Source organism: Arthrobacter sp. B055-34 (genome assembly GCF_059090425.1).
Genome location: NZ_JBNHFQ010000011.1, coordinates 56,063 through 112,687, shown reverse-complemented (window position 1 = coordinate 112,687; position 56,625 = coordinate 56,063). Strand labels below are relative to the sequence as shown.

At 64.9% G+C, this 56,625-nt stretch carries 52 protein-coding genes and 1 pseudogene (2 of these 53 only partly in view); 20 read left to right on the top strand and 33 right to left on the bottom strand.

Translation table 11 applies throughout. From position 1 onward, the window contains the following. Both AC5RWO_RS18850 and AC5RWO_RS18845 read right to left on the bottom strand, forming a co-directional pair. Positions 1-1,259: the 5' end (the start) of an FAD-binding and (Fe-S)-binding domain-containing protein gene (locus AC5RWO_RS18850; RefSeq protein WP_498733073.1), read on the bottom strand. It extends 1,891 nt beyond the left edge of the window; 1,259 of the gene's 3,150 nt are visible here — the first part of the coding sequence; it begins with the start codon at positions 1,257-1,259; the stop codon falls past the left edge of the window. A gap of 7 nt (positions 1,260-1,266) precedes the next feature. Then, positions 1,267-2,550 (bottom strand): aspartate aminotransferase family protein, encoded by a 1,284-nt coding sequence (locus AC5RWO_RS18845; protein ID WP_498733071.1) that lies wholly within the window; start codon positions 2,548-2,550, stop codon positions 1,267-1,269. A gap of 65 nt (positions 2,551-2,615) precedes the next feature. Here AC5RWO_RS18845 and AC5RWO_RS18840 point away from each other — a divergent pair, with 65 nt between their 5' ends. Next, positions 2,616-3,608, top strand: a complete 993-nt coding sequence (locus AC5RWO_RS18840; protein ID WP_498733069.1) for a D-2-hydroxyacid dehydrogenase — start codon at positions 2,616-2,618, stop codon at positions 3,606-3,608. Between the two features lie 130 nt (positions 3,609-3,738). Here AC5RWO_RS18840 and AC5RWO_RS18835 read toward each other — a convergent pair whose 3' ends face one another. From AC5RWO_RS18835 to AC5RWO_RS18760, 16 genes are all read right to left on the bottom strand, one after another. Then, the gene (locus AC5RWO_RS18835; protein ID WP_498733067.1) at positions 3,739-4,611 is read right to left on the bottom strand and encodes a DUF2382 domain-containing protein; all 873 of its coding nucleotides are present in this window, start codon (positions 4,609-4,611) and stop codon (positions 3,739-3,741) included. Between the two features lie 75 nt (positions 4,612-4,686). Further along, positions 4,687-5,343, bottom strand: coding sequence for a DUF3618 domain-containing protein (locus tag AC5RWO_RS18830; RefSeq protein WP_498733065.1), 657 nt, complete (start codon positions 5,341-5,343; stop codon positions 4,687-4,689). Beyond that, on the bottom strand, positions 5,340-5,789 hold the full coding sequence (locus AC5RWO_RS18825; protein ID WP_498733063.1) for a phage holin family protein: 450 nt from the start codon (positions 5,787-5,789) through the stop codon (positions 5,340-5,342). The genes AC5RWO_RS18830 and AC5RWO_RS18825 overlap by 4 nt, the downstream gene beginning before the upstream one ends. After that, positions 5,789-6,559 carry a hypothetical protein gene (locus tag AC5RWO_RS18820; RefSeq protein ID WP_498733061.1) on the bottom strand — a complete coding sequence of 257 codons (771 nt, stop codon included), beginning with the start codon at positions 6,557-6,559 and terminating at the stop codon, positions 5,789-5,791. Before AC5RWO_RS18820 ends, AC5RWO_RS18825 begins: the two co-directional genes overlap by 1 nt. A 35-nt stretch (positions 6,560-6,594) precedes the next feature. Beyond that, positions 6,595-7,698 carry a YihY/virulence factor BrkB family protein gene (locus AC5RWO_RS18815; RefSeq protein ID WP_498733060.1) on the bottom strand — a complete coding sequence of 368 codons (1,104 nt, stop codon included), beginning with the start codon at positions 7,696-7,698 and terminating at the stop codon, positions 6,595-6,597. Positions 7,699-8,008: 310 nt separating this feature from the next. Continuing rightward, positions 8,009-9,283: an acyl-CoA dehydrogenase family protein gene (locus AC5RWO_RS18810; protein ID WP_498733058.1), complete on the bottom strand. Its 1,275-nt coding sequence runs from the start codon at positions 9,281-9,283 to the stop codon at positions 8,009-8,011. After that, complete coding sequence (locus AC5RWO_RS18805; RefSeq protein ID WP_498733057.1) at positions 9,280-10,674, bottom strand: LLM class flavin-dependent oxidoreductase; 1,395 nt, start codon at positions 10,672-10,674, stop codon at positions 9,280-9,282. The genes AC5RWO_RS18810 and AC5RWO_RS18805 overlap by 4 nt, the downstream gene beginning before the upstream one ends. After that, entirely contained in the window at positions 10,671-12,428 is a 1,758-nt protein-coding gene (locus AC5RWO_RS18800; protein WP_498733055.1) for a dipeptide ABC transporter ATP-binding protein, read from the bottom strand. Before AC5RWO_RS18800 ends, AC5RWO_RS18805 begins: the two co-directional genes overlap by 4 nt. Before the next feature lie 4 nt (positions 12,429-12,432). After that, positions 12,433-13,353, bottom strand: coding sequence for an ABC transporter permease (locus AC5RWO_RS18795; protein WP_498733053.1), 921 nt, complete (start codon positions 13,351-13,353; stop codon positions 12,433-12,435). Then, positions 13,350-14,357, bottom strand: coding sequence for an ABC transporter permease (locus AC5RWO_RS18790; protein ID WP_498733051.1), 1,008 nt, complete (start codon positions 14,355-14,357; stop codon positions 13,350-13,352). Before AC5RWO_RS18790 ends, AC5RWO_RS18795 begins: the two co-directional genes overlap by 4 nt. After that, entirely contained in the window at positions 14,354-15,988 is a 1,635-nt protein-coding gene (locus AC5RWO_RS18785; RefSeq protein WP_498733049.1) for an ABC transporter substrate-binding protein, read from the bottom strand. Before AC5RWO_RS18785 ends, AC5RWO_RS18790 begins: the two co-directional genes overlap by 4 nt. A 275-nt stretch (positions 15,989-16,263) precedes the next feature. Then, positions 16,264-16,944 (bottom strand): nucleoside/nucleotide kinase family protein, encoded by a 681-nt coding sequence (locus AC5RWO_RS18780; RefSeq protein WP_498733047.1) that lies wholly within the window; start codon positions 16,942-16,944, stop codon positions 16,264-16,266. Beyond that, a complete protein-coding gene (gene ubiG, locus AC5RWO_RS18775; protein ID WP_498733045.1) occupies positions 16,941-17,831 on the bottom strand; it encodes a bifunctional 2-polyprenyl-6-hydroxyphenol methylase/3-demethylubiquinol 3-O-methyltransferase UbiG in 891 nt (296 codons plus the stop codon). The genes AC5RWO_RS18780 and ubiG overlap by 4 nt, the downstream gene beginning before the upstream one ends. A 199-nt stretch (positions 17,832-18,030) precedes the next feature. Next, a complete protein-coding gene (locus AC5RWO_RS18770) occupies positions 18,031-18,192 on the bottom strand; it encodes a hypothetical protein (protein ID WP_498733043.1) in 162 nt (53 codons plus the stop codon). A gap of 455 nt (positions 18,193-18,647) precedes the next feature. Next, a complete protein-coding gene (locus AC5RWO_RS18765) occupies positions 18,648-20,255 on the bottom strand; it encodes a flavin-containing monooxygenase (RefSeq protein ID WP_498733041.1) in 1,608 nt (535 codons plus the stop codon). Continuing rightward, positions 20,255-21,226 (bottom strand): alpha/beta hydrolase, encoded by a 972-nt coding sequence (locus tag AC5RWO_RS18760; protein ID WP_139004289.1) that lies wholly within the window; start codon positions 21,224-21,226, stop codon positions 20,255-20,257. Before AC5RWO_RS18760 ends, AC5RWO_RS18765 begins: the two co-directional genes overlap by 1 nt. 202 nt (positions 21,227-21,428) lie before the next feature. Here AC5RWO_RS18760 and AC5RWO_RS18755 point away from each other — a divergent pair, with 202 nt between their 5' ends. After that, positions 21,429-22,094 carry a GntR family transcriptional regulator gene (locus AC5RWO_RS18755; protein WP_498733039.1) on the top strand — a complete coding sequence of 222 codons (666 nt, stop codon included), beginning with the start codon at positions 21,429-21,431 and terminating at the stop codon, positions 22,092-22,094. 150 nt (positions 22,095-22,244) lie between these two features. On the opposite strand, the gene AC5RWO_RS18750 is transcribed toward AC5RWO_RS18755, so the two are convergent. After that, the gene (locus tag AC5RWO_RS18750; protein WP_498733037.1) at positions 22,245-22,694 is read right to left on the bottom strand and encodes an SRPBCC family protein; all 450 of its coding nucleotides are present in this window, start codon (positions 22,692-22,694) and stop codon (positions 22,245-22,247) included. Between the two features lie 139 nt (positions 22,695-22,833). On the opposite strand from AC5RWO_RS18750, the gene AC5RWO_RS18745 reads away from it, so the two are divergent. Next, a complete protein-coding gene (locus AC5RWO_RS18745; protein ID WP_498733035.1) occupies positions 22,834-23,547 on the top strand; it encodes a uracil-DNA glycosylase in 714 nt (237 codons plus the stop codon). On the opposite strand, the gene AC5RWO_RS18740 is transcribed toward AC5RWO_RS18745, so the two are convergent. Beyond that, complete coding sequence (locus AC5RWO_RS18740) at positions 23,534-24,286, bottom strand: ArsR/SmtB family transcription factor (RefSeq protein WP_498733034.1); 753 nt, start codon at positions 24,284-24,286, stop codon at positions 23,534-23,536. The two genes, AC5RWO_RS18745 and AC5RWO_RS18740, sit on opposite strands and share 14 nt — an antisense overlap. Positions 24,287-24,339: 53 nt before the next feature. After that, positions 24,340-25,164, bottom strand: a complete 825-nt coding sequence (locus AC5RWO_RS18735) for an ankyrin repeat domain-containing protein (protein WP_498733032.1) — start codon at positions 25,162-25,164, stop codon at positions 24,340-24,342. 102 nt (positions 25,165-25,266) lie between these two features. Between AC5RWO_RS18735 and AC5RWO_RS18730 the strand changes: the two genes are divergently transcribed. Further along, positions 25,267-26,214 carry a D-2-hydroxyacid dehydrogenase family protein gene (locus AC5RWO_RS18730; protein WP_498733030.1) on the top strand — a complete coding sequence of 316 codons (948 nt, stop codon included), beginning with the start codon at positions 25,267-25,269 and terminating at the stop codon, positions 26,212-26,214. Between the two features lie 19 nt (positions 26,215-26,233). Here the strand turns inward: AC5RWO_RS18730 and AC5RWO_RS18725 are convergent, their stop codons facing one another. From AC5RWO_RS18725 to AC5RWO_RS18705, 5 genes are all read right to left on the bottom strand, one after another. Next, positions 26,234-26,689: an SRPBCC family protein gene (locus AC5RWO_RS18725; RefSeq protein ID WP_498733028.1), complete on the bottom strand. Its 456-nt coding sequence runs from the start codon at positions 26,687-26,689 to the stop codon at positions 26,234-26,236. Next, positions 26,682-27,023: an ArsR/SmtB family transcription factor gene (locus AC5RWO_RS18720; RefSeq protein ID WP_498733026.1), complete on the bottom strand. Its 342-nt coding sequence runs from the start codon at positions 27,021-27,023 to the stop codon at positions 26,682-26,684. The genes AC5RWO_RS18725 and AC5RWO_RS18720 overlap by 8 nt, the downstream gene beginning before the upstream one ends. A gap of 56 nt (positions 27,024-27,079) precedes the next feature. Then, positions 27,080-28,660 (bottom strand): serine hydrolase domain-containing protein, encoded by a 1,581-nt coding sequence (locus AC5RWO_RS18715; RefSeq protein ID WP_498733084.1) that lies wholly within the window; start codon positions 28,658-28,660, stop codon positions 27,080-27,082. Positions 28,661-28,883: 223 nt separating this feature from the next. Continuing rightward, positions 28,884-30,071, bottom strand: a complete 1,188-nt coding sequence (locus AC5RWO_RS18710) for a M14 family zinc carboxypeptidase (protein WP_498733024.1) — start codon at positions 30,069-30,071, stop codon at positions 28,884-28,886. 184 nt (positions 30,072-30,255) lie between these two features. Next, positions 30,256-31,473: an ROK family transcriptional regulator gene (locus AC5RWO_RS18705; RefSeq protein ID WP_498733022.1), complete on the bottom strand. Its 1,218-nt coding sequence runs from the start codon at positions 31,471-31,473 to the stop codon at positions 30,256-30,258. A gap of 102 nt (positions 31,474-31,575) precedes the next feature. Between AC5RWO_RS18705 and gap the strand changes: the two genes are divergently transcribed. The 7 genes from gap to AC5RWO_RS18670 all read left to right on the top strand — a co-directional run bounded on the left by gap (position 31,576) and on the right by AC5RWO_RS18670 (position 39,515). Then, positions 31,576-32,595 carry a type I glyceraldehyde-3-phosphate dehydrogenase gene (gene gap, locus AC5RWO_RS18700; RefSeq protein WP_498733020.1) on the top strand — a complete coding sequence of 340 codons (1,020 nt, stop codon included), beginning with the start codon at positions 31,576-31,578 and terminating at the stop codon, positions 32,593-32,595. A gap of 168 nt (positions 32,596-32,763) precedes the next feature. Further along, positions 32,764-33,480 carry a DUF2637 domain-containing protein gene (locus tag AC5RWO_RS18695; RefSeq protein ID WP_498733018.1) on the top strand — a complete coding sequence of 239 codons (717 nt, stop codon included), beginning with the start codon at positions 32,764-32,766 and terminating at the stop codon, positions 33,478-33,480. A 270-nt stretch (positions 33,481-33,750) separates the two neighbouring features. Continuing rightward, positions 33,751-35,247 (top strand): GntP family permease, encoded by a 1,497-nt coding sequence (locus AC5RWO_RS18690; protein WP_498733016.1) that lies wholly within the window; start codon positions 33,751-33,753, stop codon positions 35,245-35,247. 44 nt (positions 35,248-35,291) lie between these two features. Continuing rightward, entirely contained in the window at positions 35,292-36,542 is a 1,251-nt protein-coding gene (locus AC5RWO_RS18685; RefSeq protein WP_498733014.1) for a CaiB/BaiF CoA transferase family protein, read from the top strand. Continuing rightward, entirely contained in the window at positions 36,539-37,501 is a 963-nt protein-coding gene (locus AC5RWO_RS18680; RefSeq protein WP_498733012.1) for a hydroxymethylglutaryl-CoA lyase-like TIM-barrel protein, read from the top strand. The genes AC5RWO_RS18685 and AC5RWO_RS18680 overlap by 4 nt, the downstream gene beginning before the upstream one ends. Further along, positions 37,502-38,491: a 2-hydroxyacid dehydrogenase gene (locus AC5RWO_RS18675; protein ID WP_498733010.1), complete on the top strand. Its 990-nt coding sequence runs from the start codon at positions 37,502-37,504 to the stop codon at positions 38,489-38,491. Positions 38,492-38,600: 109 nt separating this feature from the next. Then, positions 38,601-39,515, top strand: a complete 915-nt coding sequence (locus tag AC5RWO_RS18670) for a glycerate kinase family protein (RefSeq protein ID WP_498733008.1) — start codon at positions 38,601-38,603, stop codon at positions 39,513-39,515. Here AC5RWO_RS18670 and AC5RWO_RS18665 read toward each other — a convergent pair. Genes AC5RWO_RS18665 through AC5RWO_RS18655 form a run of 3 tightly spaced genes read right to left on the bottom strand, consistent with a single transcriptional unit; the run spans position 39,512 to position 41,438 of the window. Next, complete coding sequence (locus AC5RWO_RS18665) at positions 39,512-40,318, bottom strand: IclR family transcriptional regulator (protein ID WP_498733006.1); 807 nt, start codon at positions 40,316-40,318, stop codon at positions 39,512-39,514. The two genes, AC5RWO_RS18670 and AC5RWO_RS18665, sit on opposite strands and share 4 nt — an antisense overlap. 43 nt (positions 40,319-40,361) lie before the next feature. Further along, positions 40,362-41,159 carry an alpha/beta fold hydrolase gene (locus AC5RWO_RS18660; protein WP_498733082.1) on the bottom strand — a complete coding sequence of 266 codons (798 nt, stop codon included), beginning with the start codon at positions 41,157-41,159 and terminating at the stop codon, positions 40,362-40,364. Between the two features lie 27 nt (positions 41,160-41,186). Beyond that, positions 41,187-41,438, bottom strand: a complete 252-nt coding sequence (locus AC5RWO_RS18655; protein WP_498733004.1) for a DUF8832 domain-containing protein — start codon at positions 41,436-41,438, stop codon at positions 41,187-41,189. A gap of 64 nt (positions 41,439-41,502) precedes the next feature. Here AC5RWO_RS18655 and AC5RWO_RS18650 point away from each other — a divergent pair, with 64 nt between their 5' ends. The 3 genes and pseudogenes from AC5RWO_RS18650 to AC5RWO_RS18640 all read left to right on the top strand — a co-directional run bounded on the left by AC5RWO_RS18650 (position 41,503) and on the right by AC5RWO_RS18640 (position 44,436). Further along, positions 41,503-42,846, top strand: a complete 1,344-nt coding sequence (locus AC5RWO_RS18650; protein WP_498733002.1) for an MFS transporter — start codon at positions 41,503-41,505, stop codon at positions 42,844-42,846. Positions 42,847-42,900: 54 nt separating this feature from the next. After that, positions 42,901-43,859 (top strand): annotated as a pseudogene (locus tag AC5RWO_RS18645) (formylglycine-generating enzyme family protein). Positions 43,860-44,118: 259 nt separating this feature from the next. Next, positions 44,119-44,436, top strand: coding sequence for a DUF3040 domain-containing protein (locus AC5RWO_RS18640; RefSeq protein ID WP_498732999.1), 318 nt, complete (start codon positions 44,119-44,121; stop codon positions 44,434-44,436). Between the two features lie 17 nt (positions 44,437-44,453). Here AC5RWO_RS18640 and AC5RWO_RS18635 read toward each other — a convergent pair whose 3' ends face one another. Continuing rightward, positions 44,454-44,870: a ChaB family protein gene (locus tag AC5RWO_RS18635; protein WP_498732998.1), complete on the bottom strand. Its 417-nt coding sequence runs from the start codon at positions 44,868-44,870 to the stop codon at positions 44,454-44,456. Positions 44,871-45,158: 288 nt separating this feature from the next. Here AC5RWO_RS18635 and AC5RWO_RS18630 point away from each other — a divergent pair, with 288 nt between their 5' ends. From AC5RWO_RS18630 to AC5RWO_RS18605, 6 genes are all read left to right on the top strand, one after another. Beyond that, positions 45,159-45,431, top strand: a complete 273-nt coding sequence (locus AC5RWO_RS18630; protein WP_498732996.1) for a hypothetical protein — start codon at positions 45,159-45,161, stop codon at positions 45,429-45,431. A gap of 83 nt (positions 45,432-45,514) precedes the next feature. Further along, positions 45,515-46,624 carry a LolA family protein gene (locus tag AC5RWO_RS18625; protein WP_498732994.1) on the top strand — a complete coding sequence of 370 codons (1,110 nt, stop codon included), beginning with the start codon at positions 45,515-45,517 and terminating at the stop codon, positions 46,622-46,624. Continuing rightward, on the top strand, positions 46,621-47,592 hold the full coding sequence (locus tag AC5RWO_RS18620) for an ABC transporter ATP-binding protein (RefSeq protein WP_498732992.1): 972 nt from the start codon (positions 46,621-46,623) through the stop codon (positions 47,590-47,592). Before AC5RWO_RS18625 ends, AC5RWO_RS18620 begins: the two co-directional genes overlap by 4 nt. Before the next feature lie 88 nt (positions 47,593-47,680). Next, a complete protein-coding gene (locus AC5RWO_RS18615; protein ID WP_498732990.1) occupies positions 47,681-48,481 on the top strand; it encodes an ABC transporter permease in 801 nt (266 codons plus the stop codon). 523 nt (positions 48,482-49,004) lie between these two features. Continuing rightward, a complete protein-coding gene (locus AC5RWO_RS18610; RefSeq protein ID WP_498732988.1) occupies positions 49,005-49,214 on the top strand; it encodes a hypothetical protein in 210 nt (69 codons plus the stop codon). Between the two features lie 454 nt (positions 49,215-49,668). Then, positions 49,669-50,667: a Fic family protein gene (locus AC5RWO_RS18605; RefSeq protein WP_498732987.1), complete on the top strand. Its 999-nt coding sequence runs from the start codon at positions 49,669-49,671 to the stop codon at positions 50,665-50,667. A gap of 105 nt (positions 50,668-50,772) precedes the next feature. Here AC5RWO_RS18605 and AC5RWO_RS18600 read toward each other — a convergent pair whose 3' ends face one another. The 3 genes in view from AC5RWO_RS18600 to AC5RWO_RS18590 are tightly spaced (each overlapping or abutting the next) and all read right to left on the bottom strand, a layout consistent with a single transcriptional unit that may run on beyond the window. Further along, the gene (locus AC5RWO_RS18600; protein WP_498732986.1) at positions 50,773-53,940 is read right to left on the bottom strand and encodes a helicase C-terminal domain-containing protein; all 3,168 of its coding nucleotides are present in this window, start codon (positions 53,938-53,940) and stop codon (positions 50,773-50,775) included. After that, on the bottom strand, positions 53,930-55,840 hold the full coding sequence (locus AC5RWO_RS18595) for a phospholipase D family protein (protein ID WP_498732985.1): 1,911 nt from the start codon (positions 55,838-55,840) through the stop codon (positions 53,930-53,932). Before AC5RWO_RS18595 ends, AC5RWO_RS18600 begins: the two co-directional genes overlap by 11 nt. After that, a protein-coding gene (locus AC5RWO_RS18590) for a DUF6361 family protein (RefSeq protein WP_498732984.1) crosses the window boundary here: on the bottom strand, positions 55,833-56,625 show its 3' portion. The gene runs 419 nt beyond the window's last position; the window shows 793 of its 1,212 coding nt (coding positions 420-1,212); its start codon lies beyond the right edge, outside the window; it ends in the stop codon at positions 55,833-55,835. Before AC5RWO_RS18590 ends, AC5RWO_RS18595 begins: the two co-directional genes overlap by 8 nt.

The window sequence follows — 56,625 nt, the reverse complement described above, 5'->3', positions numbered from 1 at the left end:
TCTTCCCAGCCGGGCCAGGATTCGCCGCCGGTGGAGAGCCGGGAGGAGAGACCGGCGCCGTCCTCGCGGACACGCCAGAGCGAAGCGCGTGCCGTGGTGTCGGGGACCGCGCGGCCGTCAACCAGGCGGCCGTTCTCCTTGAGCCGGGCCAGCAGCCGGTCCGCTTCCGCGACGACCTCGTCCGGATCTTCGCCGTCCAGGTCCACGTACAGCCAGGCCTTGCCGTCGGGCAGCCCGAGGACGGCGTCTTCGCCGCGGCGGAATCGCATAGTGTCGACGATGGCCTCGTCAATACCCTCCACCGCCGCGGGGGAAAACTCAAGAATCGTTTCCAGATCACGGGCTGCCTCGACCACGTCGGCATACCCGAGGCAGACCAGCAGTGCGCTCGCCGGCTTGGGCACCAGCTTCATCCGCGCCCGGGTCACGATGGCGCAGGTGCCCTCGGAACCGACCAGCGCGCGGGCGACGCTGAAGCCGTTTTCGGGCAGCAGGTTGGCCAGGTGGTAGCCGGAGACCTGGCGCTGGATCCGGCCGAGCTCCATGCGGAAGTCGGCCAGATGGCTGTGCGCGAGCTCCTGCAGTGAACTGGTGAGTGCGGCGGCTCGGGCCGCCGAGGCCTTGTCCGAGGGATCTGTGGCGCGCAGCCCGGTGGCAGTGGCGGTGAGCCGAGCGCCGTCGGAAGTAACGACGTCGAGCTCCACCACGTGGTCAGAGGTCCGCCCGTAGCGTACGGAGTGGTTTCCGCAGGCATCGTTGCCCAGCGCCCCGCCCACGGTGGCGCGGGTTTTCGACGACGGGTCCGGGGCAAACGTGAATTTGCCGCCCGTGGCCTTCTCCACTTCGCGGGAGAGGACGGCGAGCACCACGCCGGGATCGACGTCGACGGTGCCCGCGGCCTCGTCAATGGTGTGGATCCGGTTCATGTGGCGGGAGAAGTCCAGCACCACGCCGGGGCCGATGGCGTTGCCTGCCATCGAGGTTCCCCCGCCGCGCCCGATCAGCGGCGTGCCGGTTTCCCGGCACGCGGCCACCACGGCGGCGACGTCGTCCGCACTGTGCGGGAACACCACGGCCAGCGGAGGTACGCGGTAGTTGGACGCGTCATAGGAGTACTCGGCGAGCCGGCGCGGCGAACTGTCCGCGGCCACGCCGGCCGCGGCGAGGCGCGCCAGCACCGCCGGCTGCCGGTCCGGCGCCGGAATGCCGGGCAGGCGGGCGCCCGCCTGCCCGGTTGCGGGAAGAACTGCTTCGGTCATCGGGGGATCAGGCTCCGGTTCCTGCTCCGGCGGGAACGGCACCGACGACGGCGCCCACGGCGGCCTCGAAGCGCTCCAGGCCGGTGCTGATTTCGTCGGCGGTGACTACGAGGGCGGGGATCAGCCGGACCACGTTGCCGGCCGGGCCGCAGGTCAGGGACAGCAGGCCCTGGGCGGTGGTGGCTTGCTGGACCGCGGCGGCGGTCTTGGCGTCCGGGGTGCCGTCTTCGGCGGTGAACTCGATGCCCTGCATCAGTCCCAGGCCGCGGACATTGCCGATCACCGGGAAGCGGTTCTGGATCTCCTTCAGGCCGGCCTGCAGTTGCTCGCCGCGGATGCGGGAGTTCTCCACCAGGCCTTCCTCTTCGACCACCTCAAGGGTGGCGACACCGGCCGCGGCGGAAACGGCGTTACCGCCGTAGGTGCCGCCCTGCGAGCCCGGCCAGGCCTTGGACATGGTCTCGGTGGACGCCGCGATGGCGGAGATCGGGAAGCCCGAGGCGATGCCCTTGGCTGTGATGAGGATGTCCGGGGTTGCGGTGGAGTACTGGTGGCCCCAGAACTTGCCCATCCGGCCCACGCCCGCCTGCACCTCGTCGAAGATCAGCTGGATGCCGTGCCGGTCGGCGCGCTCGCGCAGGCCCTCCATGAAGGCAGGGGGAGTGGGCAGGTAGCCGCCGTCGCCGAGTGCCGGTTCGATCAGGAACGCGGCGGTGTCATTGGGGGCGGTGCGGGTCTGCAGCAGGTAGTCGAGTTCCTGCAGCGCGAAGGCGACGGCGGTGGCTTCGTCCCAGCCGTAGCGGTAGGCGTAGGGGAAGGCTGACATATGGACGCCGGCCATCAGCGGCGCGAAGCCGGCGGAGAACTTGGTGCCGGCCGTGGTCAGCGAGGCGGCGGCGACGGTGCGGCCGTGGAAGCCGCCTTGGAAGACCACGATGTTGGGCCGGCCGGTGGCCATGCGGGCCAGCCGGATGGCGGCCTCGACGGCTTCGGAACCGGAGTTTGCATAGAACACCGAGTCCAGCCCCGCGGGGAGGACTTCGCCGAGCTTTTCGGTCAGCGCCAGCAGCGGCTTGTGCATCACGGTGGTGTACTGGGCGTGGATGATCTTGCCGACCTGTTCGCGCGCGGCTGCCACTACCTTCGGGTGGCAGTGGCCGGTGCTGGTCACGCCGATGCCGGTGGTGAAGTCCAGGTAGTCCTTGCCGTCGGTGGCATGGATCCACGAGCCGAGGGCGTGGTCGACGACGATGGGCGTTGCTTGCTTGAGCGCGGGGCTAAGTGAGGTCATGCCACCTATGTTGCAGGTCACACCTGTTTATTGTCAACAATCCTCTAATCGCGTAGCGTGGAGGCGTGACTTACCGTGATTCCAGCTCCCGCCCCCGCGTTGTCATTCTGACTGCGGAGGGCCAGCCCCGCCCCTACAATCTTGACGAGATCAAGGCGCGTGCCGACGTCGTCATTACCGACGCGGCCGGTCTGCCGGAAGCCGCCCGCGGCGCCGACGTATTGTTCCTCTGGGACTTCTTCTCCGCGGCGCTGGGCGAGGCCTGGCCGAATGCGGACGCGCTGAAGTGGGTGCACGTGGCGGCGGCCGGAGTGGACGCCATGATGTTCGACGAACTGCGGGCCTCCGAGGTGCTGGTCACCAACGCCCACGGCACGTTCGACCGGCCCATTGCCGAGTTCGCGCTGGCCTCCATCCTCGCCCACGACAAGCAGCTGCACCTGAGCAAGCGCTTGCAGCAGGAATCCGTCTGGCAGCACCGCGAGCTCACCCCGACCGGCGGTTCGCGCGCGCTGGTAGTGGGCACCGGCGGGATCGGCCGTGCCACCGCCCGGTTGCTGCGCGCCGTCGGCCTTGAGGTCCGCGGCGTGGGCAGGACCGCAAGGGATAACGACGGCGACTTCGGCACCGTAGTGCCGAGCGCGGACCTGGCCGAACATGCCAGCTGGGCGGATCATGTGGTGCTGATCGCGCCGCTGACCGAACAGACCCGCCACATGATGAACGCCAAAGTCCTCGCGGCGATGAAGCCCAGCGCGCATCTGGTCAACGTCGGGCGCGGTGCGCTGGTGGATGAGGCGGCACTGGTCGAGGCGTTGCGCGAGGGGAAGATTGCTGCCGCTTCGCTGGACGTGTTCGAGGAAGAGCCGCTGCCGGCCGAGCACCCGTTCTGGCAGATGGAGAATGTCCACATTTCGGCGCACATGTGCGGGGATGTGATCGGCTGGCGCGAGGCACTGGCCGACCAGTTCCTGCAGAACCTGACCCGTTGGACCACCGGGGAACCGCTGGCCAACCTGGTGGATAAGGATCGCGGCTACGTCAGCTCGAGCAGCTGACGCCGGAACTGGGCGGAGCAGACGTCGCAGGCCGACAACGTCGGTACGTTGCACACACGCCGGTACGGACGGCCGGGTATGTCCCTGCCGTCCGCACCGGTTACCGCGTTGAACTACTGGTCAGCCGCCCTCAGCGGAGCCGGTCGTCATCACCGTCGGTCTCGATCTGTTCCTTGCGGACTTCCTCGCTGACCGTTTCGTGATCCGTGACCGTCTCCTTGTCGAGGCGGACCCGCTCAACGGGCACCGTTTCCTTCTCGACAACGGGACGTTCCTCGCGCAGGACTACCTCGTGCTCTTCCTCGCTGAGGTCCGGCCCGGCCAGGGCGTCGCCGGCGTTCGCGTCCGTGATGGGCTCGCGCTCCACGCGGACTTCTTCCCGGCTGACCGGCACCGTGTGCGTCACGTTCTCGGTGACGATGTACTTGCGCAGCCGGGCACGGCCGGTCTCACGGCTTTCGGTGCCGACTCGGAGCTGCTCCTCGGAGCGAGTCATGGCGTCGTCGGTAGTCGGACCCGACGTGTCATGCCCGACCGCGCCGCGCGAGCCCGCTGCGTCGTCGTAATCTCCTGTTCCAGCAGGCCGCGTGCCGGCATCGGTTCCGGTGGTGCCGGTGTAGCTGTCGGCGCCCACGCCCGTGCCAACGCCCGTGCCAACGCCTGCGGGTCCGGTGTAGGCACCGTTTGCCCCGAGGCCGTAGTGCTCGAAGAGGCGGTCCTCTTCGGTCTCACTGAGGTGCCCGTCCGGATCCACGCGCGGGGCGTCCTTGACCTGGTCCTTCGTGTAGGGGACACGGATGTCGTCGCCGTCTACCGTCGCCTCGGCCAGGGGGACGAAGGACTCCGACGTGCCGAACAGGCCCGTTTTGACGGTCGCCCAGCTCGGATCTTCGGTCCTGTCATCCAGGTATAGCTGCCCGATGGAACCGATCTTGTTCCCCGCGGAATCAAGCACGTTGGATCCGTTGCCGGCCAGTCGGTCAATGTTTTCTTTGGTGATCATGTCATTTCCTTTGTTTCCGCCGGGCACAGTTGTCCTGTGCCCGGATCTATGGGCGGTTTGTTGGGAGATGCCTGCTTAGAATCCCGTTGGACGGCTGGCATCCGCGGTGGTCGCGGAGCCCGAATGGGTGTCCTGGACGTTGGACTTGGCATCCTGGGCGCGCTCCTTGACATCCGTTGCAGCGCTCGCGCCCTCTTCCTTCACCCTGCCGGCAGCATCCTGCGCCGAGCTTTTGACCGACTCCATGGCTTCCTGGGCCGGGCCTTTCATATCCTGCGCTACCTGCTTGGCAACGTCGGTGAGCTCGGTTTTCAACGGTTCTGCCTTTTCCTTCATGGCAGTTGCTGCTTGCTGCTCCTTCTGGCTGGCGGGTATCAGGGAGGAGACCAGCATGCCGGCACCGAAGGCGATGAGGCCTGCAGCCATCGGGTTGCCACGTGTCTTTTCGGCGAGCTGATGCGGAGCGTTCTGGACCGTTTCGCCGGCATGCTGGGCAGTATGGGAAACAGATTCTCCGGCCTGGTGCATTCCGGATTTTGCCGAACCGGTGGTGTTGTCGGCCGCGCCCATGACGCTGGTTTTGACCTGGCTCAACTTGTCCCGGACTTTCTGGCCTTGCCGGTGCGCGATGCTGGAAGGGGTGACCTTCTCCGCCAGCGCATCGACGTCGGAGCTAAGTTCTGCACGGGTCCGTTCAATATCTTCGCGGATTTCTTCCGGTGACTGGCTCATGGGGTCTCCTCACCTGGTTTCAACGTCGGGGGAATTTCCTTGATGGTTTCAGCGGTCTGCGGCATGCCGCGGACGGTCTTCATTTCCTTCTTGCCCTTGGCGGCAAGAACGGCCGCAATAATCGCCCAGATCACCGCGACGATCACGGCCGACCAGGCCAGGCCGATCCAGGTGCTAAGGGCAAACATCAGAGCGAGGGAGAGGAAGACCAGGACAAAGTGCCCGGCCACGCCTGCGCCGGCGAACATGCCTGCGCCCTTTCCCGCCTTGGTTCCTGATTCCTTGAGTTCGGCTTTGGCCAGCTCGACTTCCTGGCGCATGAGTGTCGAAACGTCGCGGCTGACTTCGCTCAGGATGTCGCCCAGGGACGAGTTCTGAGCCCTCATCTCCGCTTCGCTGGGCGGAATCTCGTAGGCGTGGGAGCCGGTGGAGTTCGGCTGTGTCATTAGAGCGCGTACCTCCGTTCAGGATCGGTAGATACCGGCGGGGTCCCGGGAGGAAGAGTGGGCTCCGACTCCCAAGGATCGCTGAAGGGATCTCCCGTAACTGTTGCCGGAGTGCCGGTGGTGCCGACTGTGGGCTCGGCTGCCGGCGGGGCGGGCGTGGTCCTCGGGCTCGAGGCGGCAGTCCCTGCTCGCGGGCTGGACTGCGAGTTCGAATGTGCCCCGGTGATGCCACGGGTCAGCCGGCCTGCCAGCAGGCCTGCCCCAGCGGCGATCGCCAGAAATGCGCCGGGACGCTTGCGGGCAAAACCCGTGACTTCCTGAAGCAGCGACCCCGGGTCGCGCGCTTCGAACCAGCCCGCCACATCGCCTGTCCTCCGGGCTGCCTGGTCAACCAGGTTGGCCGCCGCGCCTGAATTCTCCGATGCCTGCGACATGGAGCGCAGTTCTTCGCTCAGGGACCGTAGTCCGTCGGCAACCCTCTGCTGCTGGGTTCCGGCCTGGTCCTTCAGGTTCGAGCCCAGTTCGCTCACCAGGTTCTTGGCATGGGTGCCGGCCTCCTGGGCCACGGCTTTGGTTTCTTCAACCGCGGTGCCTGCAACCTGCTTACCGGCGCTGGCCCCCTCTTTGGTGACGTTCTTCGCTTCGTCTTTGGCCGCCGTCGTTGTGGATGAACTGCCGGTTGATGTGTGGCCGGTGGCCGTTTGGCTGTTCTGAATCGCGAGATTCTCTGTGCCGGGCGCCGCCGGTTCCTGCCAGTTCTGCGTTGTCATAGTTGTTACTCCAATGCTTGATGAACTAGTTGCCGTCAGTCCCGATCAGGACTCTTGCCGTGCCGTTCTCGGAGTTCACGTCCGTCGTTGATGTCCTCCTTTTCCTTTTCGAGTTTCTTATCACTCGCCTTGGTATCCCGAGGCGGCAGCTTGATGGTGTCCTCGGCCTCGATGCCACCCTGGAGTTGTCGTCCGCGCTCCATCTCGGCGTCGAACTCGGCTCCGAAGAGCAGGGAAATGTTGGCAATCCAGATCCAGAGCAGCAGCACGATCATGCCGCCGATGGCACCGTAGGTCTTGTTGTAGTTGCCGAAGTTGGACACGTAGAAGAAGAAGCCAAGGGAGGCGAGCGCCAGGACGAGCAGGGCGATGAAGGCACCCACGCTCATCCAGCGGAACTTGGGCTGCTTCACGTTCGGCGTCGCGTAATACAGGACGGCGATGATAAGGATCGCGAAGATCACCAGGACGGGCCACTTGGCAATGTTCCACACCGTTACGGCTGTCTCTCCCAGCCCGACGGCGTCGCCGATGGCCTGGGCCACGGGGCCGGAGACGACCAGCAGCACTGCCATCACAACGGCCAGGAGCAGCATGACGAGAGTGATGACAAGCATGACCGGGCGGAGCTTGTAGAAAGGCCGGCCCTCTTCGACTTCATAGATCCGGTTCATGGCTCGGCTGAAAGCGCCCACGTAGCCGGAGGCGGACCAGAGCGCACCGGCAAGACCGGCGATCAGGGCTAAGCCTGCAGCCGGCGCGCTGGCCAGTTGCTGGATTGGCTGCCGCAGCGTCTGAACGACTTCCGGGCTCGCGACGCCTTCCACGATTTGCAGCAGGGTCTGCGTGGTCTGCTCGGCCTGTCCAATCACGCCCAGCAGGGACACCATGGCCAGCAGGGCGGGGAACAGCGAAAGCACACCGAAGTAAGTCAGGGCCGCTGCGAGGTCGGTGCACTTGTCCTTGGAAAACTCGCGGACGGTCCGCTTGAGAATGTATTTCCAGTTCGGTTTCCGCACGTCGGTGGGACTATCCGGCTTACGGGAATGGTCAGGAGCAGGGGCATTGCGGCTTTTGCCCGCGCTGTTTGCGCGCTCCGTTGTGGTCGCGCCGCTTGAAGGCACATCGTTCTTGGACATTGGTACCTCCAGTCGTGTGCACCGACATAGGAACGGCGATGTGGGAACGTCCTTGTCGAGACGCTTCGGAGCTTCGTCCGTCCACATGCCTTACGGTGTAAACTCATGCTAAGCATGCTTACTAAGCGCCCGCAATGACGATCCCCAAATTGGTTCGCAAGTTTTTAGCGAAGTAGCCGCGCAGGATCAGCCCGAATAGTGCTTGCCCGGCTAATCCGGGAACCACTGGGAAACGACGACGGCGGGGGTGCCGGCCGGGTTCTTTAGCTCGGCGAACACCCCCGCCACGTTGTTGTGACTCTCGTACCCGTCAGGCGGTTCCGGAACGCCAGACGAACTCGGGGACGGAGCCGTTGATCTTCCAGTCGCCCACCACGCGGGACTTGTAGACCACGGGGTTGTGCGAGGAAATGACCCGGGCGTTGCGCCAGTGGCGGTCCAGCTGCAGGTCTGACTTTGTGGCGGACGCACCCAAGGCATCAAACAACGACGACGACGCGCGCTGGGCAAGGTCGGTCACCACGATCTGGGCCTGGGAGGAGCCGAACTCCACTTGGAGGACGGCTTCCTCGAACGAAGGACTCTTTGCGCCCTGGGCAGCGGGGCGGAGGTCGAAGGCCTCCTGCAGCAGTTCGGCGACCCGCAGTGTGGCTGCCTCTGCCGCGAACGCCTGGGCGGAGATCTCACCCACAATCTGCTGGATCTGGATGTCCTCGCTGGGCCGGACGCCGTTGCCGTGGCTGAACACGCGCGTGCGCTCGCGAACCGCCTCGGAAACGTCGCGGACCACGCGTTGGGTGATGCCGGCCAGGGTGGCGACGTGGATGAGCTGGTAGACGCCGGTGGCGTACGGCGCCTGCTCGGTTTCCACCAGGATGTCGGAGGCGGGGACATCCACATCGTCGAAAACCGTTGTTCCGGAGGCGGTCAGGCGCTGCCCGAAGCCGTCCCAATCGTCGTGGATGGTGACGCCCGGCGCATCCGCTCGGACCAAGGCGATGACGTCCCTGCCGTCCGCGGTCCGGGCGCCGGTCTGGATCCAGTCCGCATAGAGGCTGCCGGTGGTGTAGTACTTGGTGCCGTTGACGCGGAAGTTTTCGCCGTCCGGCTCGATGGTGGTGCCCACACCGCCCACAGCCACGGGGCCGGTTTCGGTCCAGGCGTTGCCCAGAATCTGGCCTTCGCCCACCCGACGCAACCACTCGGCGTCGTTAGTGTAGAGCCGCCCCTCCACAAAGGCGATGTGCGAGCGCAAGGCCTGGGCGAGGTTGGACTCCGCGGCGGCCAGCTCGATCAGCAGCCGGAAGAACTGCACCGCGGTGGCCCCGTCGCCGCCAAATTCCCGCGGCACCCGGACCGCGCCGAAGCCGGCCGCCGCCAGATCGTCGATCTGCCGGTGCAGCAGCACCCGGTTCGTCTCCCGTCCAGCGGCCCCGGCCGCGATGGACTCGAAGACCGGCCGGTACTTGGCCGCCAGCTCGGCGTAGGTCGGGGCAGCATCGGCCGGCACAGAGCCGGCGAGAGCGGGGGAAAACGGCGCGGTTGCCGAGGCGCGGAGCGGCGCGGTCGTCTGGGTGGCACTCATACGGTGATCTCCTCACGGCGGAACGCGCCGCGGTAGGCGGCGCCGGGATGGGTGGCGGGCAGCCGCGGGCCGTTGCCCGGGAAGAGGCGTTCGCGCAGCGTGCGCTCGGACTCCGAGTACGCCGTGCGGTAGCGGCCGCGCTTCTGCAACTCGGGGACCAGGAGTTCGACGACGTCGGTGAAAGTTCCAGGGGAGAGGAACTGGACAATGTTGAACCCGTCCACATCCGTGGCGTCCACTATCTCCTCGATCCGGTCCGCTACCTGCTCCGGGGTGCCGGCAATGAAGAATTCGTCATTGCGCGGGTCGGAGAGCGTGTCGATCAGTTCGTGCGCCCGCTTGCGGCCCGCTCCGGTGGCGAACTCGGCCTCCATGGACTGGGCATGGTCGCGGCCCACGTACTGCAGGTACTCGTCCGTCTCCAGTGAGGCAACGTCGATCCCGGAGGAGCCGCCGAAGTGCACCAAGTGGCCTTCGACATCGCGCAGCCGCACCACCTCTTCGACCTTGCGCGCTACCTCGGCTTCGGTCTCGCCGAGCACGATGTTCAGCGAGGCCAGCGCCTTGACCGCGTTGCGTCCGCGGCCGGCGGCCTCGGCCCGCTCGCGCAGGTCCCGCACGTCCGCGGCCACGCGCTGGACGGTCCGCGAGCTGACGAAGACGGCTTCGGCGTGCCGGGCGGCGAAGTCCTTGCCGCGCTCGGAGGATCCCGCCTGGTAGATCACCGGCGTGCGCTGCAGCGAGGGTTCGGACAAGTGCGGCCCGTCCACCGTGAAGAACCGGCCGGCATGGCCGATCTCGTGCACGCCGTCGGTCTCGGTGTAGACCCGCCGCTCCCGGTCGCGCACCACGGCGCCGTCGTCCCAGGAACCCTCCCACAGCTTGTAGGAGACGTCGAGGTATTCCTCCGCGATGTCGTAGCGGTCATCGTGCTTGATGTGCGCGGGCAGACCGAAGTTGCGCGCGGCATCCGGCAGGTACCCGGTGACCACGTTCCACGCCACCCGGCCCTTGGTCAGGTGGTCCAGCGTGCTCAGCCGCCGGGCGTTGCCGAACGGCGGTTCGTAGGTGGTGGAGAACGTGACCGCGAAACCGAGGTTCCGGGTCACGGCCGCCATCGCTGGGACCAGCAGGTACGGATCATTGTTGGGCACCTGCAAACCACGTTCGACGGCCGGGCCCCGGCTGCGGCGGTACACGTCATAGGTGCCGACCACGTCGGCCAGGAAGATCGCGTCGAACAGGCCGCGTTCCAGTAGCTGCGCGGTTTCGGTCCAGTACTCGATGTCCGTGTACTCGTGCCGGCGGTTGTCCGGATGCACCCACAGCCCGTGGTTGATATGGCTGACGGTGTTCATCTCGAACCCGTTGAAATGAATCTCTTTGCTCATGATGCCTCCTTGGCGGCGAGTCCGCGGGCGGGCAGGTCCGGCACGGCGGCCAGCAGCTGCCGGGTGTAGTCGATCTGCGGGTTGGTGAAAATGTCCGCGGCGGTGCCGGATTCGACCACCTTGCCGTCCTTCATGACCAGGACATCGTCGCTGACATGGTGGATCACGCCGAGGTCATGGCTGATGAACAGGTAGCTCAGCCCGAGCTGTGACTGCAGGTCCGCCAGGAGGTCCAACACCTGCGCCTGGATGGAAACGTCCAGGGCGGAGACCGGCTCGTCCAGCAGCAGCACGCGCGGCTGGAGCGCGAGCGCCCGGGCGATGGCCACGCGCTGGCGCTGCCCGCCGGACAGGGTGAGCGGGCGCCGGTTGAATAACGACGGCGGCAGCCCCACCTGGTCGAGCAGCGTCACCGCCCGCTCGGTGCGGTCGCCGGACGTGCCGATGGAGCCGGCCTCCAGGGCATCGGTGATGACCCGGCCGACGCTGAAACGCGGGTCGAAGGAGCTCAGCGGATCTTGGTTGACCAGCTGGATGTCCGGGCGGTGCCGGCGTCGTTGTTCCTCGGAGACCTGGTCTGCGCCGGTGCCGGACCAGGCGAACCCGCCGAGGATCACGCTGCCCGCGTCCGGCTGGGTCAGCCCCAGGGCAATGCGCGCGGTGGTGGACTTGCCGGAGCCGGATTCGCCCACGATGCCCAGGGTTTTGCCGCGCTCCAGCGTGAAGGACACCCCATCGACGGCAGTACGGCGGGTTCCGCCGGGGCCGGGGTAGGACTTGACGAGGTCGCGGGCCACGATGGCCGGCGCCGTTTCGGAGAACTCCGTGGTCCTGCCCGGACTTCCGGAAAGGGAGGCAACGGCGACGGGAGCGCCGGCGGAGAGCCGGCGGCCCTTGGCCGCGCCGGAGGGGATGGCATCGATCAGTGCCCGGGTGTATTCGTGCCGCGGATTGGACAGCACTTCGGCGGCGCGGCCGGATTCGACGATCCGCCCGCCCTGCATCACGGCGATCTCGTCCGCCAGATGGGAGACCACGGCCAGGTCATGCGAGATGAAAACCAGCCCGCGGCCCTGTTCCTTCAGCCCCGCCAGCAGCTCCAGGATCTGCGCCTGGACCGTGGCATCCAGCGCCGTGGTCGGCTCGTCGGCGATCACCAGCTGCGGATTGAGCACGGTGGCCTGAGCGATCAGCGCGCGCTGGCGCAGGCCGCCGGAGAGCTCGCCGGAACGCTGCTTGGCGCGTATTTCCGGATCAGGGATGCCTGCATCTCGCAGTGCCTGGTGCACCCGCTCCAGCCGTGCGGCCTTGCCCCGGACACCGTGGGCACGCAGCGCCTCGTCGATCTCCTGGCCTACAGTACGCAGCGGATCCAGCGAGACCAGTGCGTCCTGCAGCACGTAGCCGATGTCCTTGCCGCGCAGCCCGCGCCACTGCCGCTCGGACAATTTCAAGGCGTTCCTGCCCGGCACGTCCAGCCGTCCGGCGGTGACCTTGGCGTTCGCAGCGTTCAGGCCCACCAACGTGCGGGCGGTGACCGTCTTGCCGGAGCCGGATTCGCCCACCAACGCCAGCGCTTTGCCCGGCGCCAGCGCCAGCGAGACGTCCTTGACCACGTCCACCATGCCTCGCGGCGTGGCGAAGGAGACGTTCAGGCCTTCGATGTTGAGCAGCGAGTTGGCTTCGCCTGCGGAACCGGCGGGTACTGCGGAAGCTGAGCCCCCGCCGTCGTTGTTTGTGCGGTAATCAGTCATGATCCTAAACCTCTGCTTCGAGCCGCTGCTGCAGGTGACGCCCCACCACGGTGGTGGTCAGCGCGGCGAGGGTGATGAAGATGCCGGGGAAGGCGGCGATCCACCAGGCGATCTGGATGTAGTTGCGCCCGTCCGCCAGCATCGCGCCCCACTCGGCCGCCGGCGGCTGCGCGCCCAGGCCGAGGAAGCTCAGCGAGGACGCCCAGACGATCGCCTGGCCCACGCCCAGGGTAGCCAGCACAAACAGCGGCCGGATGACGTTGGGAACGATGGTGTGCCACAGGATGTGCCGGCGGGAGCGGCCGAGCGAGCGCGCGGTCTCCACGTAGGGCGCGGCGATGACCTGCAGCGTCTGCGTGCGGAGCATGCGGGCGTAGCCCGGGGCCGTGCCTACGCCGACGGCGATCGCCGCGGTGACCACGCCGGTGCCCGAAACGGCGATGACAATCAGCGCCAGCAGCAGGCCGGGGAAGGCGAAGAGGATCTCGACGAAGCGGCAGATCGCCGAGTCCAGCCACTTGCCGGAGACCCCGGCGGTGATGCCGAGCAGCCCGCCGAGCACCAGCCCGATGGCGGTGGCGGCCAGTCCCAGCAGCAGCGACTGTCCGGTGCCGGCGATGACCCGGGAGAAGACGTCGCGCCCGTTCTGGTCGGTGCCGAAGAGATGCTCCGCGTTCGGCGCGGTGAAGGCGCCGGCCGGGTCGATGATGTAGGGATCCTTGACCGTCAACAGCGAAGGAACGACGGCGGCCAGCACCAGGAAGGCCAAGACCGCCGCGGCAATCCACACGCCGATCGGGGTGCCGCGGAGGCCGCGCAGCACCGCGGTGGTGCGGGTCCGGCCGCGTCCGTTGTCAGGCTTGCCGGGCTGGTCGCCGCCGGGCAGCGGCGTCCGGGTGGTAGTGGGTTCAAGTGCCACGCTCATGCGCCGGCCCCCTTGTCATTGGTGCGGGGATCGATCACGCGGTACAGCACGTCGACCACCAGGTTCACGAGGATGTAGACCGTGGCGATGATGAACACCACGGCCAGAGTGATGGGCAGGTCCCGGTTGATGATGGCGTCCACCAGGGAGCGGCCCAGGCCGGGGCGGGCGAAGATGATCTCCGCGACCACGGCCGAGCTGACCAGCGAGCCGACCGCCCAGGCGGAGAGCGTCAGCCCCGGCAGGATGGCGTGCCGCAGGGCATGGCCCACGCGGACGGCCAGATCGGACAGGCCGCGGGCCCGTGCGGAGAGCACAAACGGCTGCGCCAGCGCGTCCTCGAAGGAGGAGCGGGTGACCTGGGCGATGAAGCCGGCCAGCGGAATGCCCAGCGCCAGGGCCGGGAGCACCAGGGACTTGAAGCCGTCGTCGCCGGCCACCGGGAACCAGCCCAGGATGACGGCGAAGACCACGGCCAGCATGATGCCCACCCAGAACGGCGGCAGCGCGGCGAAGAAGACCTCGGTGCCGCGGCCGACGCCGTCCAGCACCCGGCCGCGTCCCACGGTCAGCAGGGTGAACGCCAGCGCGATGGCCCAGGCGAAGACCAGTGCCAGGCCAGCCAGCTGGAAGGTGGGCAGGATCTGCGGGCCGAGGATGTCCAGCACCGGAACCTTGAACACGTACGAGGTGCCGAAGTTGCCGGTGGCCAGCCCTGCCAGGTAGTTGACGTACTGGATGAGGACCGGCTGGTCCAGCCCGTACTGGGCCTCGACCGCGGCCACGGTTGCGGCGGACGGGGCGGCGCTGTGTCCGCCCAGGATGGTGGTGACGGGATCGCCGGGCACCAGCCGCAGGACAAAGAACGTCAGCGTTACCGCGGCCCAGAGGACAAACAGGCTGCCCGCTGCGCGCCTGAGGATCACCTGCCCGGTGGAGCCGGCGGTCGCCGTCGTTCGTGGAATTTCGGTATGCGAAGTGCGGGCTTGCGTTGCCGTGCTCATGATGCGTTCACCGCCGTGACGTCGTAGATATAGGGGAGGGACAGGCTCGGTTCCAGCGTCAGGTTGGCGAACCGGTCCTGGCGCAAGGCCAGCTGGCTGGTCTGGTTGTAGAGCGGAAGCTGGAGGGCGTTCTCGCTGACAATCTGCTGGGCCCGGTAGTACAGGTCGGCGCGGATGTCCGGATCATCGGTGGCCAGGGCCTCGTTGACGATCCGGTCGAACTCCTTATTGCTGAAGCCGGAGCCGTTGGGGACGAAGCCCGCGGACTTCATGTACTCAGTGGAGAAAACGATCCGCAGCACGTCCGCCGTGTTGGTGTTCCAGTAGCCGGCGCGCAGGTCGTATTCGAAGTTGTTGTACTTCTCCGACGACGACGCGAAGTCCTGGTTCTCAATCCGCACGTCGAAGCCGCGCTGCTTGGCGCTGGCCTGGATCTGCGTGACCAGGGCCGCGTGCGCTGTGGGCCACGCTGCCGGGGTGTAGGGCAGGACCACGGTCAGCCGTTTGCCGTCCTTGATCCGGTAGCCCTGCTCGTCCCGCCCGGTCCAGCCGGCCTCGTCCAGTAGCCGGTCCGCTTCTGCGGGGTCCGGGAGGTATGCGTCCTCGAAGTCGGGCGAGTAGAAACCGGTGGTGCTGGCCAGCGGTCCGCCCGCCTTGGTCACCGTTCCGAAGTAGACACTGTTGATGCCGGCTTCCACGTACACGCTGTGCAGGAAGGCCTTGCGCACCTTGATGTCGTCGAACGGGGCACGCGTGGTGTTGAGCATCAGGTTGGTCGGGTTGCCCGGCCGGTCCTGCAGCACCAGCTGCACCTTCTTGTCCGCCTCCGCCTCGGCGAAGTGCACCGATGGCATCAGATCCAGCGCGTCCACCTGCCCTGCGCGCAGCAGTCCGTACCGGGTGGAATCTTCCGGCACGATCAGCCATTCCAGGTTTTTGATGTGCGCCGGGCCCTCATGCTGGGCGAACGGCGGGGCCGAGTTGTAGTCCTCGTTGCGCACCAGGGAGACCTTGGACTGCGGAATGTAGTCCACAATCTTGTACGGGCCGGTGCCCACCGGCGAGATGCAGTTCTCCGCCTGCGGCCGCTTGAGCGCAGTGGGGGACTCGATACCGAGGAACGGCTGGGCCAGCACTTCCAGGAAGGCCGCGTACGGCCGGTTCAGGGTGACCTGCGCCGTGGTCTCGTTGATGACCTCGGTGCTTTCATACGGCTTGAGGTAGCCGCCTGCGGTGCCGGACTGCGTGTCCGGATCCACCATGTGGTCCAGGTTCGCCTTGACCGCCTCGGCCGTGAATTTGGTGCCGTCGGTGAAGTAGACGTCGTCGCGGACCGTGAACGTGTACGTCAGCCCGTCCTCGGAGACCTCCCAGGACTCGGCGAGCCACGGTTGGATCTTGCCGTCCTTGTCCTGCGACACCAGCGAATCAAGGTAGTTGGCGGCGAGCGACGCCTGCGGCATGTCTCCGTTGACGTGGGGATCCAGGCAGGAGATGTCCTTGCCGGTGGCGAAAACAAAGGTGTCGGTTTCATCGGGCTGGGCGCTCGCGGCGCCGCCGCAACCGGTAAGGGCCAGGACAACGACGGCGGCAAGGGCCGTGGGTGCCCAGGGGGCTTTGCGTAATGTCATGTTCTCGGGTTCTTCCGTCCGGCCCGTTAAACGGCTCGCCGGAGGCACCCGAACATTCGGGGACTGCACTCACCGGCTAGTGTTCAACGAAGCTTGCGTCGCCTCGTGGCAGTTACCGTCCTTTGGGGACGTACCGAGGAATCTACCGGCGCTTGCGAGGGCAGGAAATATTTCTGAAGCGCAGTGACTTTGCGCGTCAGCAGCATGACGTCACATGACTTCGCATGACGGGGCTGGCGAAAAATGCCGCAGAAAGAGGCCGTGGGGACAGGGGATCAGGCCAGGATGATGAGGAGGTCTGCTTGGTCCTGAGTGGCACGAACCAACTCGGCATTCGGCTCGTCCACGTCGCGTACCCAGGCTTCGGCGGTTTCCGGCGATTTACCAAAAGCGATGTGCCGTTCAACCAGTTGCCGGATACGGACTTGGTCTTCCTGCTCGACGTACCAGACCTCTGTGCACTGCTCGCGGACTTGCCGCCAGCCGGGCTCCTCCAGCAGAAGGTAGTTGCCCTCGGTGAGTACTGTGTGTGCCGAGGGAAAGACGGGAACGCGGCCTGCCAAGGGTTGCTCGAGAGTCCGCTCGAAACCAGGAGCGTAAACGGTGTTGCACCGATCACGCCGAAGCCGCCGGAGCAGTTCGGCATAGCCGTACACGTCAAAGGTCTCCGGCGCGCCCTTACGAGCTAACAACCCCAGCCGTTGCAGCTCGGCGTCGGCGAGGTGGAAGCCATCCATCGGGACGTGCGCGAACCGCTGCTGTTCGGGATCGGGAGCCCCCGCGTTCAGCAGGGCCAGCAGGTTTTCCGTGAGGGTGCTCTTGCCCGCGCCCGGCTCACCGACGATGCCAATAATGGTCCGCCCGCGAGGGGGTGGCCGGTCCTCGGCCGCGGCTCGTTCCTCGCTTGCCGCGGCTACAAGCCGCTCGATCCGGTCGGCCAGTTCCTGCAGCCTCATTCGCCAGCCTCGGACGCCCCGTTGGGTTCCCGGTTCCGGCGCTTCACCGCATACCCCATATAAGAGAGGGCTGTGCTCCTGACCGGTCCGAAGTCCAGCCTGCGGCTGAGCTCGCCGTACGTGATGCGGCCGAGCCGGGCCTGGACTAGGCCGCGCAGCATGACCAGCGGGTTCGCGCGCGGCGCCAGACCGGACAGACAGGCAGGTTCCAATCCGGTACCTATTAATAGGGAAGCCAGTTCGTTTGGTTTGACGAACTTGTCCCAAACGTGGAGCTCCGTGTCGATTATACGGGTGAACTGCCACTCCTGCATGAGCTTGATGGCCAGGATGCGGCTCGTTGCGGTCCGGTTGATCGTGTCGAACAAGTACACGCCTCCCGGTTTCATCACCCGAGCGGTCTCCGCCAGCACCTGCGGCAGATCGGCAACATGCTCGAGCACATCGCAACAGTAAACGACATCGAAGGCCCTGTCCTCCAGCGGCAGCTGTTCGCCGGCGCCAAGCTGGTATCGGATCCGAAGCCCGCTGGTTTCCGCATGCGCCCTGGCCGCTTCAATCGCGACGGCGGACGGGTCCACACCGACGACGTCGAACCCCAAGCGGGCAAATTCCTCGGCCAGCAGACCGGCGCCGCAGCCCACGTCGAGCGCCTTCACGCCTGCGCCGATGGGTTGGGCAACGGCAGACTCGTCGGGCGGGAAAGTGGCTTTGGCCAACCTGCCGCCCTCATGGCCTAGCTCGCGCTGCAGGACTTCACGGAAGTAGGCCATCCGTGCGGGAGTAAGACTGCCGTGCAGCAGGTTGAGCGGGTTCTCTTCATCCCACCAGGAAGAACCCAGCCTGTTGTAAACGTCGTTGTCGATCGGCCCGCTGCTCCCCGCCATAGCAGGAGCATAGCGGCCTCTGTCCGTTGTCAGGCTGGATCTACGGGATCGACGGGCCTTTTCCTGAGCCACGGCTCGGTGGCCAACCGGCATGCCGCTTCCATAGAAGCCGTCCTGATGCTGGCCAAGGATGGGCAGAGCCCGGGCGATCCAAGGCCCGGGCTCCCACCCGGTCTCCGGTTGAGGAACCGGTCCCCAATTAGTGCTTTTTGGGCACCTTGATGAACGGCGAGATCACCACGCCGAGGGTGGCCAGGATTGCACCAATGATGAACGAGGTGTGGGCGCCCGAGAACAGTGCGTGAGCCAGGTCCGAGCCTGCCTCCAGTTTGGATGCCGAGAGCAGGGACATGACGGTCACGAGGATGGTGGTGCCGATGGCGCCCCCCCCCCGAGCTGCTGGCTGGTCAGATGCGTGCACTGTTGGTAGCAGAAATGATGACCTGCACCTGGCGTGTGGCATGGCAGTGCTTTGCCCAGGAAGAGCGTGCCGGCAATGGATCGAACCCGGCTGGATTGTTCGACAAGGCCGTTGCCTATCTGACTGAGATCACCTCAGCCAGTGCGGCAGGGGGCTCGCAGCAGGCTGACGGGCCGCTCGCCCCAGCGTGATGGTCACGTCGCTGCCGGGCACGGTTCCGAGGTGGGCGTCCACCCAGGCGGCGTCGTGTTGGACGTTCGCAATGATGGTGATTGCGTACCTGCCTCCTGGATGCCCGTCGGGGTCTCACGTTTTAGTGGCAGGAAAAGAAGGGAAAACGACGGCGGCAGGTGGGCTGCCGCCGTCGTCCTCCCATTAACAGGGTGATTAGTAGATCAGGCGAGAACGAAACCTTCGTAGGCCCTTGCGGCTACCTCATCGCATTTAGCGCGGTAGGCGCCCACGCCGCCGACATAGGGCATAAAAACGCGGGGTTTGCCCGGGACATTGGCACCCAGGTACCAAGAGTTCGCCTGTAGAAAGAGCGTCATCTCCGCCACCGCATTCACGTGCTCCACCCACTCGTCCTCTGCCTCGGGAACCGGTTCTGAGGAGGTCAGTCCATTGCTGTCCAAGTAGGCTATGTGGTCTGAAATCCAGTCCACATGCTGCTCGATGGATGTGATCATATTGCTCAGGACCGACGGGCTGCCCGGACCGGTCACCGTGAACAGATTCGGGAACCCGGCGACGGACAGGCCGAGGTAGGCTCGAGGTCCGGCCTCCCACTTTTCCCGCAGCGAGACACCGTCACGGCCCCGGATGTCGATGCCGAGCAGGGCGCCCGTCATGGCGTCGAAACCGGTGGCAAAGACGATGGCATCCAACTTGTACTCCTTGTCAGCCGTACGCAGCCCGTCCGGGGTCAAATCCTGGATGGGGGACTTGCGCACATCGATCAAGGAGACGTTGTCCCGGTTATAGGTGTCGTAGTAATCCGTGTCGACGCAGATGCGCTTGGTGCCCACCGGATGGTCATACGGCTTGAGGATGCGCGCGGTTTCGGGATCTTGAACGATCTCATCGATTTTGATACGGATGTACTCGGCCACCGTGTCGTTGGCTTCCTTGCTGATCGCTAGATCGGAGAAACACTGTCCTAACCGGAAACCGCCGAGCGTCCAATGCTCGTCGAACACCCGCTGACGGTCCTCCGGGGGAGCTTCCAAAGCGGAGTCAGGCCCGGGAGGGAAGGGCAGACCAGTGGGAGTGTGCTTGGCGTCCTCGCGGATCTTGCGGTAGTTCGCCTTGACATCCTGCCAGAGCTTCTGGTCCAGCGGTCCGTTGTTGGCAGGCACGCTGAAGTTCGGGGTGCGCTGGAAGACGTTCAGGTGCTCAGCCTGCCGCGCAATTTCTGGAATGGACTGGATCCCCGAAGATCCCGTACCAATCACACCAACACGTTTGCCTGTGAAATCGACACCTTCGTGCGGCCAGTCACCGGTGTGGTAGACCTTCCCGGTGTAGGTGTCCAGCCCGGCGAAGTCCGGAATTCGGCTGGTCGATAGGCAGCCGGTGGCCATAATGCAGAATCGCGCCGTCGTCTCTTCCGCGCCACGCGGCCCGGCGGACGATACGCGCCAGAGCCCGGCACCGTCGTCATAATTTGCTGATGTGACGGTGGTGTCCAGCTCAATGTCACGGCGCAGATCGTAGCGGTCTGCCACGTGGTTGAGGTAACGGAGCAATTCCGGCTGGGCCGGATAACGCTCCGTCCACTCCCAATCCTGTTCCAGCTCCGGGTCAAAGGAAAAGGAATAGTAGGGGCTTTCCACATCGCAGCGGGCGCCCGGGTAACGGTTCCAATACCAGGTTCCGCCTACACCGTCCCCTTTTTCGAAGACGACGGCGGAAAGGCCTTGTCCGCGCAGCTTGTGCAGCATGTACAGGCCGGCGAATCCTGCTCCAACAATGACGGCGTCTACTCCGCGTGGGGTGTTCATCAGGCCTCCACCGACGCAGTTGTTTCCGCGGCGCTGACGGAGATATCCTTCACGCGGTCTGCCACCAAATCCATGACGGCAGCGCTGGCCGGCAGCACATTGACCATGGAGAAGAAACCGTGCATTTGGCCTGGCCACCGGTGGAACTGGACGTCGACGCCGGCTTCCTGAAGACGCTGGGAGTAGGCCTCGCCCTCGTCGCGCAGGACATCGTGGGCGGCCGTGACCACCAGTGCCGGGGGCAGGCCCTGCAGGCTTTCGGCCCGCAAGGGGGAGGCGTGGGGATGGGCACGATCCTCCGGAGTGGGGGCGTAGTGGTCCCAGAACCAGACCATGAATTCCTTGGTCAGCAGGGTCTGGTTTTCCGGCTCGTCGTAGGAGAGGCGGGTGAAGTCTGCGTCAGTGACTGGATAAATGAGCATCTGGCCAGCGATTCTGGGGCCGTTTTCGTCCCGCGCACGCAGCGCCATCACGGCAGAAAGGTTGCCGCCGGCACTGTCGCCGCCGACAAACAGCGGCGCGCCGGCGTTGGCTAGCTCTTCACGATGCTCATCGGCCCACTTCAAGGCAATCCAAGAATCTTCGACGGCGGCAGGGAACCGCTTTTCGGGAGCCTTGCGGTAATTCACCAGGACGACCGTGTTTCGGGTTTTCTCTGCCAGCTGGCGACCCAACGTGTCATAGCCGTCGATGTCGCCGACCACCCAGCCGCCACCATGTAGATAGACGAATACTCCAGTCGGGGCGGAATTGGGGACATGGACTCGGATGGCGAATTCTTCGCCGTCGTAGCTGACCAACTGATGGTCCTCGGTCCGGTGCATTTCCGGACCTTCCCCGAACATCGCATTCATGGCCGCGGACGTGGCACGGGCTTCAGCCGGTTCCATTTCCCACATGGGTTTGGCTTCCGGTCCAGCAGCTTCTGCTGCTGCGGCCAGGAACTTTACGGTTGCTTCATCAAGCGCCATTTTCAATCTCTCTTCGTTGAGTGGATTGCTGGTCCTGCATTTTTAGTGGTGCAGGTCACAACACTATAGAATGCATTGTTCTTGAATGTGAAGAGGTTCCATGCGGATATTTCCTGAAAGACCGCACGCGGTACAGTGAATGCGCGCCGTGCTTCTGCTCTGGCGTCAGGTAGCGGACAGGAGACCGGACGGAGGCAGGCAGGTGGACTTTGAATTGCCGCTCTCGCGGAAGGATGCCGTGGTTCAGCAGCTCCGCGACGAGATACTCTTTGGTGCTTTGGCCCCGCGGGCTGCGATCAAGGACGCAGAGCTGGCGGCCCGGTTGGGGGTCAGCGTCACGCCCGTGAGGGAAGCCATCACACAGCTAATCAGCGAGGGCTTCATTGAGGCTTTGCCGAACAAACGGCGTCGCGTTGCCGCATTGACGCAGAAGCAGGCAATTGACCTGATGGATGTCTTGGGAGCCGTGTTTGTTGCAGGTCTCGAGCGTGCCGATGGCAAGGTCTCCGACGAGTGGCTCGAGGACTTCAAGCGTTCGGTGGCCGACTTCGGCGCAGCTCTGGGCTCGGGCGACATGCAAACTTCGGGACCAGCCTTCGGGCGGATTGTGAAGTTGGTTTTTGATGCTGCCGGTAACGACGAACTGCATGCCGTTATGGATCAGGTCATGCTGCGCTCCCTGCGGCGGATCCAGCTTTACCCCTCCCAACATTTGTTGCCGCTGTGGAGCGAGGCATTTTCCGATGTGGCCGATCTCTTGACGATCGGAAAGCATGCTGCGGCCGTCGACCGAATGCGCCGCTTCTTTGCAGAGCTTGTGGCTGCAATGCATCGCGACCGCAACGATGAGGAACTGGTCGGCCCGTAGCTGGGCACGCCTGGGAATGCCACGTCTCTGCGTCGGGATCGCAGCTCGCGAGATGGCTCGTCGCAGCTTTTGAAGGCATCCGTCCGAGATGGTGGTGTGCCTTTGCCGTTTCAAGCGGTCACCTGGACGTGGTGCTGGTGCCGCTTACGCTCAGCCTGTGGCGGGACGCGCTTCGAGAATCGACTTGATCCGGGCCAGATCCTTCCCGTTGGCCTTTCTCATCATCATCCCCATGAAGGGTGCGGCCAGCCGGGAGAAGGCTGTCGGTTCGCCGTTGTTGCGCAGCGTCATTCGCGTGTTGGCCCCGTCTACCTCGGTCCAGGTGTAAGTGGTCTGCATCGGGAAGGGGCCCTGGGCTGTGCGCATCACCAGTTTTTCGAGCGGGCGGAACTCGACGATCTCGTAAGTGTAGGAGAGGTGGCGGCCGAGGAAGGCGGCGTCGAAGGCGATGCGGGATCCAACCGAGAGCGGACGGGGCGTTTCCCAGCGGGCCGAGGCTATGTTCTGGTACCACTCCGGGGCGTTGTCCGGATCAGCCGCATATTCGGCAACCGTCTTGCGCGGGGCAGCAATGACTATTTCGGTGGTGACGTCGACCATGCTTCAGACTCCCATATCGGGGCCGGGCGGGCCACCTGAAGACCCTCGGACACTATGGTTGAGGAGTCAGAGCAACGAACGACGGCGTGCTCGCGGGAGTGGCTGGGCGCGTTGCAACGGACGGGAGGACTTGAGGAATTTGGCCACAGACGCACAGGAAATCCAGGTCTTCATCGAAAAGCTTGCCCGGTTGCCCGTCGGGGCGAGCAGCTGTAACTTCTTCGACCACTCCAGGCCGGAGAACGCCGTCCGACGGCGCAACCTGCAGCTGTACCTGCAGGACATGTTGGAGCGCCGGCCCAAGGTCCTGCTGGTGGGGGAGGCCCCCGGTTACCGGGGCATGCGGTTGACCGGAGTTCCGTTCACCAACCGCGATATTCTGCAGAGCCGCGAGGGCTACTTCGGGCTTTTCGGGCCGGACAAGGGCTATATCGTGCCCGCCGAAGCAACATCGGTTGCAGCAGAACCGACGGCCACGGTGATGTGGGACGTGCTCGCCGGCCTGGATTTCCTGCCGCTGCTCTGGAGCGCCTACCCGCTGCATTCGCACCAGCCCGGCCGGCCGTTGTCGAACCGCGCACCGTCGGCCGCCGAAGCGTTGGCCGGGCGTCCGTTCTGGCAGGAGTTGGCGCGGCTGTTCGCGGTGGAGTCCGTGGTGGCGGTGGGTAACGTGGGCTTCCGCAGCGTCAGCGCCAGCGGACTGTCCGTTCCCAAAGTGCGCCATCCGGCCCACGGCGGCAAGGTCAAGTTCCGGGACGGTCTGCAGGAGCTTCTTGCCGCCGGGATGGATGGCGGACGGGCGGATCCAGCGCCAAGGGGCCGGGAGCCGCTTTCGCGGATCACGTATACATAAGCGATCCCGGGGTGGTGAGCACTTCGCCGGTTTCCAGCCAGGTCTTCAGCCCGGAGAGGATCATCGGCCAGCCGCCGTACAGCTGATCGTTGGCGCCCTCGCGCAGCTGGTCGTGCGTGACGGTCAGCCGGCAGGAGTCTGCCACCTGCTCGATTTCCCATGTGATCCGGGAGGTCCCTTCGGCTTCGACGTCCTCGCCCCAGAGTGCGCGCATACTCTGCACGAGACGGCGCGGCGGGTCAATCTCCAGGATTTCGCCTTCGCTCAGCGGGCCGTCGGCCTTCGGGTTGGTCATCCGGTAGGTCGAGCCAACCTGCCAGTCGGTTTCGATCCGGTTGCCGAAGATGTACTTGCTTCTGGTCTCGCTGTCCGTGATCGCTTCCCACAGCCGTGCCGGGGTGGTGCGGATATAGATCTCGAAGATCTTTTCCATCGGAGTTTCCAATCGTGTCTTGAGCTCGCTGAGGCCAGCGGCCCACGGTTCTGCGTACTTGCCCACCCACCGGTCGTGGATGAGACGGATCGGCACCGGATTCAGGAAATGGAGCTTTTCGCGGCCTCTGCGCCGCGTGACCACCAGGCCTGCTTCTTCGAGCTGTTTCAGGTGCTTCATGACACCGAAGCGCGTGATGTCGAACTGCGCTTCAAGGGCGCTGAGCGTCTGCCCGTCCTCGCGGAAGAGTTCGTCCAACAGGGCCCTGCGGGTTGGATCTGCGAGGGCTTTAAACACCGCGTCCACGTATTAATAATAGGTGACCATTTGGTCACATGTCGAGGGTGCGTGGGATGCAGTCAGCGCGCGCCCGCTTCCCGAAGCAGCGCAGCGACCTCCGTCTGGCCCAATGCCTGTGCATGCTGCAGTGCCGTTACCCCGTTGGCGTCGGGAATGTTGAGGTCGGCTCCGGCGGCGATGACGTGCCGGACGGTGTCCTGGTACGCCTCGCTGCCGGTGCCGAAAACCACGGCTTCGAGCAGGCATGTCCAGCCGGGAGTGTTCACATGGTCGACGTCGACGCCGGCGTTTATGAGGATCCGGACCGTTGAGGTGTGCGCGTGTTCGCAGGCGGGGATGAGAGCCGTTCCGCCGAAGCGGTTGGTGCTGGACAGGTCCGCGCCCTGCTCCAGCGTCAGCTGCAGGATCTCGTCGAAGCCCTCGGCGCCGGCGTACAGATAGGCAGAGTCGTCGACTTTGTCCTTAGCGTTCACGTCGGCGCCGGCCTCGATGAGCGCGCGGGCGGCGTCGATGTTGTTCGCCTTGGTAGCGGTGACCAGCGGCGTGCGGCCTTCCGCGTTGCGGTGTTCCAGCTCCGCCCCGCGGTCCAGCAGCTCGGCAATCTGCCCGGCGTCGTTGTCGGCGGCGGCCTGCTGCAGCTGCTGGTTCAGGCGGTCGAGTTCCTCGCCCTCGGGAGCCGGGGGAGCGGTGGAAGTCGACGCGCTGGGTGACGGCGATGCTTCCCCGGATGCGGCGGCGGGACTGCTGGCAACAACAGACGACGACGGCGGCGGGGCGCCGGATGTGCCATCCGTTTCCTGCCCGGCGGCGCAACCGGTGAGCAAGGCAAGGCCCAGCAGTGCGACGGCCGCGGCAGCAGGCGTAGTCGCAATAAAGGCACGCATGGTGGACTCCCAGCTGTCAGGGCAGGCGGTGAAATGCCGGACCCGCCCAGTCTAATTTGCTCAGCCGCACCTCCGGGAGAGCCAGGCGCTACGCTGGGCAGCGTGAAGATCGTGATTCTGGATGACTATCAAGATGTGGCTCTAACCAGCGCCCCGTGGGAACAGCTCCCGCCGGAAGCGAGTGTCGAGCGGTTCACCGACCACCTCGAGAATCAGGACGCGCTCGCCGAAAGGTTGCGCGCTGCCGACGTCGTTGTTGTCATGCGTGAGCGGACGCCTATGACGGCGGAACTGCTGGAGCGGCTGCCGCGGCTGCGTCTGATCACCACCACAGGCATGGCCAACGCGTCGATCGATCTGGAAGCGGCCAAGCGGCTCGGCATCGCCGTGTGCGGCACCCGTCAGTCCACCAACGCGACGGCCGAACTGGCCTGGGCACTGATCATGGCCGTGGCTCGGGACATCCCGCAAAACGATCGCGACATCCGCAACGGCAAGTGGCAAGCCGGACTCGGGATCGACCTGGCCGGGGCCACCCTGGGCGTGCTGGGTCTGGGCAAACTCGGCTCGCTGATGGCCCGCTACGCCGAGGTCTTCGGCATGAAGGTCATCGCGTGGAGCCCGCACCTGACCGAAGAGCGCGCGGCCGAACACGGCGTCGAACTGGTGACCAAGTCGGAACTGTTCCGCCGCGGCGACATCGTTACTATCCACCTGCGGCTCTCGGACGCCGTGCGCGGGATTGTCGGCGCCGCCGAGCTGGAGCTGCTCGGCCCCGAGGGCAGGCTGGTCAACACTTCCCGCGGCCCGCTCGTGGACGAGGCGGCGCTGGTCCGCGCGCTCAGCGATGGGTGGATTGCGGCGGCCGCGCTCGACGTGTTCGACGTGGAACCGCTGCCGGCGGACAGCCCGCTTCGGTCCGCGCCGAATCTGATCCTGAGTCCACACGTCGGGTTCGTGACCCAGCGCGCGCACCGGCTCGGCTATACGCAGATGCTCGACGACATCCTCGCCTTCTCCGAGGGCGAGCCCATCAATCAACTGAACTGAGATGCCAGGCAGGCTCCGGTCAGTCGAGGTGCTCGACCAAAGCGTCGAACGCCTCGTTCCAGCCATCGTAGACAAAGCCGTCGCCGGGCTTGCCTTCGATGCCGCGCAAGTGGAACGTCATCTCGGTCCGATCGCCGTCGAGCTCAGTTAGAGTGACGGTGATGAGCGGGGCTTGCTCCCGATCGTCGCCCGGACTGCCCCAGGTGAAGACCAGTCGCTCGGGTTCGACGACTTCCAGATACTCCCCGGCGGTCGGGTACTCGCTGTTGTCAGGGGCGATCATGATGTACTCGTAGCTGCCGCCGACGCGAAGGTCCACGCGCACGGACTCACTCGGCGTTCTGACCTCCCGCGGATGCCACCAATGCGCGGCTTCATCCGGGTTGGTCCACGCACGCCAAATAACCTCGCGGGGCGCGTCGAAGACACGGGTAATGGTGAACTGCTTTTCCTGGGTTGTGGTCTGGTCAACCATCGGATGACCTCTCCTTCAGTTCGCGGAGCCGCTCGTCCAGCAGATCGAAACGCTCGTTCCAGAGACCACGGTGATGGTCGATCCAGGCCGACGCGTCGTCGAGGGGTTCGGTGCGCAGGGTGCACGTGCGCCACTGTGCGCTCGTGGTGCGTTCGATGAGCCCGGCGTTCTGCAGGACGCGAAGGTGCTGCGAGATCGCCGGCCGGCTCATCGAGAAAGGCTCGGCGAGCTCACCTACGGTGGTTGGCCCCTGGCGCAGCCGCGACAGGATGGCCCTCCTCGTGGGGTCGGCGAGTGCCGCGAAAACAACACTCAGCTCGTCCGATGCAGCCACGTAAGCAACTCCTTAATTAATAAGTTCCTTAACTGTAAATCCAGTGGGCTGCACGGTCAATAGATGGGGCGAGGCTTCCGCAGCCGGGAGAGCAGCCAGACGGTCCTGGGGAGCGGGCAGACTATGGCCAATGTCAGCGCCGGTACGAGCGTGGCGCCGACGTCGGGAAACTGATGGATGATGACGGCAAGATAGGTTTCGAACCGGGCTGGTGCGTAAACGAAAGCCAACCAGATGAGGAAGGCATCGAGGGCCATCGACCCGACAGCCCAGGTGATAATCATCCCTCGGCGCGGGGCCGCGTTGCTGGTGGAGCCGGTGCGTTTCTGCGCCAGAAAGTGGAGTACCAGTGCAAGGCCCGCCAGTTCAGCGAGCAGCAGTGCCAGGGCGACGGCCCAACCGTACTGCTGCAGCCAGTCCTCCTGGGCGGTCAGGGGTTCGGGAGGTTGCCCGTGGAGAATCCGCAGGACGTTGCTGTCCAGCGCCTGGAGTCGAGACGGCGCGGAGGTGTCGTTCCCGTTGATGAGCAGGGCGAGGCCCAGTCCGGAGGACGGAACTAGGGCTTGATAGGTGTGCGTGTTGCCCCATTCACCTTGATGCTCCAGCAGCAACGGCAGATCGCCGTCCGTTGGAGGCGGTGCGTCGGGGCTTGTGGATTCCAGCAGGGGGCGGGCAAACCATGCCATGGCATACCTTTTGGACTCGTCCACACGGACTCGGGGTGTCAGCAGCGTCTCCACGCTTTCCGGTCGGAGGATGCGGCGGTCCAGGTAGACGCCGCCGTCTGTTAAAGCGATCAACTCATGGCCAAGATCCTGAGCCGATGAGTACATGGTGGTCGAGGGCATTCCGGTGGTTGCTGCAGGCACGTCGGTCTGCCGCCACCAGGCGCCGAACCACAGCGAGTACCCCGCGGCCAAGCTGTCCACTCGTGCGGCTGCCCGCGTGGTGTGGCTGCTGGTCATATCCAGAGGTGCGAACACCTGATCCCTCATGTAGTCCCCGAACGGCTGGCCGGAAACCGTCTGCACCAGGAGGCCGAGGATGTTGTAGTTGGCATTGGAATAGGTGAACGCTTCTCCCGGAGCGTGAGCCAGGCTGGCGCCCGACAGATCCCGCACGCCCTGTTCCAGCGCGTCAGGATCCTGAGTGTCCGAGGCGCCGAAAGCCGAGCCGTCAGCCGTGGACAGCCCGCTGGACTGGTGGAGCAGATGGCGGACGGTGATCGCCGCCGCGCGGCTGTCGCTCATGCTGAACCATGGCAGGTACGTCCGCACAGGTTCGTCCAGCTCCAACCGGCCGGCCTCCACCTGCTGCATCACGGCGATGGCGGTCAAGGATTTGCTGGTCGATGCCAGAAGTACCGGTGTCTGCGCGGTCATTGGTCGCCCAGAATTATCGGCGCTGCCGAACGCCGCCTGGTGTACTTGCCGGCCGTCACTGACAATGGCGATGGCAACTCCCGGAATTCCGATGGCGTCGATCTGTTCCTGCAGATAGGCGTCTACTGCCGCAAAGGCATGGTCCCCCGAACCGCGGTCCTGCCCAGGGAATGCCGGTTCCGTTTCCCCGGTACCGAAGGCTGCCGCGCTAGCAACATTGGCTACAGGGCTGATTCCGAAGGCTGCCAAGCACACTCCGAAGGCGAGGACGCAAACGACCGCACAGGCGAGGGTGAAGGCGGCCGGAAACTGAAATGGCGTCCGCCCCCTCCATTCGCGGATGTTGCCCATGCCCGCTCCTGCGGTTTGGAATGCGGTTCATTCACCGTAGAGCCTGGCGCATCAGAGCACAATGGACGGCGGACGTCCGGCACCCAAGCCGGCCGTCCGCCGTCGTCGTTAGGCGATGCGAGCGGACCTACCGAACCGGGACGACTCCGGCGTAGTCCGTCTGGTAGCCGTTGACGGGCTGGTGCGGGATGTCTTCCCAGCGTTCGGCGTCGGCCTGCTGCACTTCGCCGGTGGCCAGGCCCAGCAGCAGTTCCTTCATCGCCAGCACGTTCTGCCGGACGGACTTGCCGCGTGCCTTCTGGCCGAGGCTGCCGTCAGACGTGTTGCCGGACGTTTCGAAGAACACCACCGGGTTGGAGTGGCCCTCCGGGTTGAGGTTCTGGTAGTTGAGGCCGAGCATCATGGCCGAAACCACCCCGCCCTTGATGTCGATTTCCAGACCGTTGCCCACCTGGTAGCGGTCCATGTTGATGGAGCCGTACTTGGCCAGCTGATCGTAGACATAGACGTGCATCTGGCGGGTCAGCACGTCATAGGCTCCGTTCTCGATGTTAGGCAGCGTGGGCCCGCCGGGCGCCAGCGAAATGCCGAGCGAGAGCGTGACGTCATCGCCGGTTCCCCACTCCTTTTTCAGGCCCTGGTGGTGGATGTCGATCCCGAAGTCCGGCTTGACCTTGGCCCAGTACTCGTAGAACGCCAGCGACTCGTCCGCCACAAAACCGTCCGCCGTCCAGTCCCGGTTCAGGTCGATCCGCTGTTGCTTGCCGTCCGAGCCCAGCTCAGGCGCGTCCGACTCCTGGTCCCAAAGGACCGTGTGGCGGATGTTCGCCTCCGACCCGTCCGGGTTGTACATCGGAATGAAGTGGAAGGTGAACTTCTCGCGCAGCAGGGAGTAGTCCGCGGAACCGTTGCTGCCCAGGTCCTTGAGCAGCGTCAGGATCGAGTCCGTGCCGTAGGGCTCGTTGCCGTGGATCCGGCCCTGCACCCACACATGTTCCTCGCCGCTGCCCACCGTGGCCACGTACAGGTCGCGGCCCTGCTCCGACGTGCTGACCTGCATGCCGGCTTCTTCCAGCGTGAAGGCGTTCACGTCGTAGCGGCTGGTCTGCTCGAGCTTCTGCAGCTCGGCCACCACGTCCGAGTAGGTGAGGATGCTCGAAATGTTGGTCTGCCCCTCGGGCGAGGGGAAGTTCGCGTCGGCTGCCGCAGGGGCCAGCGAACCAAAGGGGAGTACGACGGCGATGGCTGCGGCGGCTGCGAGAGTGCGGTACCGCTTAAGCCGGGAACCGGGATGGGGCTTGGGGTGGTGCGTCACTGCATGTCCTCCAAAGGTTAGGCGAATGATCGCGCCGCCGGTTGGGGCCGGGCAGCGCGAGGCCATTGGTTGGGAAAAACCAATGGCCAAATTCGAACCTAATCGACCGCCTGCAGATCTGCCAGAGCGGAGGTCTGTCAGCAGACGTTCTGCACGAAAAAAGCCGTTGCCGCGGGCAAATGTCTTACAAACCGGCGCCCTGCCCGGCGCCGGCGGGCGTGAGCGCCAGCGCATTGTCTTCCACGTAAGCCAGGGCGAGCCGGACGGCGCCCGTCGCGACAATCGCGTCGCCCAGCTCGGAGACGGCGACGCGCGGCGGGGTTCCGGTCAGCCGCGGAAGTTCCGTGTTGATGGTCGGCAACAGGGCGGTCGCCGAGGCGGAGACGGCCCCGCCGATGACCACCAGCTCCGGGTTGAGGAAGGTGCCGAGCAAGGAGATGACGCGGGCCATGCGGCGGCCGATGCGTTCCAGGATCTCCTGTGCGACGGGGTCATCTTTGGCTGCTGCCTCGAACACAAACCTCGCGGAGACACGCGTGGTGCCCGGCCCCACCAGCTCCCGGATCAGCGTCGGCTTGCCCTCGGCCAGCGCGGCGGTGCCCCAGTGCCTGGCGAGCCGGGCGATGCCGTCCTGACTGCCGACGCCGTCGACCAGCTCCAGCGTGCCCACTTCGCCGGCGCCGCCGGTGCTGCCGTGGAGCAGCCGGCCGGATTCGATCAGGCCAGTGCCGAGGCGTTCGCCGGCCAGCATCACGGCAAGATCGTCGACTCCGGCGCCGACGCCGCACCAGTGCTCGCCGAGGGCGGCTAGGTTCGCATCGTTCTCCAGCAGGACCGGCCAGCCGTGCCCTTGCCACAGCTCCGTCTGCAGTCCAATGTCGAAATGCTCACTCAGCTGCAGGCCCTTGGTGATGTTGCCATGCCGGTCCACTGCAGTGGACAGCCCGATCCCGACGGCGAGCACGGCCGAGTGCGGCAGGCCCGCCTCCGCCAAGGCGCGATCGGCGGTGCGGGCAATGGTGGCACGCCGTTCGGCCTCATCGGCGGTCTTGCGGAAGCGCTCCGCGGCCCGGCCGAGCATCTGCCCGGTGAGCCCGGCAACCAGGACGGTGACCGTGGCCATGCCGACGTCGAGCCCCAGCACGCAGCCTGCGGAAGCGTTGAACTCGAAGCGTCGTGCCGGGCGGCCCTTCTGTGTGCCGGAGCTCCGGTCGCCCTCCAGTTCGCGCACCCAACCACGGCGGATCAGGTCGTCGCAGACCGCGATCACGGTGGCCCGGGTCAGCCCGGTGGCCTCTATCAGATCCGTTCCCGTCATCGCGCCGGCGTCGCGCATGACCTCCAGGACCGCCTTGAGGTTGGTCCGCCGCAAGGCCTGCGGGGTGCTGGCTGTCTTGTCCACGAAAGTTCCTCTTGACGTCGGGCCGGTTGTTCCAGACAATAGTAATGGAGTTTAAATTTAGACACTAAATAAATGGCGCAGCGCGCTTGAAGGAGACCTCCCATGACCACTCGAATTGGAATCAACGGTTTTGGACGCATCGGCCGTAATTTCTTCCGCGCCGCTCTGCAGCAGGGCAAGCTGGGCGCGGACCTCGAGATCGTAGCGGTCAATGACCTGACCAGCCCCGAAACACTGGCACACCTGCTCAAGTACGACTCGGTTACCGGCCGGCTCGCCGCCGAGGTCCGGGTGGAGGACGGCAACCTGGTGGTCGACGGCAAGACCGTCAAGGTGTTGGCCGAGCGCGATCCGGGCAACCTGCCCTGGCGCGAGCTGGGCGTGGACATCGTGATCGAATCCACCGGCTTCTTCACCAACGCCGCGGATGCCGAGAAGCACCTGGTTGCCGGCGCCCGCAAGGTCCTGATCTCCGCCCCGGCCTCCGGCGAGGATCTGACGGTGGTCATGGGCGTCAACGACGGGCTGTACGACGACGCCGAGCACAACATCATTTCCAACGCGTCCTGCACCACCAACTGCCTGGGCCCGCTGGCCAAGGTGCTGAACGATAACTTCGGCATCGAGCACGGCCTGATGACCACCATCCACGCCTACACCGCGGACCAGAACCTGCAGGACGGCCCGCACAAGGACCTGCGCCGGGCCCGCGCCGCCGCGCTGAACATGGTGCCCACCTCCACCGGCGCCGCCAAGGCCATCGGCCTGGTGCTGCCGGAGCTGAAGGGCAAGCTGGACGGCTTTGCCATCCGCGTCCCCGTTCCCACCGGCTCCGCTACTGACCTGACCGTCACCGTCGGCCGGGAAGTCACCGTCGAGGAAGTCAACGCTGCCTACCAAGCTGCTGCGGCCGAAGAGCAGTGGGCCGGCGTCCTGTCCTACACGGACGAGCCGATCGTCTCCTCGGACATCGTCACCGATCCGGCCTCGGCCATCTTCGACTCCGGCCTGACCAAGGTCATCGGCAACCAGGTTAAGGTGGTCGCCTGGTACGACAACGAGTGGGCCTACTCCAACCGCCTCGTGGACCTGACCTCACTGGTGGCGTCCAAGCTCTCCTAAGGTCTCTTTCTGAACAACGACGGCGGGTGCCTGGCTCACAAAGAGCCGGGCACCCGACGTCGTTCGCTGAAATGCACCGCACCTAGTGTTGCCACAGTAGAATCTTCCGGGGCCCTCAGCGTCCCTGTCGGTCCGCCGGCACGGTTCAAGCAGAAGGCAGCCACGGACATGGCCAACAAGATTCCCAACGAGCCGCACAAGGCCGTCCTGAGGACCGCCGTCGGCGCCACGGTTTTGATTGCGATCGGTGCCTTTGTGCTCTCTTTCGCCGCCCTGACCGATCTGGCACAGCGCTCCGGCATCGAATCGCGCCTGGCCTGGATCTGGCCGATCATCGTGGACGGCATGATCGTCGCCTCCACGGTGGCCATTGTGGCGCTGAATGGCCACGGCCGCCGCGCCATGATCTACCCCTGGTCGCTCCTCTTCTTCGGCGCGATCGTCTCCACGGCCGCCAACTCCGTGCACGCGATCCTCACCGTGGACAAGATGGCCTCGGGCATTCCGCCGATCGTCTCCGCGCTGGTGGCTGCGATGCCGCCGGTGGTGCTGTTGGCCATCACCCACCTGACCGTTCACATGTACCAGAAGCGCGCCGAAGTCGCCCAGCAGCGGGCCGAGGAAGAGGCCATTGCCGAAGCCGAAGCCGCTGCCCTCGGCTACTACTCCGACGAGTACGACGGCGATTGGTCGGCTGAAGAAATGATGCAGGCTGCCCCTCCTGCCGTTCCTGCCGCTCCGGTTGCCGCGCCGCGGGTCGCCGGAGCTGAGTCGCATCGGACGCCGTCTGCCGGTCCGGTAAACAACGAAGGCCCGGCACCCCTCTATGACGAGACGGTCAGCGCCCTGGCTGCCGAGGACCCGGAAGTTCTGGCGCAGCGCTAGCACCGCTGGTTACAGGATTTCGCTCAGCAGCTTCACCTTTTTTCATCACGCCGGGATACAGCAGATAGCCGGCACTCCGGATAACTAACAACGACGGCGGTAATCAGGCGGGATGCGATCCGCACCTGAGTACCGCCGTCGTAATTCTTTCGTCCATGTCTTGCATTATGAGTCATAACCCATAATATGGGACGAGTGCTGTGCTTCCCGTCACAGCTAAACTCGTACGCAGCCTCCAGTGCTGAAGGCTCGACTGAATGGATTCTTCCCATGTCCGATATGGCTATCTTGATCAACACTGCGGTGGCTGTGCTTGCCACCGTGGTGCTGATTGTCAGGTTCAAGGTCAACCCCGTCATTTCCCTGATCATCGGCTCCGTCTATCTGGGGCTCTCGGCCGGGCTCGGCGTGACCAAGACGGTGGAGACGATCACCGGCGGTTTCGGCGAAATCATGGTCGAGGTCGGCCTGCTGATTGCCTTCGGCGTGCTGATGGGCTCGATTCTGAACGAGACCGGGGCAATCCGGCGCCTGGTAGAGCACCTGTTGCACGTCTTCGGACCCAAGCGGTTGCCCTACACCATGGGTCTGGCCATCGGCACGGCGCTGCAGTCCATCTTCCTGGACGTGCTGCTGGTGATTTCCGCCCCGCTGGCCCGCAAACTGGCGCCGAGGATCGGCAAGCTGGGCACGGCGCGGATGGCCACGGCCATGGCCATCGCGCTCGAATGCGGCATCGTCTTCATGGTCCCTGGCGTCGCGGCGCTGGCGCTTGCCGGCCTGCTGAGCGTGCCGCTGGGCAAGATGATGATCTTCGGCCTGATCCTGATCGTCCCCACCATCATCATCTCGATCGCCATCATGACGTTCCTGTTCCGCAGGGGCTTCTGGAACGAAGAGAAGGATGAGGACCACATCTATCTCGACGAGGACGACGACGATAGCGCCGCCGCGGGGACCGAGACGATCGCGGCCGGTACAGCTACCGGTGCCGGAAGCGGCAGCACCGGAAACGGGTCGGGCGCTCCGGGCCACTCGGGCCGCTCCAACGGAGACGGCTCCGCAGCTGAACCTGTTCCGGCCGGCGCTTCAGTCGCCGTCGCCGAGTCGGACAAGGAACGCGAAGCTCCGCTTTTGGTGCTCTTCGCCCCGCTGCTGGTCTCGCTGCTGCTCATCGGAGCCGGCGCGATCCTGGAAATCCTGAAGATCGAGATGGCCTGGCTGCAGCTGCTGGGCGAGCCCGTCATCGCCCTCCTCATCGGCCTGATCGGCACCGGCATCGTGGGTCGGTACACGGTGGGCCAGAAGCGGGTGGAAACCGCCATCGCCACGGGCTTCAAGGAAAGCGGGCAGATCCTCATCCTCACCGGTGTCGGCGGTTCGCTCGCTGCAACCGTGGGCGCAGCCGGACTGGGCGACATTCTCGGTGGATTCTTCTCCGCCAGCACGGTGGCTCCGCTGCTCGTGGTCTGGGGCATTGCCGCCCTCCTGCACATCGCCGTCGGCTCGGTGACCCTCTCGGCCATCACCGCCGCGGGCCTGCTGGCCCCGATCGCCCCGGCCATCGGCATCGACCCTGTCCTGATCGCCCTCGCCGCCGGCGCCGGCTCGCTGTTCATGGTGCACGTCACCAGCAACACCTTCTGGCTGTTGCAGTCGCTGCTAGGCCAGAGTGTCCGGGGCGCCCTGAAGTCGGTGACGGTCGGCGTGTCCGTGGCGTCCGTCGTCGCAATTTTGCTGATCATGCCCATGAGCTTGCTCTTCTAGACCGCCCCGGCCGCCAGACGTACTGCACTATCGAGGAAAGAGTTATGATACAGACACCCATCGCCCCGCTGGACGGCGTGCGCGTCCTTGAACTTGGCAACTACATTGCCGCCCCCACCGCAGGACGGCTGCTGGCCGATTTCGGCGCCGAGGTGATCAAGGTGGAGCGCCCGGGCACCGGCGACGAGCTGCGGAACTGGCGCCTGCACAAGGGCGACACGTCCATGCTGTACCGGACCATCAACCGCAACAAGAAGTCGGTGGTGCTGGATCTGCGCACGGACGCGGGCCGCCAGGCGGTGCTGGAGCTGGCGGCAAAGTCGGACATCCTGCTGGAGAACTTCCGGCCGGGCACCCTGGAGAAGTGGGGGCTGGGTCCCGAGGTGCTCAACGAGGCCAACCCGGAGCTGATCATCACGCGCGTCTCCGCCTTCGGCCAGACCGGCCCGCTGTCCGAACGCCCCGGCTTCGCCGCGGTGGCCGAGGCCTACAGCGGCTTCCGCAACCTGGTGGGGGATCCGGACCGCGCCCCGGTCCGCGTGGGAGTCTCGATCGGTGATTCGATCGCCGGCCTGTACGCCGCCTTCGGCTCCATGATGGGCCTTTTCCAACGCGAAGCACGACGGCGGAGCTCGGGTTCCGCTGTTGCGTTGCCCGAGAGGATTATCGACGTCGCGTTGAACGAGGCGATGTTCTCGATGATGGAATCCCTCGTGCCGGACTACGAGGCGTACGGCGTGCGCCGCGAACGCACCGGCGGCCGGATGGAAGGCATCGCCCCGTCCAATGCCTACGTGTGCGCGGACGGCGCCAGCATCGTGGTGGCCGGCAACGGCGACGGCATTTTCCTGCGGTACATGGAAACCATCGGCCGCCCGGACCTGGGTTCGGACCCCGGGCTGCAGTCCAACGCCCTCCGCTGGGCGCGGCGCGAGGAACTGGATGCGGCGATCGGCGAGTGGGCCGCCGGGCTCCCGGCAGCGGATGCGCTCGAGGCGCTGGACGCTGCCGGCGTCCCGGCCGGCCCCATCTACACAGCGGAAGACATCGTCGCCGATGACCAGTACGCGGCGCGGAACATGATCCAGAAATTCGACGTGTCCACCGGCGAGGAAGTGCTTTCCGACGTCGGCTTCCCGGGGATCGTGCCAGTGATCGGCGGGCAGTCGCTGCCCATCCGCAACCTCGGCCCGGATCTGGGCGAGAATACTGACGAAGTCCTCGGCGGCCTGCTGGGCATGGACACCGAACAAATCAATGCGGCCTCGAGCCGCAAGGAGGCACTGCAGGCATGAGTTTCACCTTGGAACCCCGCGCGGAACTGCGGGACGTCACGCTGCGCGACGGGCTGCAGCTGACCGGCAAGATGCTCTCCACCGAGCGCAAGGTCGAGACCGTCCGCGAACTGCTGCGGCTGGGCGTACCGTCCATCGAGCTCGGCTCCATGGCGCGCGCAGATCTGGTGCCGGCCATGGCCAACACGCTTGAAGTGGTGCAGGCGCTGACGGCGGAGGAGCTTCAGAAGTGCTGGATCTGGGTGGCGACGCCCGGACACGTGGCCAAGGCCGCGGCGGCCGGAGCGCGGAACTTCCAGTACTGCCTCTCAGCGTCGGACTCCCATAACCAGGCCAACATTGGCCGCAGCACCGACGCCAGCCTCGCCGCACTGCCCGAGGCCGTGGCACATGCCCGCGCCGTCAACGGGCAGATCCAGCTCTGCATCGCCACCTCCTTCACCTGCCCGTTCGAGGGGATCGTGCCGGCGGAACGGGTGCTCGCCATCGCCAATGACCCGCGGGCGGAAGGCACCTGCGACGTCGTTATTTGCGACACCCTGGGCCAGGCTGTTCCGGCGCAGGTAGCCAGCCTCATCTCCCGCGTGCGCGACGAATCCCCGGCACGGCGCATCGTTTACCACGGCCACGACACCTGGGGTCTCGGCGTGGCCAACACGCTGGCAGCCATCGCGGCCGGCGCCACCTTGGTGGACGGGGCCCTGGGTGGATTGGGCGGCTGCCCCTTCGCCCCGGGCGCCAGCGGCAACACCTCCACGGAGGACATCCTCTTCGCCACCCGCCCCGAGGGGCTCACGCCGGACACCTTCGCCGGACTGGTTGACCTGTCCGAAAAACTGCTGGCGGAACTGGGCGAGCCCAACCGCTCCAAGTCGGCCCAGGGCGCCCGCTCCAAGGCGGAGGCCTTCGAATGGGTCATTGCCTCGGACCGCGAACCCGTATGCGACAGGGGGCTCTGAGTGGGCGCCCGGTTCCTCGTCACCACAGCCGTTCCCTCGCCCGGACTGGAGCTGCTTGAGGCAGCCGGGCAGGTCACCGTCCTGCCCGAGCCGCCGGACTATGAAACGCTGGCCGAGCTCTACGCCTCCGGCGATTACGACGTCGTGCTGACGCAGCTGCGGGACCAGGTTGACGCGCCGCTGTTGGCGCGGGCGCGGCTGCGCGGTGTCTCCAACTATGCGGTGGGCTACAACAACATTGACGTGGACGCCGCCACGGCCAACGGCATCATGGTGGGTAATACGCCGGGCGTGCTCACGGACGCGACGGCGGATATTGCCCTGCTGCTGATCCTCGGGACGGCCCGGCGGGTCGTGGAGGCGGACAGGTTGGTGCGCGAGGGGAAGTTCCACGGCTGGGAGCCCGAGCTGATGCTGGGCCACGATGTGTCCGGCCGCGTGCTGGGGCTGGCCGGGTTCGGCCGGATCGCCCGTGCCACAGCCCGCCGGGCACTGGGCTTCGGCATGGAAGTGATCTTCGCGCCGCGGCCGCCGGGGGACCGGCCGGTCAGCGACGAGGAGCTGGGCGAATTCGCCGGCAAGGTTCGGCAGGTGCCGTGGACCGAGCTGGTGGAGCGCAGCGACTTCCTCTCCGTCCATGTTCCGCTGAATGAGCAGACCCGGCATCTGGTGGATGCCGGCGTGCTGGAGCGGATGAAGCCCGGCGCTATCCTGATCAACACCGCCCGCGGCCCGATTGTGGACGAAGCCGCGCTCGTGGAAGCCCTGCGGAACGGGCAGATTGCCGGCGCCGGCCTGGACGTCTTCGAGGACGAGCCCCGGCTGGCCCCGGGCCTGGCCGAGCTGCCCAACACGGTCCTGCTGCCGCACGTCGGCAGCGCCACCGTCCCGGTGCGCAGCGAAATGGCACGGCTGAGCGCGCTGAACGCGGTGGCCATGGCCGAGGGCCGGATCCCGCCGCACGCCGTCAACCCGGACGCGTGGGCATGAGCATCCTGATCGCGCCTGACAGCTTCAAAGGAACGTACACCGCGGCCGAAGTCGCCGCAGCCGTGGCCGCAGGGGTTGCCGACGCCGGCGGCCGCGCGTCCAGCTGCCCGTGGCCGACGGAGGCGAGGGTTCCTTCGAGGCGCTCTGCCGCGGGCTCGGTGCCCGGCCGGTCCCCGTGGAGGTACAGAATCCCTGGGGGAGCCCGGCCCGCGCGGAAATCGGGATCAAGGCGGATGGTGGCAGCGCCGTCGTCGAACTGGCCCAGGCCAGCGGAATCACTATGGCGCACGACGGCGCTCGCGACCCCATGTCTGCCAGCACCTACGGCACCGGAATGATGATCGCCGAGGCTGCGCGCCTCGGTGCGCAGACGATCCTGGTCGCTGCGGGCGGTTCGGCGACTACCGACGGCGGCGCCGGCGCGGTCCGGGCGATCCAGGAAACCGGCGGACTGCGCGGCGCCCAGCTGACCGTGCTCTCCGATGTCACCACCACATTCCTGGATGCGGCACGGGTCTTCGGGCCGCAGAAGGGCGCGGACCCCGCCACTGTGAAAGTGCTAGAGGAACGGTTGGCGCGGCAGGCAATGGAGTTTCCGCGTGACCCTACCCGTGTCCCGCGCAGTGGTGCGGCCGGTGGTTTTGCCGGCGGCATGTGGGCACATTTCGGCGCGGAACTGGTCTCCGGCGCCGACGCGGTGCTGGACGCGGTGGGCTTCGACCGGCAGCTGGAGCAAGCCACCGCCGTGGTGGTCGGCGAGGGACGGCTGGACTCGCAGACCTCGGCAGGCAAGATCATTTCGGCCATCCTGCACCGCGTGCGGAGGTCCGGCCGAAGCCTGCCGGTCTTCGCCGTCGTCGGCTCCGTCTCGGAAGACCTGGGGAACTACCGGGAGAACTTCGCCGACGTGCTGGTCGCCTCGGACGCCGCCGCGATGCGCGCAGCGGGTGCCGACATCGCCGTCGTCGTTAATTCGCTGTCCGACCGAAGCCCGCTACCCGGCGTCGGGATGCTGCAGAGCTAGGCCTTTGGCTCGCCGGGGAAGCGCCCGCCGATGAGCCGCGTCATGCGTTCGGCGGTCTGCAGGAGGGTCTCTACCCAGTCCTCGCAGACCTGCCGGGGCATCCGCATGGTCGGGCCACTGATCGTCACGGCGCCGACCAAGCCGGCTGCGGAGTCGAAGACCGGGGCGGACAAGCCGGATGCCCCGGACTCGCGCTCTTCGGTGGTAATGGCGAAACCATCGGTCCTTGTCTGCTTCACAACTGTCTCGAGGTCTTCGGAACTGGTGATCGTGGACTCGGTGAGCGGCGGCAGTGGGTTCTTGACCAGTTCGGCCAGCAGTTCCGGGTCCCAAGCGAGAATGACCCGTCCGGCCGAGCCGGCATGCAGCGGCAGGATCTTGCCCAGGTGCATTTCCCGCCGGAGGGCGTGCCGGGTTTCCGCCAGGGCCACGCAGACGCGATAGTGCTGCTCGGCGCGGAAGAAGCAGGCAGTCTCGCCCGTGGTGTCGCGCAGGTCCTTCAGCAGCGGACCGATGACGTCCAGCACCGCTTTGCCTCGCGTCGCCGGCGCCGCCCAGTACGCCATTTTGAGACCGATCCGGTAGGCATCTTCCTCGCGGTCGAGGAAGCCCTGGGACGTCAGGTTCGTAACCAACCGCTGCACGGTGGACGTTGGCATGCCCGTGGCCTCGCGGATATCGGCCAGCGTGAGCACCGGCCGCGTCAGGGAGAAGGCATCGAGAATGGACGTGATTTTCCTCAGCACAAGCAGCGGATTGTTGTTCGACTTTGCTGTTGCTTTTCCTGCGGGTTCCCCTGACATAAGACTTACGCTAGACGCTGGCCTGAGGGCAGTCCAATAGTACTTATTTCGAATCGCCCGAAGGCACAGACAACGCTCCTGCCAGGAAGTCCAGGACGATCGGGCTAGCGATCTCGCGGCACTCTTCGAAGTACGCGTGGCGTCCGCCGGGAATGATGCGTACCTGGGCGTTGGGGATCTGTCCGGCCAGGAGATCGGCGTTGCCCGGTGGAACCATCAGGTCATCGCTGCCGTGCAGGACCAAGGTGGGAACCGTGATGGCGCCCAGCTGGTCCCACGCGTCGTGACCGTTGCTTGCCCGCCGGTGGCCCAGCCGCGCCTGGGGCGTGCTTGCTTCGCCCAAGGTGGCATAGGGGCCGGGGTGCGAGGCCGTCCATGCGGGTGAGTACATGAGGTCGGTCAGGACTGCTTCCTTGGTCGCCGGATCTGCGATGCGGGAGCCGATCTCTTTGGACATCCGGAGCATGTTCGGTCCTCCGGTGGAGGAGCAGCCGATCACGAGGGATTTCACGCGGGCAGGGTGGCGCAGTGCCAGTTGCTGCGCCACCTTTCCACCCATCGACGTACCGTAGACGGCGCTTGCTTCGATCCCCAGATGATCCAGCAGCGCCGCGGCATCGTCGGCGAGCCGGCCAAGGGAATAGCCGGACGCCGGCGCGTCGCTGCCGCCGGTACCCAGGTAGTCGAAACGGATGACCAGATGGTCGGACTCGAAATCGGCGACGATCGGATCCCACCAGCCCATCCCGTTCGCCTGGCCACTCAACAGCAGGAGAGGTGCGCCCTGACCGCTGGTTTGGTAGGCAACGGCAAGGCCATCAGGACAGGTGAATGTTGGCATGACCATTGAGAATACCCGTAGCAGTCCTTATTTATTGCCGCCGTCGGTGACCTGGACCGTGAAGGGCGCCGTGAGCACGCGGTCATCCGCCAGCCGGAACTGGCCCCAGAGCCGGTACAGGCCCGGCTCGTCGAAGTGGGCGTGGACCGTGAGCTCGGGGCCGAACTGCTGCCCGGGGAGCGCGAAGACGGAGTTGTCGTTGGCGTCTTCCACGTCGGCGTGCTCGTGCGCGAACTCCTTGCTGGCAAGCCGGAGCCAAATCCCGCTAACCGCAAACAACGACGGCGGCGCCCGGGTGAGTTTTATGACTCGCCCGGGCTTCGGCGTTGGCTAGGGTTGGCTGGTGACTAATTACTTCCTGCGCAAGCCTTGGCGCGGCCGGATCGGGGCCCTGCTGGGCATCCTGATCATGGCGCTGAGCCTGCGCGCCGCCGTCTCCGTGGTGCCGCCGCTGCTTGGCTCGGTCAGCCCGGAACTCGGTTTCGATGCCGCCACCATCGGTCTGCTGGCGATGCTGCCGCCGCTGATCTTCGCCGCCGGCGGTCTGGGCACGCCCATCCTGATCCGGTGGCTGGGGTTGGAAAAGGTTCTCACCTTCGCGGTGCTGCTGGCCGTCGCGGGGCAGGTGGGGCGTGCCTTCATGGGCGAGGTCTGGCCGTTCCTGGGCCTCTCTGCCGTCGTCATGGCAGGCTACGGCTTGGGCAATGTTGTGCTGCCGCCGCTGGTGAAGAAGTACTTCCCGGACAGAATGAGTGTGGTCACGGCCGGTTATGTCACGCTGCTCGCGGTGGGGACCGCGGCCAGTCCGCAGCTGGCCGTGCCCGTAGCGGACCTTGTCGGCTGGCGCGTCTCGATTGGCGTCTGGGCTTCGATCAGCGCGCTGGTTCTGATCCCCTGGGCAGTCCAGTTGCTGCAAGATCGGCGGGCAAAACGCGAGAGGAACGACGACGCCGCCGCGGCCGCCCGCACAAGTCCCGGGGCGCCGTCGACGTCGGATTCGCTGCCTGCCTCGACGTCCGCTTCGAGCTTGGTCAAGATGCCGCCGGCCAAGCCCACCCCGGAGCATCTGAATCCGTGGCGCTCGCCGGTCGCCTGGGGCTTGGCAATCTTCCTCGCCGGCAATTCTGCGCAAACCTACGTCTACTTCACTTGGTTGCCGCCCTACCTGACCGGGCAGAACGTGGACGCGGCGGTAGCCGGATCGGCCCTGGCATACTTCGCGATCCTCGGGCTGCCGGTCAGCCTGCTGGTGCCGCTGATCGTGCCCCGCATGCGCAACCCGATCATCGCCATCAGCGTTTTCGCGGCGTGCTGGGCCGGTGGACATCTGGGCCTGTTCCTCGCGCCGATGGACGGCACCTGGTGGTGGATCACCCTCGCCGGCCTGGGCCAAGGCACGTTCGCCACAGCACTGCTGATGATGAACCTACGATCACGGACCACCCACGGCGCCTCTGTGCTCGCCGGCTTCAGCCAAGGCATCGGCTATGCTGGCGCCGGCATCGCCCCGCTGCTGTTCGGCGTCGTCCAGGAGGCCACCGGTAGCTGGAACGCCTCCTTCGCCATGCTCGGCGTCTGCCTGCTGGTCATGATGACCGGAGCCGTGATGATCAACCGCCCTCGGTACATCGAGGATGTCGCGCAACCTGCCGAAACCCCCGAACCGGCCACGGACCCTGCCCGCTAGGAGCGCCGGCACGGTACCTTTTAAGACAAACCTGGCAATGGGGAAGGAGCTTCTGTGTCTTGTTGCGGCAGTCCATCGCGGCCAGCCCTCAGTAACCCTGGGCACGATGCCGCGTCCGGCGCGGCGGAGGAAGGCATCGAGAGTGCCGGGCGGCCAGAGAGTGCGGAGCGCCGCGAGGTGCTGCTGCCAGCGGGGAGCTTCCGGATGGGGGATCACTTCGGCGAGGGATACCCGGCCGACGGGGAAACTCCAGTGCACGACGTCGCGTTGGACGCCTTCAGGATCGATGCGACTGCGGTGACCAACGCGGAGTTCGCCGGGTTTGTCCGGGCCACGGGCTACCGAACGGAGTCGGAGCGCTTCGGCAGCTCCGCTGTCTTCCATCTCCAGGTCCAAGCCAAGCCGGAGGACGTACTGGGCGACGTGGCAGGGGCACAGTGGTGGCTGAACGTCTGCGGGGCGGATTGGGCACATCCCACTGGTCCGCTCTCCAGTTGGGAGGACTGCCGGACCATCCCGTGGTGCAGGTGTCGTGGAACGACGCCGAGGCCTACTGCAAGTGGGCCGGCCGGCGGCTGCCTACCGAAGCCGAGTGGGAGTACGCCGCCCGCGGCGGGCTGGAGGGGAAGCGCTACGCCTGGGGGGATGAGCTGGTTGGGCCGGCCGGAGAACACTTCTGCAATATCTGGCAGGGCGAGTTCCCGCGCGTCAACTCGCTTGATGACGGCTACCTAGGCACGGCTCCGGTGCAAAGTTTCCCGCCTAACGGTTACGGCTTGTACGAGGTCAGCGGCAACGTCTGGGAGTGGTGCAGCGACTGGTTCCTCCCGAAGTATTACCGCAATGCACGGGCGGCGAATCCGCAGGGTCCGACCATCGGGCGCGGCCGCGTGATGCGCGGCGGGTCCTTCCTCTGCCACGACTCGTACTGCAACCGCTATCGGGTGGCCGCCCGCAGTTCCAACAGCCCCGAATCAGCCAGCAGCAACTGCGGTTTCCGGACGGCAGCTTGAACCCACGCCTCAAGGAGACGGATCTTGTCGTCTCGTCTTGAGCACGCCCTGACTCAGCCCATGATGGACGGTGAAGACTTTCCATTCCTGACAGCACCGGTTTGTGTCGCTACGTCTGCCCGGAATCAGCTAGTAGGGAAAGCACGCTCTAAAACTAGCAATTTTCGATTTAGAAGCGGATGATAGCTATACCGGCGAAAGCCCGGCCTTCATGGCCGGCGCTTTTGTTTCTCCGGACTTCTGATCAAGGGGGTGCGTTATGCCGCTGTCGGATGAGGAGCGGGAGCAGCTTCATGCGCTGGAGTTGCAGTTGGCCGCCGAGGACCCGGAGCTGGCCCAGATAATGCGGTCCGATCTGTTGGGGCCCGACCACGGACAGCTTGTTCTAGCCGTGCTTGCCTGGATTGTCGGTTTGGTCTTGTTGATCATCGGCGTCGCCACGAATCTGACCGTGGTGGGTGTCGGCGGCTTCCTGGTAATGGGCGCGGCGGGTTACTGGGCGATGCGCCTCTACCGCTGGGGAAGCGGAATCGATGATCAGGTCGCAACCGATAAGGGGACGCACGGCGTCAGGTGATGCCGGGCCCCGGATAGCTACCGGGACTTACGGGTCTCCTTGTCGTTGGCCTTCTGCAAGGCGTCGACCAATTCGGACTTGTTCATCTTGGAGCGTCCGGGCACGTCGAGCTTCTTGGCCAGGTCGTACAGGTGCTCCTTGGAGGCGTTGGCATCCACTCCGCCGGCAGTCTTGCGGGAGGTGTCCTTGCCGCCCTTGGCCTGCTTGTCCGAGGGGCCGGCCTTCTCCTTGGGCTCCCAGTGGTCGCCGACCTTCTCATGGGTGTGCTTTAGGGCGCTGTAGGCCACACGGTGTGCGCGCTCCTCGTCCCCGTAGCTCTCGGCGGCCGAATCATGCGCCTCGGCGAAGGTTTCCTGGGCCTTCTTGCCGGAACGCTTGAGCGTGCTGGGCAGTTCGCTCTTCTTCGGCTTTCCGCTCTTGTCTGTCTTGGGCATCAGGATCACCCTCCTTGAATTGTTGGTAAATCCAATTTCCAACGTGGCACAGTTCGATGCTTCTGCCAAGAGGGTGCTGCTTCACTTGGGACTGGTCGCCGGATGCGGCCATAGCTTTGTGACCTGCACGGACATTCCGTTTTGTAATTAAGGTCACTATGACGTAAATTACAATCTGCTATTCCAACTTTGGCTTGAACCGCCTATGGTTCGATAAAGCAATCAAACAGAATCGTCGAGGGGAAACGGCTTTTCTGTTGTACAAGGCCGTAAATAGGGGAGAAATACATGAACGAGCGACTGGCGGAAGCTATCGCCATCCTAGGCGACATCGAGGCCGACGACGCGAGCAACGATGCCCGCGGACGCCGCGCCCATGCGCGTGTCATTGCCATGATCGAATTCGCTGACGAAGTCTCAGGTATGCGGCGCGAGCAGCGGATCGCGAACTTGCTGACGCTGGCCCAGATGGACAAGAAGGATTCAAAGACCGCCCTTGAAGAGGCTCGTCGGCTGCTTGAACTCGATACGGAGTCCCGGGTTCTGAAGACTGCGGCCTGACGCGGAGCAGAAGAAACTGCATCCGTGAACACCTGATCGATTGAGCGTAGTCTGGAATAAGACTTGCAACGTCGGAGGTTGTCATGACACCTGTATGGAAGCGCTGGCTCCCCGCCGCCGTCGTTCCTGCGGTCATCGCGGGCGGCGCGGTGCTGGGTACAGTTCAGGCGGGTGCGGCCACGGACCTCCCGGAGAAAACGCCGCAGGAAGTCCTGGAAATGGTGGCGGACAGTTCCGTACGTTCACTGTCCGGAACTGTTGAGCAGTCGTCCGAACTGGGTTTGCCGCAGCTGCCCACGGACTCACCGTCCGGTGAGTCCGGTGCTTCGTCCGGTGTTCCTTCCGGTGTCGCCTCCGCACTTGAACTCCTCAGCGGATCCCACACAGCTCGTGTTTATCTGGACGGTCATTCCCAAGCACGCGTGCAAATCATGGACCGGCTGGCCGAGCGCGATCTCATCCGCAACGGCCGGGACGTATGGCTATACAGCTCCAAGCAGAATGCCGCCACCCATCTGATCCTTCCGGAAGGCTCGGAGTCCGCGGGGCATCACGGCGACAAAGCGTGGACCCCGGAGGATCTGGCCGAGCACTTCCTGACCTCGGTCGAGCCCAGCACGGAGGTGACAGTGGGCTCGGACTCGGAGGTTGCCGGTCGTGCCGCCTATGAACTGGTGCTGACTCCCGACAGTTCCGAGACTCTGGTCGGGTCCGTCTCGATCGCGGTGGACTCGGAAACAGGGGTGCCGCTCAGCGTCGACGTCCAGGCCCGCGGCCAGGATGCTCCTGCTTTCGAGGTTGGCTTCACAGAGCTGAGCCTTGACGCGCCGTCGGACGATCTCTTCAACTTCACGCCGCCGCCCGGCGCCACCGTCACGGAGCGCGTTGTCGAGGACCATCATGCAAAGCACGCCAAGGGCGACCATGGCGACCGTCATCAGGGCGCCGACGGAAAGCACGACAAGGACTACACCAAGTACGGATCCGGCTGGGAAACCGTTATCGGCCTGCCGGCGGATAAACTGCCCGAGGACTGGGCAGACTCGCCGGTTATCGCGGAAACCGCCCAGGAGGTCGACGGCGGCCGATTGCTTTCTTCGGTGCTGGTGAACGTCCTCGTGACCGACGACGGCCGAGTGTTCGCCGGATCGGTACCGTTGGAGCAACTGCAGGCGGCAGCGGAGGGCCGGTGAGCGGCGCCCTCCCATCTACCGAACTCGCGATTGAAACCACCGGGCTGACCAAGCGGTTCGGCCACCAAACGGCCGTCGACGGCATCGACTTGGCGGTTCCGCACGGCTCCGTCTTCGGCTTCCTCGGCCCGAACGGCTCGGGGAAGACCACGACCATCCGGGTTATGCTCGGCCTCGCCGCCGCCACGAGCGGGTACGTCCGGGTGCTCGGGCAGGACATGCCGGCGAGTCTGCGCGAGGTGCTTCCCCGCGTCGGAGCGCTGATCGAAGGCCCGGCTTTTTACCCCTTCCTCTCCGGTGCCGCCAACCTGCACCGTTTCGACACCGCCGACCGTCATGCCTCCTCGGCCACCCGGCGGGCTCGCGTGAACCAGGCACTTGACCGCGTGGGACTGTCCCACGCCGCCGGCAAGAAAGTCCGCGCCTACTCCCTGGGTATGAAGCAACGGCTCGGCATCGCCAATGCCTTGCTGATGCCGCGCGAACTGCTGGTGCTGGACGAGCCCACCAACGGTCTGGACCCGCAGGGAACGCGCGAGGTCCGCAGCCTGGTGCGCTCCCTGGCCGCTGAAGGCGCCACCGTTTTCGTGTCCAGCCATCTGCTCGCGGAGGTCGAGCAGATCTGTACGCACGCCGCCGTTATGAGCGCCGGCAAACTGGTGGCGCAGGGGACCGTTGACGAACTCCGGCGGGTCGGCCTCGCCCACGTCAAAGTCCAGACTCCCGACACCGAGGATGCCCGCCGCGTCCTCCAGCGGTTGGGCCTCGCCCCCGAACCGCCACGTCCAAACAACGACGGCGGCAGTACCGTCCGCGCTCCGCTCGCCGATCATGCCGTGGAACCGGAATCGATTGTCGCGGCCCTTGTTGCCGAAGGTGTCCGCGTCCGCGGGTTCGCGGTGGAAAGCAGCAGCCTTGAAGAGCGGTTCGTGGCTTTGACGGGGGAGGGGTTCGACGTTGTCCAATAAGCTGCCCGCATCTGCACAAAGCGGTCCGTCCTCTGGCAACGCCCGGTCACGAGCATTTTCATCCCGGGCCACCGCTGGATGGGCACTGATGGGGTCCGAGCTGAAGGTTCTCTTCCGGCGCTGGCGGACCTGGGCCATGCTGGCGGCGCTGGCTGCCGTTCCGGTGCTGATAGGGCTCGCCGTCCGACTGTCCTCCCGTGATCCGGGTCCCGGCCAGGGCCCGCCGTTCCTGGATCGCGTGAGCCAGAACGGGCTCTTCATCCCGCTGACCGGCATGGTCGTCTCAATCCCGCTGTTCCTGCCGCTAACCGTCAGCGTCGTCGCAGGGGACACTATCGCGGGCGAGGCCGGCCACGGAACCCTGCGGTATCTGCTCGCGGCACCGGCGGGACGGATCCGCTTGCTGGCAGTGAAATATGCCGCCGCCGTAGTATTCTGCCTCGCCGCCGCACTCTCTGTGGCTACGGCGGGAGTGCTCGTCGGCTCAGCGCTCTTCGAGGTAGGTCCGATCACCTTACTCTCCGGAGATACGATCAGCGTAGGGGAGTCATTGCTGCGCCTGCTGCTGGTGGCCTGCTATGTCGGTCTGTCCCTGCTCGGGCTCGCGGCCATCGGTCTGTTCATTTCCACCCTGACAGAAGTACCTGTCGGCGCCATGGCCGCAACCGCTGTGCTCGCCGTCGTATCCCAGATCCTCGATAACCTTCCGCAGCTCGAATGGCTGCACCCCTGGCTGTTCAGCCACCACTGGCTGGGCTTTGCGGACCTGCTCCGCCAGCCAATCTCCTGGGACTCCTTCGCCGCAAACGGCCTGCTGCAGGGCGGCTACATCCTCGTCTTCTGCGCGCTCGCCTACAGCAGGTTCGCTACAAAAGACGTCTTGTCCTGACGGACAGCTCTATGCCGGGTCTCCAACACATTTGGAGAGCCGGCATTGGGAACTGTAGTTGACGGATCTTCGGAGGTTGCAGCCACCACGGTGGGCAGATATATCTAGGTGAGAACGTGTAAAGAATTCTTCGGATTCTTTACACGTTCTGAGGACCTGCCAACATTTTTTATATGTTGGCGGCGCTAGACCTTGGGAGGCGAAGCTCAGCTGTTCATACGATCTGGAAACGATTACGCCCTCGCGGATATTGCTAGGCGCGTTGATTGCCAGCCAGAGGCTCCTGCCGATCTTTTCTTTGGCAGCTTTGCCCTCTACCCTTGCGCTGCCATTGCAGGCAACCCCTATCGTTGAGATGCAGCGGTCACTCATCGCTAATTTATTCACTCATGAACGACTTTTCTACGGTGAGGCTGTCAGTCGATAGAGTCAAAATTGAGAGAGCAGTGACCAAGCAATCCTGCTGCTGACCATTGCCCCCAATTTGTCAGCTCGGGCGGGCCGCGGGAACTAAAATCCTGTTATGGAAGAGCGTTATCTAAAGGCGTTGGAACAGGCATCGTCTGTTGCAGAGCGAGACGGGATCCGCAGGCAGATCGCTGCCGAGGAACTTGCCCTGCTCCGCAAGGAACTGGATAGGCATGCTGTGGCCAAGATCCAACGTCAGATGATGAAGATTATTGAGAGTGAGCGCCGTCGCGATATGCAGGCGCTGAAGGGCGCGAGGCCCTGAAAGTCAACTGCGCTTGTCGGACCATTGGCTGAGGTCACCCGAACTTGCGGGAACTCGACGGCATCAGACGTCGTTCATTGTCACGTGCCGCTTCGCCTTGTACCTCTTCAAGCGACTATGATTCCTCGGCCCTTGCCTTGGGCCGCCATAGCGAGGAACAGTTTTGAGACTACGTGGTTTCAATAAAGACATCGGAAACTTTAAATCTTGGTGCTCTGGGCTGATCAAAGTTCCCAGCAAACTAAGGCAAACCAACTAGTCAACTTAAATGACACCCTTGGTCTGATAAATTCTTGGCATGCGTCCCATTGAATTTCCGGAGTTCAGTTTCAGCTCCCCACTCGCGAAGGTAATCGTTGATCTTGAGCGTCTGAGGGGCGACCTCGGATCCGGAACGACCCATCCTACGGTGTTTCTTCAACTCAAGTCTCTCTTTCAACTCATGACGAGCATCATGAGTGCTCGAATCGAAGGTAACCGGACGTCCATCGTCGATGCGGTCCAGGGTGCGGCTTGGCGCGAAGGCGACCGAAAACGTTCCGCATCCGAGGGTGTGAAGGAGATTGTGCAGCTCCAGGAAGCGGCCTCATTCATAGACCGCGTCATAGAGCCAGATACTCCCATTACCCACAGTCTGGTTCGGGAACTGCACAAGATCGCCGTCGAGGGACTGGAGCGAGAAGGCGATAAGACTCCCGGTGCCTATAGAACGACCGAGGTGACTATCGGTGGGTCCAACCATACGCCGCCGTCACCTGTCGCCGTGCAGGGAGACATGAGCGAACTCCTGGATTTCGTCAACCAGCCAGTTGAGCAGAACTATAACTTCCTGAAGGCGGCTATCGCACATCATCGCTTCGTATGGATTCATCCGTTTGGAAACGGTAATGGTCGGGTATGTCGACTGTTCACCTACGCGATGCTGGTGAACCTGGGTTTTACCGCCGCGACTGGTTATCGTGCACTTAATCCGACGGCTTTCTTTGGGGCTGACAGGTCGTCCTATTACTTGCATCTGGAGGATGCCGATTCCTTGGAACCGGATGCCATCATCCGCTGGTGCACCTATCTCTTAGAAGGCATGCGCGATGACTTGGAACGGCTGAGACACCTGAGCGACAGCGAGTTCGTCGTCGAAAGACTCCTGCTACCTGCGATTAAGCGTGCCGTGGATGCAGGCCACCTTTCGGCCGAAGAAGCCAAAGTGCTGGGGATCGTGGCGGAAATGACGGAAGTAAAGGCAGCTGATTTGGCACCCGCGCTGCCCGGATCCCCTGCCACACGCAGCCAACGGATCCGCAAACTGCTCGACCGCAACATGCTTGAACCGATTGCGGAAGGGAAGCGGACCTATCGTCTTGTCATGGCTCCAGGGGACTTGACACCGTTCATCATTCGTCAGCTAGATGAGCTCGGCTTCCTGCCAACAATCCTTCGGGAAAACTTCGGCTAGGCGGCGTCGTTAGTACCCGAGGATGCGTGCTGCGGAACAACAGGTTCGGCCGCTCGAGTCTGACTATTTATGGTTAAGAGTTTCCATGACAAACGGTGGGTTCGGCTAAGGCCGCAAATCCAGCGGCTTCACCTGCACACCGTCCTTGATCAATCCCAGCAGGTCGTCCTGACGTGCCTGGCCCAACGTGAGACGGTACTTCGCGAGTCCAGAAAGCATGTGGTTGGTGCGTGGGACGTCGCGGCTGAGCGGGTGGTCCAGGAGCCGGCGCTCGATCTTGTGCGGCCCACGATGTATCCAATGCGGTGCGAATTCTTTGGTATCGCTGTCGGGTTGGGCAGCAACGTGGTCGGCCGCCGATTCGAACAGCGACTGCCAAGGGTTAGAGACTCCCGGTTTCATGACGCTGGAGCCATGCTCCGCTGCTACGTTTTTGCGCACAGCGTGACCGAGGTACCGGTGGACGCGGCCTTCGCGCTGTTCGAAGTCCACCGGACTGCCGGGAACGTTCCAATGGATGACCGAGTGGGCCCACCAATGGAAGTCGATTCCTTCCTGCCCCACTGACGTAGACGCCAAGACGAAGGGCCAAAAGGGGCTGTTGAACGCTCGCCGGACGTCGGGCATGCGGCTCGTATCGCCGTCGTCGGTCTTGGTATTGCTGTACCGGACGGCAAAACGCACGCCCATGCGGAGGTCATCGTGCGACCGGTCCGGATACTTGGCGAGCATCTGGGCGGGCTTTAGCGACAGGGCCTGCCGGATGTCATCGGCCAGCGACCAAAGCTGTTCATTCTTGATCTCGCCGGACGGCTGTTGGCTGCGGAGCTGGAATACATACTCGTCCAGAACTGCCTGCAGGTTGCCGTCCTCGCAGTACTGCAGGACCTTCTGCCAGTAGTCGCCTTCAGGGTAAAGCTTGTCGAGCAGCTCTGTGGCGTCGAGACGGTTGAAGAGCGTCCGCAAGCCTGTAGCGGCAAAGAGCGCGGCCTTCCACAATTCGGCTTGGTCATAACCATCGGGGATAATGCGGTTCAGCGCGCGGTACATGCAGTTGCCTGGGGAGTTCAAAGCCAGCTGTTCCAGTCCTGGTTCCCAGCCTGAAATGGGGCCGGCGACAGTCTCCAAGAGTCTGTCAATGTGAACCATATAGAGGTCCGCTTCGCCGTCGCTGCCTGACCGACGTTCATCGCCGGAATCGGTTTCCGCATCCGGGGCGTCGCTGTGGCCAAGCCACTTCAGATAGTCCGCAACACCCTTGATCTCCTGACGAATGAGCTTTACTTCGCCGTTCCACTGCGGCGGCAACGCGCCGGCAATGGAGAAGTAGGACGCCCAGGATCCGAGCCTGCTCGCCTCGCCCGCCATTCTTCCGCCGGTCCGGACGCGCGCAGCAGCGGCAGCTGCCGCCCGGACATCGGAGCCGGCTACGGCAGACCCACGGGAGGAAGCGACGGCAAAGGGGTCGGCGGCCATGGCAACTTCAGCGTGGGGGATGAACAGTGCGAGTGCCGACATCGCGCGGGGCTCCCCGTCACTGACCCGATAACGCAGACGTCCCCTGAACTTCTTGCGCGCTTCAGCCGTGTTTTCTCCGTGCAGTTCGGAGCCGCTCATGATGTGCCGCTCGGCTTCATAGGAGAGCATTGTGGTCAGCGCGGTGGGCGTCGCGTTCCACGCAGAGAAGACGAGCTGCTTAGTCACATCGGTGCCGACTGCGGCGAAGGGACCGCCTGGTTTCAGGTAGGGGAATGACGGCGGCATCCACAGCAGTTGCCACCAGCCCTGGCCCGTCGTGTGGTCCCGGACGGCGCGGAATTTTGCACTATCGGTCTCCACTTCCCCGTAGCGCCTGTACGCCTGGGCGTCGATAGTGCAGAGGTCCGGCAGCAGGGAAGTGACCGCCTGGTGGTCTCCGTGGATCCGCCCATCGATCACCCGGCCGATCTTATAGTCGGTCAGGAAGTGGGCGAACAGGGGGACGGATTTCCAGTACTCCATGGGGCTTCCTGCCTTGCCGGCCCGGAAGACGGCGGACATGGACCTGAAGCTGGCGAGGTCCTTGGCACGGACATCAACGGGTGCCATCGGGATGACCGTGAGCATGTCATCCTCGCCCAGCTGCGGCCTCTCGGTCCGGCACATGAACTGCTTCAGCGAGTCTTCAATCCGCCCGGTCAGGCTTTCGTCCTCGATGTGGCCCATGAGCTGCCGGCGCCGTTCGTCCAGGTCTGCGGCCAGGGCCTCGATGTAACCGGGTTTTTCGCGGGACAGGAATTTGAGCAGCTGGCGGAAGTCGGCCGCGTGGTCATCGCCCTCGGCGTCGTTGGCGGAGGTATGCGCCTTGTACGGGGTCGCCGAAAGCAGCAGGAGCTTGGCGCCGTCGTAATTGAGGAACTGCCGGGCCAATTCTGCGGCTGCGTCCTCCTCGCCATCTGCGGGTTTGTAGAGCAAGTCGCGGAAGCGCTGGAACTCGTCAAGGATGATCAGGTCCGGCTCCAAACATTCGAGCCCGGCTTGAGCCAAGTCACTGCGGAGTCCGCCAATAACCGAGCCCATCCGCGGTCGGACGCTCTCCGTGCCGTCCCGACGGGCGTCGCGAAGTGCCTTCCGCATAGCGGGCAGATTGCCGCTTCTATGCGCAAGAGTACGAAACTTGCTGCGGACCGACGGCGCAAAGCCTTTGGGAAAGCGGTCCTTCATGCGTGCGGCATGGCGCTGCATCGTACTGGCGTTCGCCGTCGCCCGGAGCAGCTCGATGGCCTCGCCGAAGTTGTCCTCCGTGATGACGTCGAGGGTTTCGAGCATGCGGAACAGCACCGCCCTCTCCCTGACTTGGCCGGTGGCCCCTCCGACGTTGAATGATGTGCCGGGTGTGAGCGAAATGAAATTGACCCTCTTGCTCGTACCGGGAGCAGGACGCGCGTTCAGCTTGTCGAGTTCCGTGGGCAGCAGAGTCAGCCGGCCGGATTCGACGATATCCGCCTGTCCGGTGACGTTGAGCCGGCCAAGATTCTGCTTGGCCAGATCCGCGTTGGAACAGACGTAGACCACATCGATCCGATCTACCCCGGAGTCCGGCTGGTCCATCAGCTCGATCGCCTTAGCAATGACACCCCGGGCGACCATGGACTTGCCGAGCCCGGTTTCGTCCGCGACCAGGAAAGCATCTGCGGGCTGGTCATCCACATAGAAGCGCCGGAACACATGCTCCACAGTGCGGCGCTGGAAGCCGCGCAGGCTTTCCATCGCTGGCTGGGCATCAAACCCCATGAACTGGCCCTTCTCCGGCGTCGCTAAGTTCGGTTCCGGTGGCTTCCACCGCGGCCATCCACAGGGCATGCAGCTGCTGGATCTCTTCGTCGTCGCCGCGCATGTCCAGCAGCCGGTCAATCACAATCTTCAAGTCGGCAAAGACCTCCGGGGCGTCGGTGTACGCCACAGCCCCGACGAGCGCCTCGAAAAGTCCTGAGACACCACCGCCGCCGAAGCCTGCTCCGAAGGACCACGATGCTCCCGCGCCGCTGCCCGGCGGCGCATCTTCGGGGGTGAGGAACAAGAGCAGGAACTGCCGCAGCTTTTCCGGATCGTCCAACTGGCGGGCAATAATCTCTTCCAGACGGCCGTCGGGGTCCGTGCGAAGACTGCCCTGCACCACGGTGCTCTTGCTGAGTTTCGCCACCGGGTCCTCAAGTGTCAGGACGACATACGGCGTGACGTCCGCCAAGGGCACGCCGTGGAAGCTGTGCGTCTGGGTTCCGTCTGAAGGTACGACGGCGGTGCTCGCCTGGGGCAGGGACAGTAACTTCAGCTGGGCGTTGAGTTCCGGTTGAGGCGACCAGTTGTGCGTCACCGCCACGGCATACGTCGTCTTGCCAACAGGATTGTCGTCGCGCTCTGCATCCAGCAGGAACGTCCTGGCTGCCGCCTCCCGCAGTGCGGATTCCAGCCTGAAGCCCGCCTCATCCTGCTCTGACCGGGTTTCACCGCCTGAGCCAAGGTAATCCGCAAAGGGCACGTCCTTCAGGCTCTCGCGAATCCGTTGGACACCGATCCGGGTCTTCTTCCCGCGCATTTCGAGCAGGAACTCGACGTTCTTGGAGAACCCTGCTTCGGTGGCATTCGAGGAGCCAAGCAGTGCATAGGTGGAGTGGGAGTAATCGCAGAAATATGCCTTGGCATGCAGCCCCGAAAGATCCTCCGCCACCAGCAAGCCGCCGGAGGCGTCTTTCTCCTCCAGTCCGGTGGACGCAGACTCGGGGATTCCGAGTTCATCGAAGGCCCTGAACTCTGTCCGGCCGTTGGCAACGGTGTCTTGTGCCAGCAGATCCAGTTGGTCGGCACGGGAGTAGACATATACCTTCTCAGTCCAGCGGTCGTGGAAGCGGCCGAGCAGCACATTGTCCACAAAGGGCGATATCACCAACTTCTCCCCGCCGAAGAAGGACTGATCACCGGTTTTGCCGTTCAGCGCAGGAAATGCTTTGGGCGCGCCCAGGTGCGCGACGACGGAGCCGGACGCTGGTTCCTCACCAGTGCCGAGCGGGCGGAACGCCAACTGGTCTATGCCGTCCGGGAGTTCCCAGCGGACGGATTCGAGACGTGAGGCCAGCAGACGCAGACGAGCCAGCCGCTCGGCGTCGTAATCTACAGTGCACAGCTTCGGCAGGCCGAGGATGAACCGGGCCAGCGGGCCGTTGTCGGGCTCAGCCTCGGTATTTTCGTCGGCCGGCGCGCCGTCGAGGCTGACCAGCAGGTCCCAGCTGGCATCAGGCGTGAGGTTCCGGCTGCTGCAGAGGAAGCGGTAGCGGCACTCGTCGTCGTTCACGAACTCGAGCAGCCAGACTTTCGGATGGAACAGCCCGTATCTCGGAGCCGAGACCTGATGGACCATGGGCTCGAGCAGCGCCAACAGATCCGACGCATCTTTGGGAGCTTTGATGTGTCCGGCCTGGCAGAAGACGTCCACGCGGTCCGCCACCTTGCGCAGGGCGCTCAGCACTGCCACGGGGTTGGTGAATTCTTCACCGGAACCGGCTACGAAGCTCAGCGGCACGGAGAGGGCACTGGTCATGTCCAGCGTGAAGGTGGTGCCCACCGCATGCGAGAGCCGGAAACCGGTCGGCGGCCGCAGCTGCTGCGTGAGTGCCTGCCGATTGCTCGCATCAAGCATTTGCGATCTCCGGAAGTGCTGCCAGCCCGGCATGGATGTCCAGCACGGTGCGCCGCACATTGGTCCAACGAAAACCAAGGGCGTTGACGGCCGATGGCGGCGTCCACGCGCGCATCCTGCGCTCGTTCTTGAACCGCGAGTTGGCTTTCTTCATCAGCTTCTCCCGGTTTTCGACGGCGGCGCGCACCACAGCATTGTCGATCAGCTTGTACGGGTTACGGGCGGCTTCGGTGATGGTCCGTGCGAAGCCCGCTGTGCTGGAGTTGATGCCCCCGTTGAGGCTTCGTGCCCGGGAGAGGAAATCCTCTAGATCCCATTGCTGTAGGAGTTCCTGCTTGGCTGGACGCTGCTCTTCCCATTCCTCGAGTAGTTTCTCGGTCTGTTCAAGCACGTCTGACTCGTTCCCTAGGTACTTGCTGGCTCGCTCGGCAAGCAGGTGTTGGTAGAGCGTGTTCGCGCCGTGGTGGACAAAGGAGAACGCCTCGGCATTCCGCAGCCAGAGGGCAGTCTCTCCCGTGACGCTCCGGCAGGCCGGATCGAGCCAGAGTGTTGGCGATTCTCCTTCGGGCCGGTTCGGCGCGGTGACCAGATGGGCCAGCATAGTGTTCGGGCAGGTAGTCAGGATGCGCTCCTGCAGCCATTCCGCTTCCTCGTTGGTCAGTTCCAGCCCCTGGTCTTCAGTCGTAGGGAAGCCCTCCGGCGGTTTTGGCAGGCTCGGATGCCAGATGAAGTAAGCGTCGTCGCCTTCTTCAGGCACCGGCAGGTCAGCGCACATCAGCTGGGCT

Excerpts from the sequence above, each read along its gene's own strand:
- AC5RWO_RS18640 (WP_498732999.1), top strand. The coding sequence starts at position 44,119 with ATGCCGCTGTCGGATGAGGAGCGGGAGCAGCTTCATGCGCTGGAGTTG.
- AC5RWO_RS18825 (WP_498733063.1), bottom strand. The coding sequence starts at position 5,789 with ATGACACAGCCGAACTCCACCGGCTCCCACGCCTACGAGATTCCGCCC.
- gap (WP_498733020.1), top strand. The coding sequence starts at position 31,576 with ATGACCACTCGAATTGGAATCAACGGTTTTGGACGCATCGGCCGTAAT.
- AC5RWO_RS18805 (WP_498733057.1), bottom strand. The coding sequence starts at position 10,674 with ATGAGCAAAGAGATTCATTTCAACGGGTTCGAGATGAACACCGTCAGC.
- AC5RWO_RS18630 (WP_498732996.1), top strand. The coding sequence starts at position 45,159 with ATGAACGAGCGACTGGCGGAAGCTATCGCCATCCTAGGCGACATCGAG.
- AC5RWO_RS18625 (WP_498732994.1), top strand. The coding sequence starts at position 45,515 with ATGACACCTGTATGGAAGCGCTGGCTCCCCGCCGCCGTCGTTCCTGCG.
- AC5RWO_RS18635 (WP_498732998.1), bottom strand. The coding sequence starts at position 44,870 with ATGCCCAAGACAGACAAGAGCGGAAAGCCGAAGAAGAGCGAACTGCCC.
- AC5RWO_RS18750 (WP_498733037.1), bottom strand. The coding sequence starts at position 22,694 with ATGGTCGACGTCACCACCGAAATAGTCATTGCTGCCCCGCGCAAGACG.
- AC5RWO_RS18615 (WP_498732990.1), top strand. The coding sequence starts at position 47,681 with ATGGGGTCCGAGCTGAAGGTTCTCTTCCGGCGCTGGCGGACCTGGGCC.
- AC5RWO_RS18835 (WP_498733067.1), bottom strand. The coding sequence starts at position 4,611 with ATGATCACCAAAGAAAACATTGACCGACTGGCCGGCAACGGATCCAAC.
- AC5RWO_RS18780 (WP_498733047.1), bottom strand. The coding sequence starts at position 16,944 with ATGAGGCTGCAGGAACTGGCCGACCGGATCGAGCGGCTTGTAGCCGCG.
- AC5RWO_RS18690 (WP_498733016.1), top strand. The coding sequence starts at position 33,751 with ATGTCCGATATGGCTATCTTGATCAACACTGCGGTGGCTGTGCTTGCC.
- AC5RWO_RS18605 (WP_498732987.1), top strand. The coding sequence starts at position 49,669 with ATGAGTGCTCGAATCGAAGGTAACCGGACGTCCATCGTCGATGCGGTC.
- AC5RWO_RS18685 (WP_498733014.1), top strand. The coding sequence starts at position 35,292 with ATGATACAGACACCCATCGCCCCGCTGGACGGCGTGCGCGTCCTTGAA.
- AC5RWO_RS18795 (WP_498733053.1), bottom strand. The coding sequence starts at position 13,353 with ATGAGCGTGGCACTTGAACCCACTACCACCCGGACGCCGCTGCCCGGC.
- AC5RWO_RS18830 (WP_498733065.1), bottom strand. The coding sequence starts at position 5,343 with ATGAGCCAGTCACCGGAAGAAATCCGCGAAGATATTGAACGGACCCGT.
- AC5RWO_RS18760 (WP_139004289.1), bottom strand. The coding sequence starts at position 21,226 with ATGGCGCTTGATGAAGCAACCGTAAAGTTCCTGGCCGCAGCAGCAGAA.
- AC5RWO_RS18785 (WP_498733049.1), bottom strand. The coding sequence starts at position 15,988 with ATGACATTACGCAAAGCCCCCTGGGCACCCACGGCCCTTGCCGCCGTC.
- AC5RWO_RS18595 (WP_498732985.1), bottom strand. The coding sequence starts at position 55,840 with ATGCTTGATGCGAGCAATCGGCAGGCACTCACGCAGCAGCTGCGGCCG.
- ubiG (WP_498733045.1), bottom strand. The coding sequence starts at position 17,831 with ATGGCGGGGAGCAGCGGGCCGATCGACAACGACGTTTACAACAGGCTG.
- AC5RWO_RS18820 (WP_498733061.1), bottom strand. The coding sequence starts at position 6,559 with ATGACAACGCAGAACTGGCAGGAACCGGCGGCGCCCGGCACAGAGAAT.
- AC5RWO_RS18765 (WP_498733041.1), bottom strand. The coding sequence starts at position 20,255 with ATGAACACCCCACGCGGAGTAGACGCCGTCATTGTTGGAGCAGGATTC.
- AC5RWO_RS18810 (WP_498733058.1), bottom strand. The coding sequence starts at position 9,283 with ATGAGTGCCACCCAGACGACCGCGCCGCTCCGCGCCTCGGCAACCGCG.
- AC5RWO_RS18665 (WP_498733006.1), bottom strand. The coding sequence starts at position 40,318 with ATGTCAGGGGAACCCGCAGGAAAAGCAACAGCAAAGTCGAACAACAAT.
- AC5RWO_RS18735 (WP_498733032.1), bottom strand. The coding sequence starts at position 25,164 with ATGCGTGCCTTTATTGCGACTACGCCTGCTGCCGCGGCCGTCGCACTG.
- AC5RWO_RS18790 (WP_498733051.1), bottom strand. The coding sequence starts at position 14,357 with ATGAGCACGGCAACGCAAGCCCGCACTTCGCATACCGAAATTCCACGA.
- AC5RWO_RS18600 (WP_498732986.1), bottom strand. The coding sequence starts at position 53,940 with ATGGGGTTTGATGCCCAGCCAGCGATGGAAAGCCTGCGCGGCTTCCAG.
- AC5RWO_RS18800 (WP_498733055.1), bottom strand. The coding sequence starts at position 12,428 with ATGACTGATTACCGCACAAACAACGACGGCGGGGGCTCAGCTTCCGCA.
- AC5RWO_RS18680 (WP_498733012.1), top strand. The coding sequence starts at position 36,539 with ATGAGTTTCACCTTGGAACCCCGCGCGGAACTGCGGGACGTCACGCTG.
- AC5RWO_RS18815 (WP_498733060.1), bottom strand. The coding sequence starts at position 7,698 with ATGTCCAAGAACGATGTGCCTTCAAGCGGCGCGACCACAACGGAGCGC.
- AC5RWO_RS18660 (WP_498733082.1), bottom strand. The coding sequence starts at position 41,159 with ATGCCAACATTCACCTGTCCTGATGGCCTTGCCGTTGCCTACCAAACC.
- AC5RWO_RS18845 (WP_498733071.1), bottom strand. The coding sequence starts at position 2,550 with ATGACCTCACTTAGCCCCGCGCTCAAGCAAGCAACGCCCATCGTCGTC.
- AC5RWO_RS18725 (WP_498733028.1), bottom strand. The coding sequence starts at position 26,689 with ATGGTTGACCAGACCACAACCCAGGAAAAGCAGTTCACCATTACCCGT.
- AC5RWO_RS18610 (WP_498732988.1), top strand. The coding sequence starts at position 49,005 with ATGGAAGAGCGTTATCTAAAGGCGTTGGAACAGGCATCGTCTGTTGCA.
- AC5RWO_RS18695 (WP_498733018.1), top strand. The coding sequence starts at position 32,764 with ATGGCCAACAAGATTCCCAACGAGCCGCACAAGGCCGTCCTGAGGACC.